Annotated in this window: 50 protein-coding genes, 2 pseudogenes and 1 riboswitch (1 of these 53 running past the window's edge); of the genes and pseudogenes, 42 read left to right on the top strand and 10 right to left on the bottom strand. The window is 29.4% G+C overall.

Features of this window, described 5'->3' with window-relative positions:
- On the bottom strand, positions 1 to 406 hold the 5' portion of the coding sequence (locus HMPREF9131_RS00835; RefSeq protein ID WP_009344838.1) for a hypothetical protein. 98 nt of this gene lie to the left of the window's left edge; the window shows 406 of its 504 coding nt (coding positions 1-406); it begins with the start codon at positions 404 to 406; its stop codon lies beyond the left edge, outside the window.
- Positions 407 to 601: 195 nt separating this feature from the next.
- Between HMPREF9131_RS00835 and HMPREF9131_RS00830 the strand changes: the two genes are divergently transcribed.
- Together HMPREF9131_RS00830 and HMPREF9131_RS00825 are read left to right on the top strand one after the other, a co-directional pair.
- Positions 602 to 991, top strand: coding sequence for a metallopeptidase family protein (locus HMPREF9131_RS00830; RefSeq protein ID WP_004824265.1), 390 nt, complete (start codon positions 602 to 604; stop codon positions 989 to 991).
- Positions 981 to 1,817 (top strand): DnaJ domain-containing protein, encoded by an 837-nt coding sequence (locus HMPREF9131_RS00825; protein WP_009344806.1) that lies wholly within the window; start codon positions 981 to 983, stop codon positions 1,815 to 1,817. The genes HMPREF9131_RS00830 and HMPREF9131_RS00825 overlap by 11 nt, the downstream gene beginning before the upstream one ends.
- Before the next feature lie 65 nt (positions 1,818 to 1,882).
- On the opposite strand, the gene HMPREF9131_RS00820 is transcribed toward HMPREF9131_RS00825, so the two are convergent.
- Positions 1,883 to 2,467 (bottom strand): redoxin domain-containing protein, encoded by a 585-nt coding sequence (locus HMPREF9131_RS00820; protein ID WP_009344816.1) that lies wholly within the window; start codon positions 2,465 to 2,467, stop codon positions 1,883 to 1,885.
- 152 nt (positions 2,468 to 2,619) lie between these two features.
- Between HMPREF9131_RS00820 and HMPREF9131_RS00815 the strand changes: the two genes are divergently transcribed.
- From HMPREF9131_RS00815 to HMPREF9131_RS00715, 23 genes and pseudogenes are all read left to right on the top strand, one after another.
- Complete coding sequence (locus tag HMPREF9131_RS00815) at positions 2,620 to 2,940, top strand: V-type ATPase subunit subunit G family protein (RefSeq protein ID WP_009344842.1); 321 nt, start codon at positions 2,620 to 2,622, stop codon at positions 2,938 to 2,940.
- Positions 2,931 to 4,871 carry a V-type ATP synthase subunit I gene (locus HMPREF9131_RS00810; RefSeq protein WP_009344802.1) on the top strand — a complete coding sequence of 647 codons (1,941 nt, stop codon included), beginning with the start codon at positions 2,931 to 2,933 and terminating at the stop codon, positions 4,869 to 4,871. The genes HMPREF9131_RS00815 and HMPREF9131_RS00810 overlap by 10 nt, the downstream gene beginning before the upstream one ends.
- Before the next feature lie 13 nt (positions 4,872 to 4,884).
- The gene (locus tag HMPREF9131_RS00805; protein WP_004824197.1) at positions 4,885 to 5,352 is read left to right on the top strand and encodes a V-type ATP synthase subunit K; all 468 of its coding nucleotides are present in this window, start codon (positions 4,885 to 4,887) and stop codon (positions 5,350 to 5,352) included.
- 9 nt (positions 5,353 to 5,361) lie between these two features.
- On the top strand, positions 5,362 to 5,916 hold the full coding sequence (locus HMPREF9131_RS00800) for a V-type ATP synthase subunit E (protein WP_009344798.1): 555 nt from the start codon (positions 5,362 to 5,364) through the stop codon (positions 5,914 to 5,916).
- 8 nt (positions 5,917 to 5,924) lie between these two features.
- Positions 5,925 to 6,920, top strand: a complete 996-nt coding sequence (locus HMPREF9131_RS00795; RefSeq protein ID WP_009344819.1) for a V-type ATP synthase subunit C — start codon at positions 5,925 to 5,927, stop codon at positions 6,918 to 6,920.
- A complete protein-coding gene (locus HMPREF9131_RS00790) occupies positions 6,913 to 7,221 on the top strand; it encodes a V-type ATP synthase subunit F (protein WP_004824224.1) in 309 nt (102 codons plus the stop codon). Before HMPREF9131_RS00795 ends, HMPREF9131_RS00790 begins: the two co-directional genes overlap by 8 nt.
- Before the next feature lie 9 nt (positions 7,222 to 7,230).
- Entirely contained in the window at positions 7,231 to 9,006 is a 1,776-nt protein-coding gene (locus HMPREF9131_RS00785) for a V-type ATP synthase subunit A (protein ID WP_009344846.1), read from the top strand.
- Positions 8,999 to 10,393, top strand: a complete 1,395-nt coding sequence (locus tag HMPREF9131_RS00780) for a V-type ATP synthase subunit B (protein WP_009344852.1) — start codon at positions 8,999 to 9,001, stop codon at positions 10,391 to 10,393. Before HMPREF9131_RS00785 ends, HMPREF9131_RS00780 begins: the two co-directional genes overlap by 8 nt.
- Positions 10,394 to 10,471: 78 nt before the next feature.
- Positions 10,472 to 11,164 (top strand): V-type ATP synthase subunit D, encoded by a 693-nt coding sequence (locus HMPREF9131_RS00775; protein WP_004824194.1) that lies wholly within the window; start codon positions 10,472 to 10,474, stop codon positions 11,162 to 11,164.
- Positions 11,165 to 11,286: 122 nt separating this feature from the next.
- Positions 11,287 to 12,801 (top strand): glutamine-hydrolyzing GMP synthase, encoded by a 1,515-nt coding sequence (gene guaA, locus HMPREF9131_RS00770; RefSeq protein WP_009344800.1) that lies wholly within the window; start codon positions 11,287 to 11,289, stop codon positions 12,799 to 12,801.
- A gap of 289 nt (positions 12,802 to 13,090) precedes the next feature.
- Positions 13,091 to 14,707: a DUF4435 domain-containing protein gene (locus HMPREF9131_RS00765; protein WP_009344810.1), complete on the top strand. Its 1,617-nt coding sequence runs from the start codon at positions 13,091 to 13,093 to the stop codon at positions 14,705 to 14,707.
- A 783-nt stretch (positions 14,708 to 15,490) separates the two neighbouring features.
- Positions 15,491 to 16,780, top strand: a complete 1,290-nt coding sequence (locus HMPREF9131_RS00755) for a DUF2254 domain-containing protein (protein WP_036744019.1) — start codon at positions 15,491 to 15,493, stop codon at positions 16,778 to 16,780.
- A gap of 686 nt (positions 16,781 to 17,466) precedes the next feature.
- A pseudogene (gene mobC, locus HMPREF9131_RS08175) lies at positions 17,467 to 17,646 on the top strand (plasmid mobilization relaxosome protein MobC); the annotation flags it as partial.
- Between the two features lie 177 nt (positions 17,647 to 17,823).
- Complete coding sequence (locus HMPREF9131_RS08170) at positions 17,824 to 17,967, top strand: helix-turn-helix transcriptional regulator (protein WP_009344829.1); 144 nt, start codon at positions 17,824 to 17,826, stop codon at positions 17,965 to 17,967.
- A gap of 6 nt (positions 17,968 to 17,973) precedes the next feature.
- The gene (locus tag HMPREF9131_RS00750) at positions 17,974 to 19,017 is read left to right on the top strand and encodes a DNA cytosine methyltransferase (RefSeq protein ID WP_009344831.1); all 1,044 of its coding nucleotides are present in this window, start codon (positions 17,974 to 17,976) and stop codon (positions 19,015 to 19,017) included.
- Between the two features lie 5 nt (positions 19,018 to 19,022).
- On the top strand, positions 19,023 to 20,108 hold the full coding sequence (locus HMPREF9131_RS00745) for an HpaII family restriction endonuclease (protein ID WP_009344824.1): 1,086 nt from the start codon (positions 19,023 to 19,025) through the stop codon (positions 20,106 to 20,108).
- Between the two features lie 35 nt (positions 20,109 to 20,143).
- Complete coding sequence (locus HMPREF9131_RS00740; protein WP_009344814.1) at positions 20,144 to 20,557, top strand: very short patch repair endonuclease; 414 nt, start codon at positions 20,144 to 20,146, stop codon at positions 20,555 to 20,557.
- Positions 20,557 to 21,825 carry a DNA adenine methylase gene (locus tag HMPREF9131_RS00735; protein ID WP_009344850.1) on the top strand — a complete coding sequence of 423 codons (1,269 nt, stop codon included), beginning with the start codon at positions 20,557 to 20,559 and terminating at the stop codon, positions 21,823 to 21,825. Before HMPREF9131_RS00740 ends, HMPREF9131_RS00735 begins: the two co-directional genes overlap by 1 nt.
- Before the next feature lie 9 nt (positions 21,826 to 21,834).
- Complete coding sequence (locus HMPREF9131_RS00730) at positions 21,835 to 23,802, top strand: ATP-binding protein (RefSeq protein WP_009344801.1); 1,968 nt, start codon at positions 21,835 to 21,837, stop codon at positions 23,800 to 23,802.
- The gene (locus HMPREF9131_RS00725; RefSeq protein ID WP_009344821.1) at positions 23,795 to 24,412 is read left to right on the top strand and encodes a hypothetical protein; all 618 of its coding nucleotides are present in this window, start codon (positions 23,795 to 23,797) and stop codon (positions 24,410 to 24,412) included. Before HMPREF9131_RS00730 ends, HMPREF9131_RS00725 begins: the two co-directional genes overlap by 8 nt.
- A complete protein-coding gene (locus HMPREF9131_RS08125) occupies positions 24,412 to 25,449 on the top strand; it encodes a hypothetical protein (RefSeq protein WP_009344828.1) in 1,038 nt (345 codons plus the stop codon). The genes HMPREF9131_RS00725 and HMPREF9131_RS08125 overlap by 1 nt, the downstream gene beginning before the upstream one ends.
- A gap of 26 nt (positions 25,450 to 25,475) precedes the next feature.
- Positions 25,476 to 25,598 carry a hypothetical protein gene (locus tag HMPREF9131_RS08830; RefSeq protein WP_009344856.1) on the top strand — a complete coding sequence of 41 codons (123 nt, stop codon included), beginning with the start codon at positions 25,476 to 25,478 and terminating at the stop codon, positions 25,596 to 25,598.
- Positions 25,599 to 26,107: 509 nt separating this feature from the next.
- Positions 26,108 to 26,959, top strand: a complete 852-nt coding sequence (locus HMPREF9131_RS00715) for a MerR family transcriptional regulator (protein ID WP_009344799.1) — start codon at positions 26,108 to 26,110, stop codon at positions 26,957 to 26,959.
- Between the two features lie 208 nt (positions 26,960 to 27,167).
- Here the strand turns inward: HMPREF9131_RS00715 and HMPREF9131_RS00710 are convergent, their stop codons facing one another.
- The 3 genes from HMPREF9131_RS00710 to HMPREF9131_RS00700 all read right to left on the bottom strand — a co-directional run bounded on the left by HMPREF9131_RS00710 (position 27,168) and on the right by HMPREF9131_RS00700 (position 30,491).
- On the bottom strand, positions 27,168 to 28,178 hold the full coding sequence (locus HMPREF9131_RS00710) for a polysaccharide deacetylase family protein (protein ID WP_009344860.1): 1,011 nt from the start codon (positions 28,176 to 28,178) through the stop codon (positions 27,168 to 27,170).
- 66 nt (positions 28,179 to 28,244) lie between these two features.
- Positions 28,245 to 30,185, bottom strand: coding sequence for a YcdB/YcdC domain-containing protein (locus HMPREF9131_RS00705; protein ID WP_009344808.1), 1,941 nt, complete (start codon positions 30,183 to 30,185; stop codon positions 28,245 to 28,247).
- A gap of 87 nt (positions 30,186 to 30,272) precedes the next feature.
- Complete coding sequence (locus HMPREF9131_RS00700; RefSeq protein WP_004823894.1) at positions 30,273 to 30,491, bottom strand: DUF1858 domain-containing protein; 219 nt, start codon at positions 30,489 to 30,491, stop codon at positions 30,273 to 30,275.
- A 317-nt stretch (positions 30,492 to 30,808) separates the two neighbouring features.
- Positions 30,809 to 30,900, top strand: a riboswitch (SAM riboswitch).
- Between the two features lie 47 nt (positions 30,901 to 30,947).
- Between HMPREF9131_RS00700 and metK the strand changes: the two genes are divergently transcribed.
- The 11 genes from metK to HMPREF9131_RS00645 all read left to right on the top strand — a co-directional run bounded on the left by metK (position 30,948) and on the right by HMPREF9131_RS00645 (position 43,800).
- On the top strand, positions 30,948 to 32,129 hold the full coding sequence (gene metK / locus HMPREF9131_RS00695) for a methionine adenosyltransferase (protein ID WP_009344844.1): 1,182 nt from the start codon (positions 30,948 to 30,950) through the stop codon (positions 32,127 to 32,129).
- On the top strand, positions 32,129 to 32,821 hold the full coding sequence (locus HMPREF9131_RS00690) for a CPBP family intramembrane glutamic endopeptidase (protein WP_009344832.1): 693 nt from the start codon (positions 32,129 to 32,131) through the stop codon (positions 32,819 to 32,821). Before metK ends, HMPREF9131_RS00690 begins: the two co-directional genes overlap by 1 nt.
- A gap of 525 nt (positions 32,822 to 33,346) precedes the next feature.
- Complete coding sequence (pepV, locus tag HMPREF9131_RS00685) at positions 33,347 to 34,726, top strand: dipeptidase PepV (RefSeq protein ID WP_036744029.1); 1,380 nt, start codon at positions 33,347 to 33,349, stop codon at positions 34,724 to 34,726.
- 14 nt (positions 34,727 to 34,740) lie between these two features.
- Entirely contained in the window at positions 34,741 to 35,832 is a 1,092-nt protein-coding gene (locus HMPREF9131_RS00680; RefSeq protein ID WP_009344847.1) for a dipeptide epimerase, read from the top strand.
- Positions 35,833 to 35,856: 24 nt separating this feature from the next.
- The gene (locus HMPREF9131_RS00675; protein ID WP_004823903.1) at positions 35,857 to 37,035 is read left to right on the top strand and encodes a DUF819 family protein; all 1,179 of its coding nucleotides are present in this window, start codon (positions 35,857 to 35,859) and stop codon (positions 37,033 to 37,035) included.
- Positions 37,036 to 37,085: 50 nt separating this feature from the next.
- Complete coding sequence (locus HMPREF9131_RS00670) at positions 37,086 to 37,874, top strand: serine hydrolase (protein ID WP_009344807.1); 789 nt, start codon at positions 37,086 to 37,088, stop codon at positions 37,872 to 37,874.
- A 2-nt stretch (positions 37,875 to 37,876) separates the two neighbouring features.
- Positions 37,877 to 38,215: a DUF3870 domain-containing protein gene (locus tag HMPREF9131_RS00665; RefSeq protein ID WP_009344864.1), complete on the top strand. Its 339-nt coding sequence runs from the start codon at positions 37,877 to 37,879 to the stop codon at positions 38,213 to 38,215.
- A complete protein-coding gene (locus HMPREF9131_RS00660; protein ID WP_198002566.1) occupies positions 38,196 to 38,684 on the top strand; it encodes a hypothetical protein in 489 nt (162 codons plus the stop codon). Before HMPREF9131_RS00665 ends, HMPREF9131_RS00660 begins: the two co-directional genes overlap by 20 nt.
- 137 nt (positions 38,685 to 38,821) lie before the next feature.
- Positions 38,822 to 39,754 (top strand): J domain-containing protein, encoded by a 933-nt coding sequence (locus tag HMPREF9131_RS00655; protein WP_009344841.1) that lies wholly within the window; start codon positions 38,822 to 38,824, stop codon positions 39,752 to 39,754.
- 10 nt (positions 39,755 to 39,764) lie between these two features.
- Positions 39,765 to 42,344 (top strand): ATP-dependent chaperone ClpB, encoded by a 2,580-nt coding sequence (gene clpB / locus HMPREF9131_RS00650; protein WP_009344820.1) that lies wholly within the window; start codon positions 39,765 to 39,767, stop codon positions 42,342 to 42,344.
- A gap of 145 nt (positions 42,345 to 42,489) precedes the next feature.
- Positions 42,490 to 43,800, top strand: coding sequence for an NCS2 family permease (locus HMPREF9131_RS00645; RefSeq protein WP_009344797.1), 1,311 nt, complete (start codon positions 42,490 to 42,492; stop codon positions 43,798 to 43,800).
- 150 nt (positions 43,801 to 43,950) lie between these two features.
- Here HMPREF9131_RS00645 and HMPREF9131_RS00640 read toward each other — a convergent pair whose 3' ends face one another.
- The 3 genes from HMPREF9131_RS00640 to HMPREF9131_RS00630 are packed head-to-tail and all read right to left on the bottom strand — an operon-like array spanning position 43,951 to position 49,032.
- Entirely contained in the window at positions 43,951 to 46,320 is a 2,370-nt protein-coding gene (locus tag HMPREF9131_RS00640) for a hypothetical protein (RefSeq protein WP_009344830.1), read from the bottom strand.
- A 39-nt stretch (positions 46,321 to 46,359) separates the two neighbouring features.
- Complete coding sequence (locus HMPREF9131_RS00635; RefSeq protein WP_009344837.1) at positions 46,360 to 48,435, bottom strand: RND family transporter; 2,076 nt, start codon at positions 48,433 to 48,435, stop codon at positions 46,360 to 46,362.
- 12 nt (positions 48,436 to 48,447) lie between these two features.
- On the bottom strand, positions 48,448 to 49,032 hold the full coding sequence (locus HMPREF9131_RS00630; RefSeq protein ID WP_009344803.1) for a TetR/AcrR family transcriptional regulator: 585 nt from the start codon (positions 49,030 to 49,032) through the stop codon (positions 48,448 to 48,450).
- Positions 49,033 to 49,220: 188 nt separating this feature from the next.
- Between HMPREF9131_RS00630 and HMPREF9131_RS00625 the strand changes: the two genes are divergently transcribed.
- The 4 genes from HMPREF9131_RS00625 (at position 49,221) to HMPREF9131_RS00610 (ending at position 53,971) form a co-directional block, all read left to right on the top strand.
- On the top strand, positions 49,221 to 50,129 hold the full coding sequence (locus HMPREF9131_RS00625) for a hypothetical protein (RefSeq protein ID WP_009344861.1): 909 nt from the start codon (positions 49,221 to 49,223) through the stop codon (positions 50,127 to 50,129).
- A 196-nt stretch (positions 50,130 to 50,325) separates the two neighbouring features.
- Positions 50,326 to 51,108: a DUF6612 family protein gene (locus tag HMPREF9131_RS00620; protein WP_009344849.1), complete on the top strand. Its 783-nt coding sequence runs from the start codon at positions 50,326 to 50,328 to the stop codon at positions 51,106 to 51,108.
- 96 nt (positions 51,109 to 51,204) lie between these two features.
- Entirely contained in the window at positions 51,205 to 53,388 is a 2,184-nt protein-coding gene (locus HMPREF9131_RS00615; protein WP_009344812.1) for an ATP-dependent RecD-like DNA helicase, read from the top strand.
- Positions 53,372 to 53,971 (top strand): ComF family protein, encoded by a 600-nt coding sequence (locus HMPREF9131_RS00610; RefSeq protein ID WP_009344825.1) that lies wholly within the window; start codon positions 53,372 to 53,374, stop codon positions 53,969 to 53,971. The genes HMPREF9131_RS00615 and HMPREF9131_RS00610 overlap by 17 nt, the downstream gene beginning before the upstream one ends.
- A gap of 6 nt (positions 53,972 to 53,977) precedes the next feature.
- Here the strand turns inward: HMPREF9131_RS00610 and HMPREF9131_RS00605 are convergent, their stop codons facing one another.
- Both HMPREF9131_RS00605 and HMPREF9131_RS00600 read right to left on the bottom strand, forming a co-directional pair.
- Positions 53,978 to 54,877, bottom strand: a complete 900-nt coding sequence (locus HMPREF9131_RS00605; RefSeq protein ID WP_009344851.1) for a YihY/virulence factor BrkB family protein — start codon at positions 54,875 to 54,877, stop codon at positions 53,978 to 53,980.
- A gap of 139 nt (positions 54,878 to 55,016) precedes the next feature.
- Positions 55,017 to 55,694: an endolytic transglycosylase MltG gene (locus HMPREF9131_RS00600; protein ID WP_009344835.1), complete on the bottom strand. Its 678-nt coding sequence runs from the start codon at positions 55,692 to 55,694 to the stop codon at positions 55,017 to 55,019.
- Positions 55,695 to 55,762: 68 nt separating this feature from the next.
- On the opposite strand from HMPREF9131_RS00600, the gene HMPREF9131_RS00595 reads away from it, so the two are divergent.
- Both HMPREF9131_RS00595 and HMPREF9131_RS00590 read left to right on the top strand, forming a co-directional pair.
- A complete protein-coding gene (locus HMPREF9131_RS00595; protein ID WP_009344848.1) occupies positions 55,763 to 56,713 on the top strand; it encodes an RluA family pseudouridine synthase in 951 nt (316 codons plus the stop codon).
- A pseudogene (locus HMPREF9131_RS00590) lies at positions 56,710 to 57,671 on the top strand (PD-(D/E)XK nuclease family protein); the annotation flags it as partial. The gene HMPREF9131_RS00595 and the pseudogene HMPREF9131_RS00590, both read left to right, overlap by 4 nt.

The raw sequence follows: 57,671 nt of genomic DNA, 5'->3' as shown, positions 1-57,671 counted from the left end.
GGATATAAATTTTTTCACCTGTTAATCTATCTACCCTATAAACATTATGCTCTACAGTTGTCACTTTAAGTTCTCCATCCATATTAAAATTATAAATTGAATTACCTATATGCATAATAGTTGTAAACACACCTGCTGACCAATAAGCTTTAGCAATTATAATATCTAAAAATATTTGGATGGTATTAGATAAACTAGGGTCGGAACTAGATAATTCTTTATAATAAGTTTTTGGATAACCTTTTTCTGTAACATAATAGTATCTGTTATTTCTTAAAACTGTTTCATCCTCGATTTTAGAATTATCAATAACTATGTCTTTCTCAAAAGCATAAATGGGTATTGTAGTTGTAGCTACAATAAGAAAACTTAAAACAACAAAAAAAATACTTTTTAATCTTTTCATATAATCACTCCTTATGAGAAGGATTATATGATACGTGAAATCTTTTGTCAAACTAGAAGTGAACATTATCAAATATAAATTTTAAAAATCATATACGACATTTACACAAATAGTTTCTAAGGAATAGGAAATTTTAGTGAAAAACTTTTTTATTTTAAAAATTTTCTGTATAATAAAAATAGAAATGAGGTATTTATGGTTTCTTTAGAGAGAATTGACGAAGTAAATGAACTTTTAGATGAAATATGCGAGGAGCTACCTTCTTATGCCTTTGAGCATTTGAACGGGGGTATAACTTTGTCTGAAGAGGTGAAATATCATCCCGAATCCCATAATGAAGACCTTCTTATTTTAGGACAATATGAAAGGTCTATTTTAGGTTTATCTATAACCATATTTTACGGTTCAGTTTATTTAATGTATGGATATTTAGACAGGGAAGATTTAAAAGATAAATTACGTCATGTTCTTTTTCATGAATTTACTCATCATTTGGAATTTTTGGCTAGAAATTATGATTTAGAGATAGAAGATGAGGAATTTATGGAAGATTATAGGAAAAGGTGGAAAGACTATGAAGATTAAAGGATATTTTTATAAGGGACTAGGCACTATAATTGACGTATTTTTGAAAATTGTTATAAGCCTAGTGAATTTTCTTGTAGATATATTTTCAACTATAAGACATGCCATCGGTCTTCTTATTTCAATGGGTGGTTGCCTATTTTTAGTTTTTATTTTTAATCCTTATTTTTTATATGGGGTAATACTTAATCCTTTTCTTTTTACTTTAATTGTACTTATAGTTATAGTACCATTTTTAGGTAAAATTTCCCTATCTTATTTAAAATATCTGCATTATGTGGCAACTGAATATTTTTATGCTAGGGCTGATTATTATTTACTTGGCAAAAATTATGGTCATAAGGATTTTTCATCTTACTCAAGAGAATACATTGATAACCTTGAAAAAGAAAGGTTAAAAAGAGAAGAAGAGAGAAGAAAACAAGAGGAAGAGGAATGGAACAGAAGGTTTGAAAATTTCACTGGAGGATTTACCTGGACAACTTTTGATGATTTTGAAGACTTTTTTAGAAATGCTCAGTCAGGCTCATATAATTATGGTAATTATGGAGAAAACCAAGGAAATTATAGAGATAATTCCTACGGACCGAGTATGGGTCTAAATTTTAAAAAGCAATATGAGGATGCCTGTGACACCTTAGGAGTAAATTACAGTGCAGATAAATATGAAGTTAAGCTTCAATATAGAAAGATGGCAAAAAAATACCATCCGGATATAAATAAGGAAGAAGGGGCTACTGAAAAATTCCAAAAAATTAATTCAGCCTATGAATTTTTAAATGATTCAAATATAGAAAGATATAAAAAATTATCAGGAAATAACTAAATATATAAATTTTATAATAAAAAAATCTGAGAAGATAAAATTTATCATCCTCTCAGATTTTTTGTTTATTTTTTTAAATGGTCATCAATAATCTTTTGCATAACTTCTTGAGATAAGTTTCCCTCATAAGCATTTAAAATTTTTCCTTGTGAATCCATTATTAGGAGTAAAGGAATTTTTTCTACAGTTTTTAAAGCATCTTCTGTTGTTGGATTTGGCAAAAGATTTTTAAAATTCAAATTATTTTCTTTAATTATATTTTGAGCTTCTTCTATATTTGTTGATGTATCAGCGGAAGTGTCAAGAATAAAAGCCGAAACTTTTAAATCTTTTTCATCATAATTTTTAGAAAGATTATTTATACTTACAAGAGTATCCTTACAGTCATTACCATAAGTAGCCCAAATAATTAAAGCATTTATTTTTGAATCCTTGTAAAAATCACTAGATTTTATTCTATTGCCATCAATATCTATAGTATCAAAATTAAATTCATTAAAAGTTAATTTTTTAGATTCAGGAACAGAAATTTGCGTTGATTCCTTTACATTGGTTTTATTTTTATCGTTTTGATTTTCTGTAGTATTTTGATTTTTGCCACAGGCAACCAGGGTTGAAATGATAATTAAAATAATAAAAAACTTTTTCATATGCTCCTCCTTATTAATATTATAACCACTTAAATTATAATTGTCTAATGTGATTAATAACTAAAAGAAAATTATTGAAAAACACTAAAACTTTATCTAGATTGATGATATAATAGATTTATAAAATCTATTATAGATTTGGGGGTGATTTTATGTCAGTTGATGCAATTTCTCAAGTTAAAAAAGCTGAAGAGGAGGCTTCTTTGATTGTTGAAAAAGCTAAAAAGAATGCTAAAAAAGTTGTTGAAAATGCAGAAATTGAGGCGGAAGAAATATATAAAACTACAATTGAAAAAGCAAAGGAAGAAGCTAGTTCAAAAAGACAAGAAGCTTTACAAAAAGGAAAAGAGGACTCAACCCCTATTGTTGAAAATGCTAAAAAAGAAGCAGAAAAAATAAAAAACGTTGATGAGGGCTCTTTGAAAAAAGTTGTGAAATCGATTGTAGAAAAGGTCGTGATAGAATGGCAATAGTTGATATGAGTAAATTTTATCTTCTAGCCTTTAAGGAGAAAAGGGAAAGCCTTTTAAAGGAATTACAAAAGTTTAAATATGTACATCTGGTTGATTCGGGAAATGACTTTTCAAAAGAAGATTTAAGTGCAGTTTCAAGATCAGAGGAGCTTATAGATATAGATGACTATTTAAATAAATCCAAATATGTAATCGAAAGGCTTGAAAAAATAGAAGATAAAAAACCTGCCCTAGAAGCTTTAAAAGAGGGAAAAAAACATTTTACCTATGAGGAAATTAAAAATAGGGCAAGAAAATTTAACTTTTCGCAAATATATAAGGAAATCTCATCAATAATAGATGAGATTGAAAAAAAAGAAGCCGAGAATCAGGAAATTTTAAATAAGGTTAGTGAACTTTTGCCCTATAAGGCAATAGACCTTCCCTTGGAAGATTTAAAATTAACAAAATTTTCAAAAATTTATTTGGGGACAATTCCTCAAAGATATAAGGAAAATTTTGAAGAGCTTTTAAAGGAAAATGATTCAGTTTATTTTGATGTTCTACATACAGATAAGAATTATGCATATTATTTAATTATTTGTCATAAATCTGATGATGAGGATGTTATTGATGCTTTTAGAAAAATGGGCTTTACCTTAGTTAATTTTAAGGAAAAAGGCACAATTAATGAAAACATTAATTCTTTGCGTGAAAGAAAATCACAAAATTTAGATTCTATAGATACTTTGAATAAAGAATTAAAAAACTATTTGAAATATCTTGATGATTTTAAAATATATTACGAATATCAGTCCAATGAAAAACTTAAAGTTATTTCATCAGAAAAGTTTTTGAGAACTAAAAACTTAGACTTGATAGAGGGCTATGTACCGAGTAAATTTTTAAAATCTTTTGAAGAAGCTATACAATTAATTTGCGGTGATGATTACTATTTATATAAAAAAGAAGCCGATAGAAATTCCCATGAAGTTCCAATTATGTTAAAAAATAATAAATTTGTTGGTCCTTTTGAGATGCTTACAGAAATGTATTCAATGCCAAAATACAATGAAATAGATCCAACACCTTTTTTTGCACCATTTTATTTTATATTTGCAGGAATAATGATTGGTGATTTAGGATATGGACTCTTAGTATTTATTGGAAGTTTACTAGCTCTAAGGTTTTTTAATCTCGATAAAGCTACAAAAAGATTTATGACTTTCTTTAATTATCTAAGTATTTCGGCTATGATATTTGGATTGGTATTTGGCTCATTTTTCGGAGGAATTATTCCTCTACCAACACTTATAAATCCAGCAGAAGATATTATGGAAATGCTTATGTTATCTTTGCTTTTAGGAGGAGTTCATATATTTTTTGCACTTGGCATAAAAGCATATATGGATATTCGTGACAATAAACCAAAAGATGCTTTTTATGATGTAGGCTTATGGTATATGGCACTTATTGGAGCAATTGGATATGGCCTATCAAAAGCAGTATCCATGAATCCAATTGTTGTAAAAATTTTGTTTTATGCGATGATTATTGCAATGGTAGGAATAGTTCTTACAGGAGGTAGGAGCGAAAAAACAACCCTAGCAAAGTTTGGATGGGGAGTTTATGCTCTTTATGGAATAAGCTCTTATATAGGAGATTTTGTTTCATATTTAAGACTTATGGCACTTGTTTTAAGTGGTTCATTTATAGGTCTTGCAGTAAATATGATTGCCGGTATGCTTTTTGGAAGTTCTATAATAGGAAAATTATTTGCAATAGTAATATTTTTAGTATTTCAAGCATTTAATTGTTTTTTATGCTACTTATCAGCTTATGTTCATACAGCAAGATTGACATATGTAGAAATGTTTAACAAATTTTATGAAGGTGGAGGAGTCCCCTTCAAAAAAATGGTAGAAGATTCAAAATATTTTAATATAGACTAATTAGGAGGAGAATATGAAAGAATTATTTACACAATACCCAGGTCTTTGCCTGGCATCTTTGGGAGTTTTTTTGGCAGTAGCATTAGCTGGAGTAGGTTCAGCTATTGGAGTTGGTCTTGCAGGTGAAGCAGCAGCAGGAATTGTAATTGAAGAACCGGAAAAATTCGGTAAATCTCTTGTGCTTCAGTTGTTACCTGGTACTCAAGGACTTTATGGTTTTGTAATTGGACTTTTTATTCTTTTTAAAATAAGCCCAGACCTTGCAGCACAAAGTGGTTTTATGTATATGGTTTCTGGTGGAGTAATTGGTCTTGGAGGACTATGCTCAGCTATAGCTCAAGGTAAAGTTTCAGTTGCAGGTCTTAATATTTTAGCAAAGAATGAAGAACAACAAACAAAAGGTATAATTTATGCAGTAATGGTAGAACTTTATGCAATTCTAGCCTTTGCAACTGCATTCTTCATACTATTTAGAGCCTAGGAGGTATTTATGCCCGGAATAGATAATATTATTAAAAAAATTACTGATGAAGCAAAAGAAAGGGCAAAAAACATAGAAAACCAAGCAGATAAAAAGAAAGAAGCTATTATAGGCGAAAAGACCGAAGAGGCTTTAGAAATTAAAAAAAGAATTCTTACAAAGTCAGATGAAGAAAGTAAATCAATTATTGAAAAGGCAAATTCTACAGCTAATTTAAAAGCTAGGGATATTATCCTTCTTGCTAAAGAAGAAATTATTGAGAGAGTTCTTAATTTGGTAAAAGATGAACTTAACGATTTGACTTCTGAAGATTTTATAAAATATTTAAAGGCTTCGACAAAAAATTTAAATTTAACCTCAAAAGATGAAGTTAAAATTCCAAAAAAATATTATGAAGATATTAAAGAAGCAGATTTGGATTTAAATATTTCATCAGAATTTATAGAAAGTGGTTTTCTTGTTAAGAAGGGCAATTTGATTTATAATGGTGATTTTTCCAGCATAGTGGATTCTATGAGAGAGGACCTTATGCCTTTGATATCAGATGAACTTTTTAAAAAGTAGGTGAGTAGATGGATAGAAGTAAGTTTATCCAAAGTTCTTCTTGGATTCGTGTTTTAGAAAAAAGATTACTTAGCCATCAATTTTTCTTGAGATTAGCAGATGCTCCTAGTCTAAAAGATGCTTTGAGGATGCTTAATGACACAATTTATCAAACTTCTATATCAAAGTTAGAAAAAGATACTGATTATGAAAAAGCTCTTTCTCAAGAACTTTTAAGGTTTTATAAAGAAATGTATGAGATTAGCCCTTCAAACATACCTATAGATTTTACTGTCGTAAAATATTATTACCATAATTTAAAGGTGATGGCAAAAGAATATGTAAAAAAAGAGGATTTATCTCATCTTTATGTACCTTTGGGTAATCTTGACATTTTTGGATTGAGAAAACTTTTACAAGAAAACACCTCATCTAAAAATGAATACTTAAGAGAAGTTAAAGAAACTATAAGACTATATGAAAAAACAAAAAGACCATCAGATATTGATATATACCTCGATAGATGCTATTTTAAATCTCTTTTGAAACTTGCAGATGAGGCAGATGAAGACATATTTTATTCTTATGTAAAAGATACAATAGATTTCAAAAATATAAGGTCTTTAATGAGAGCTAATGCTGAAGGTGCTGACTTGGAGTTTTTGACAGACATTTTAATTGATGGTGGAAATATTTATAAGGATAATTTTTATAACTACTTAAATACTAAAATTGAGCCTGATAGTAAACTTTTCAAATATTCAAATATCTATAAATATGTAAAACAGGGAACTGAATTTTTTGGAAAGGGAAGGTCTTTATCTCGTTTTGAACTTTTAGTAGATAATGAAATGGTCGATTTGATAAAAAATGCAAAAAAAATCACCTATGGACCCGAAGTTATTTTTGCTCATGTTATAGCTAAAGAAATTGAACTTAGAAATTTAAGAATAATTTTTGTAGCTAAACAAAATGGCTTGTCAAGTGAATTTATTAGAGAAAGGTTACGTGATACTTATGTATAAAATTGCAGTTATAGGAGATAAGGATTCTGTTCTTGCATTTATGGCTTTAGGTATTGATGTTTTTATTGCCTATGAAAAAGAAGAAACAAGAGATATTGTGGATAAACTTTCTCGAAAAGATTATGGAGTAATTTTCATTACAGAACAGCTTGCAGCTAAAATACCAGCTACAATTAAAAGATATGATGAAAAAATTATCCCTGCCATCATTTTAATTCCTTCTAATCAAGGTACTTTAGGTATAGGGATTAATAATCTTAATAAAAATGTTGAAAAGGCCGTTGGTGCTAATATATTGTAAGGAGGGGCAATGAGAAGTAAAGGTAAAATATTAAAAGTATCTGGTCCACTTGTCGTAGCAGATGGTATGAAAGATGCCAATGTTTATGACGTAGTGGAAGTTTCTAAAGATAAATTAATTGGTGAAATTATTGAAATGAGAGGAGATAGAGCCTCTATTCAAGTTTATGAAGAAACTACAGGAATTGGGCCGGGAGATGAAGTTGTATCAATAGGTTCTCCTTTATCAGTAGAATTAGGCCCCGGACTTTTAGAGCAGATGTTTGATGGTATTCAAAGACCTCTTGAAGCTTTGAAAAATTCAAATGGTGATTTCTTAGTAAGAGGGGGAACTTTTGAACATCTAGATAGAGAAAAAAAGTGGGAATTTAAACCTCAAGCTAAAGTTGGAGATATATTAGGTGCTGGTGATATCTTGGGTACAGTTGAGGAAACTTCAGTAATAACCCACAAAATCATGGTTCCTTATGGAGTAAAAGGTAAGGTAAAAGAAATTAAATCAGGCATTTTCACAGTTGCTGATACTATAGCAATTTTAGAAACTGAAAATGGAGATAAAGAATTAAATATGATTCAACGCTGGCCAGTAAGAAGAGGCAGACCTTACAAAGAAAAAATTGATCCTAGGGCTCCTTTAATTACAGGACAAAGAGTAATAGATACATTTTTCCCGATTACAAAGGGAGGAACTGCAGCTATACCAGGTCCCTTTGGAAGTGGTAAAACTGTAGTACAACATCAACTTGCAAAATGGGCAGATGCTCAAGTTGTAGTTTATGTAGGATGTGGCGAACGTGGTAATGAAATGACAGATGTACTTATGGAATTTCCTGAATTGATTGACCAAAAAACAGGGGAATCTATAATGAAAAGAACAGTTTTAATCGCCAACACATCAAATATGCCTGTTGCAGCCCGTGAAGCAAGTATTTATACGGGAATAACAATTTCTGAATATTTTAGAGATATGGGATATTCAGTAGCAATGATGGCAGATTCTACATCACGTTGGGCAGAAGCTCTTCGTGAAATGAGTGGACGTTTGGAAGAAATGCCTGGTGATGAAGGTTATCCAGCCTATTTATCATCAAGAATTGCACAATTTTATGAAAGGGCAGGACGTGTAAGGTGTTTAGGAACTGATGAAAGGGAAGGAGCCTTATCAGTTATAGGTGCAGTATCACCTCCTGGAGGAGATATTTCAGAACCAGTAACTCAAAACACTTTGCGTATTGTAAAAATATTCTGGAAACTTGATTATGACCTTTCATATCAACGTCACTTCCCAGCGATAAATTGGATTGATTCTTACTCCTTATATCAAGATAAGGTAGATAAATATTTAGATGAAAACATAGATAAGAATTTTTCAAAGCATAGGAGAAGAGCAATAGGACTTTTGCAAGAAGAATCATCACTTCTTGAAATAGTAAGATTAGTTGGTAGAGATACTTTATCAGATGGGGACCAACTAAAGCTCGACATCACAAAATCTTTGCGTGAGGACTTTTTGCAACAAAATGCCTTCAATGATATTGATACCTACTGCTCATTAAATAAACAATATAAAATGCTTGATACTATATTAAAATTCTATGATGCAGGATTAAAAGCTTTAGAAAAAGGAGCTTATCTAAAAGAGATTGAACAATCTCCTGTCATTGATAAGATAGCAAGAATGAAATATATAGCTGAAGAAAATATTTCAAATATAGATTCTTTGCAAGAGGAAATAGCAAAAGAAATGAAATCATTAGAAAGAGGAGGTACCGAAGAAGATGCTTAAGGAATATAACTCAATAGCTGAAGTTGTGGGACCTCTAATGGTTGTTGAAGGCGTTGGGGGAGTTAACTACGAAGAATTAGTAGATATAGAATTACAAACTGGAGAAAAAAGACGTGGCCGTGTAATTGAAATTGATGAGGACAAGGCAATGGTACAAATTTTTGAAGGCTCCAGCGGAATAAATCTTACAAGAACCAAAGTTAGATTTTTAGGAAAACCACTTGAGCTTGGCGTAAGTCCTGATATGATAGGACGTGTTTTTGACGGTCTAGGAAATCCTATAGATAACGGTCCAAAAATTATAGCTAAGAAAAAAATAGATATAAATGGAACTCCAATAAATCCTGTAAGCCGTGATTATCCGGAAGAATTTATTCAAACAGGAATTTCATCTATTGATGGGTTAAATACCCTAGTGCGTGGACAAAAACTTCCTATATTTTCACTAGCAGGTCTTCCCCACAACCAACTTGCAGCTCAGATTGCAAGACAAGCAAAAGTATTAAGTGGTGGTAATTTTGCTGTAGTATTTACAGCTATGGGAATAACTTTTGAAGAAGCTCAATATTTTATTGATGACTTGACAAAAACAGGAGCAATAGATAGGTCTGTATTATTTATGAACCTAGCTGATGACCCCGCAATTGAAAGATTAGCCACTCCAAAAATGGCTCTAACCTGTGCTGAATATTTGGCATTTGAATTAGATATGCACGTTTTAGTTCTTATGACTGATATGACTAATTATGCAGAAGCTTTAAGAGAAGTTTCTGCAGCAAGAAAAGAAGTACCAGGTCGACGTGGATATCCAGGATATTTATATACCGATTTGGCAGGACTTTATGAAAGAGCTGGAAGAATTAAGGGGCGCAAAGGCTCAATAACACAAATTCCAATCTTAACAATGCCTGAGGGAGATATAACTCACCCAATACCAGACTTAACAGGATATATAACAGAAGGTCAAATTATTTTATCTCAAGAATTATATAAACAAGGTTTAGAACCTCCTATAAATGTAATTCCATCCCTATCAAGACTTAAGGACAAGGGAATAGGTCAAGGAAAAACAAGAGAAGACCATGCAGATACGATGAATCAAATTTATGCAGCATACACTTCAGGTAAATCTGCTAAGGAACTTTCTGCAATTTTAGGAGAAACTGCCCTTACAAAATCAGACAAGGCTTTTGCAAAATTTGCAGATGAATTTGAAAAAAATTATGTATCTCAAGGCTTTGAAACAAACAGAAATATAGAAGAAACCCTAGACCTAGGTTGGAAATTATTAGATATAATTCCGAGAGGAGAACTAAAGAGAATTGACGATAAGTTAATTGAAAAATATTTAGGTGAAAAAGAAGAGGACTTAAAAGAAGAAGAATAAGAATAAAGAAAAAACAAGAGTCCATGTGATTTGCAATAATCAAATGACAAGGAAAAAAGAAAAAAGTAGGCGGATAATATGACTATATTAAAAGTTAATCCCACAAGAATGACTCAAACAACTCTTAAAAAAAGACTCTTAACAGCAACAAGAGGCCATAAACTTTTAAAAGATAAACAAGATGAGCTTATGAGACAGTTTATTGATTTAATAAAAGAAAATAAAAAATTAAGAGTTGAGGTGGAAAAAGAACTACACGATTGTTTTTCAGATTTTCTTATGGCTTCAGCCCTTATGAGTCCAGAAATGCTTGAGGAATCCATAGTATTACCCTCAATAAAAACTATGGTAAAAATCTCAAAAGAAAATGTTATGAGTGTAGAGATTCCTAAGATGGAATTCATTGTGGAGAAAACCTCACAACATGCTAGAAAATATCCATATGGTTATATAATGACAACATCAGACCTTGATAGTGCCATAGATAAATTAAAAACAGTAATGGATAGGCTCCTTTTACTCGCCCAAAAAGAAAAAGCCTCACAACTTATGGCTGATGAAATTGAAAAAACAAGGCGTAGAGTAAATGCACTAGAATATAAAACTATACCTGATCTAAAAGACACTATAAAATATATAAGAGCTAAACTTGATGAAAGTGAAAGAGCTAATATAACAAGATTGATGAAGGTAAAAGACATTATTTCTAAGGAAGAAGAAAAGGAACCAGTAAAGTATGATAAGGTTGATTTTAATTTTGATACTTTATGATAAATAAATAACTCAATTATTAGGGAAGTTTATAGCTTCCCTAAATTTTTTGCTAAATACAGTAGTGGTAATTTTAAGAGATTTATTATAAAATAAAATAAATAATTTGGGAGGGAATGCACATGATTTTAGTAGTTGACTTTGGAGGTCAATATAAAGAACTTATTGCAAGAAGAGTACGTGAATTAAATATATATTGCGAAGTAATTTCCTACAAAAATGCATTAGAAAAAGCAAAAGATGAAAAAGTAAAAGGAATAATATTCACAGGAGGGCCTTCATCAGTATATGAAGAAAATTCCCCTCAAATAGAAAAAGAAATTTTCGAATTAAATAAACCCATACTTGGACTTTGCTATGGAATGCAGCTAATGGCACATACCTTAGGCGGAAAGGTAATAGGAACAAGTCAAAGAGAATTTGGAAAGACAAAAATAATTACAAAAGAATCTGTAATTTTTGAAAACTTAAATGAAGAAGAATCAGTTTGGATGAGCCACAATGACAGAGTAGAAGAACTACCTGAAGGATTTGAAATAATAGCAGAATCAAAAAATTGTCCAGTAGCAGCAATGGAAAACACAAGTAAAAATCTATACGGATTTCAATTTCATCCAGAAGTAAATCATACAATACATGGAAAAGAAATGCTTAAAAATTTCCTATTAAACATATGCCACGAAGAACAAAATTGGACTATGAAAAATTATGCCAAAATAGCAATAGAAGACATAAGAAAAAAAGTAGGAAAAGGTAAAGTTCTTCTAGCTCTATCAGGAGGAGTAGACTCATCAGTAACAGCAGCTTTAGTATCAAAAGCAATAGGGGAAAATCTGACATGTATCTTTGTAGATCATGGACTTATGAGAAAAAATGAAGGGGACGAAGTAGAAGAAGCCTTTAAAAACTCAGGCATGAAATTTATAAGAATAGATGCAGAAGAAAGATTTTTAAATAGATTAAAGACAGTAACAGACCCAGAAAGAAAAAGAAAAATAATTGGGGAAGAATTTATAAGAGTCTTTGAAGAAGAAGGAAGAAAAATAAAATCTGTAGACTTCTTGGCACAAGGAACAATTTATCCTGACGTAATAGAATCAGGACTTGGAGGAGCAGTAATAAAATCTCATCATAATGTGGGAGGACTACCTGATGTAGTAGACTTTAAAGAACTAATAGAACCACTTAGAATGCTTTTCAAAGACGAAGTAAGAAAACTAGGAAGAGAACTAGGACTTGCAGATTATTTAGTAGATAGACAACCATTCCCAGGACCAGGACTAGCCATAAGAATAATGGGAGAAATAACAAAAGAAAAATTAGATATCCTAAGAGATGCAGATAAAATCTTTAGAGAAGAATTAGAAAAATCCATGGATAGAGAAGAAATAAGCCAATACTTTGCAGTTCTAACAGATAATAAATCGGTAGGAGTAATGGGAGATTACAGAACCTATGACTATACACTAGCCCTAAGAGCAGTGAAAACATCAGACTTTATGACAGCAGACTGGGTAAGAATCCCCTATGAAGTACTAGATAAAATTTCAGTAAGAATAGTAAACGAAGTAGACCATATAAATAGAATAGTTTATGATATAACAACAAAACCCCCAGCTACAATCGAATGGGAGTAGTCGCAAAAAAATTAAAAACTTTGTAAAATCAACGGTTACAGAAGATGAAAAACTGTAACTGGGACTAAAATGGGAACATTTGTAAAAAAAGAATAAATTGAATAATAGTTCCAAGTGGTTTACATTTGGACAAAAAATTAGACCGTAGTTTCAATGGTTCTATAATAAATGTTGGGATCCATCTAGACTCTAACATTTATTATAGAACCATTTTATTAAGTTAAATCTTCAAGTTAGATTTAACTAAAACGATTGTATTATTTGAAGCTAAGTTTAAGAGGTAAGCAATATGTTGAAGAATTTGAAAAGTTATAAGTATAAACTACCTACAATTAATGGTGAATCTAAAGAGCATGCAACAAATAGTAATTCAATAATTATTATAGGGGCAAATGGTAGTGGGAAAAGTAAATTAGGCGCCTGGATTGAAGGTCAGGATCCATTAGATGTTCATAGAATAGGAGCACAAAGAAATCTTAACTTTCAAGAAAATATACCACTGAGTAATTATAATTACGCTAAAAATAGAATTTTTTTTGGAACTGATAATGAATATGACATTCAAAATAAAGATAAGGGATCTAGATGGGATTTTGGGAAAGCTTACACCACTAAACTTTTAAATGATTTTGATGTAGTGTTAGCAGCATTAATTGCTCTATATAATAATGAAACGTCGAAATTTTTAGATGATTGTAAAAAGGCCGAAAAGAATAATTATTCAAAACCTAATACTCCATTTACAGTTTTGGATAAATTAATGGCAATATGGAATAGTATATTTCCACAAAGAAATCTTCTGTTTAAAGATTCTAAGTTCTTTGCTTATGAAAGAAACAAAATTACTAAGAAGTATTCTGCAAATCAAATGAGTGATGGAGAAAGAGCTGTTTTGTATTTAGCGTCACAAGTTCTGGTTGTACCAGATAATAAAACTTTAATAATAGATGAACCTGAATTACATCTTCACAACTCAATAATGAATATTTTATGGGAACAGTTAGAGAATTATCGTCAAGATTGTTTATTTATTTATATAACACATGATACAAATTTTGCTGCTTCACATAAGAATTCAGAAAAGATATGGATAAAGAATTATGATGGGGAAAATTGGAATTTAGAAAAAATAATTTCATCCGACCTTCCAGAAAAATTGCTATTCGACATTTTAGGTTCACGTAAAAATATTTTATTTGTAGAAGGAGAAGAGAATAGTTTTGATACTCAATTATACTCTATCTTATACCCTAATTATTTTATTATTCCTTGTGGAAGCTGTATGCAGGTTATCATGAGAACAAAATCCTTTAAATTAACTCAAAATATTCATAATTATAATGTTTATGGAATAATTGACCGCGACTTTAGGACAGAGGTTGAAATAAATAAATTAGAAAAAGATAATATTTATACATTAAAGGTCTCAGAAGTGGAAAATTTATTTGTTATAGAAGAACTGATCAGTTTTTTAGCAAATCATTTAGGTAAGAATTTTAGTGATGTTTTTAGTGATATTAATAATTATATAATTAAGAAAAGATTTGGTAATCAAATCCATAGTCAGGTTAGGAAAAATGTAGTATCTCAGATAAAATATGAATTATCAATGGCTGAAATCTCTGAGATTAATACAAAAGAAAGTTTAACTAATGCTGTTGGAAATATTAATACTGATAATATTTATGAAGATACATTAAATTCATATAAAGAAGCATTGTTAAGTAATGATTATAAAAAAGTGTTAGAAATGTTTAATGAAAAGGGATTATCTAAATCAATAGGTCATTATCTTGGTTTTCAAAACAATGATTACTTAAATACAGTTATTTCTATCTTGCGAAATAAGGAACAAACAGAAGTATTAGAGATATTCAAAAATTATATACCAAAACTACAAAATTAAAATACAATATGAATTTAGCTCAAAACAATAATATTATCTGGTACTGGGACGGGACTAAAAATTTGAAAATGTCTTATAATTATATGGATTTAGTGATACTCTAAAAAATATAATGTAGTATTTTGAATGGTTTGGGATATATCGGACGTTTGGAAAAGAAGAATGGTAATAGTCCTACCATCTAAGGGTGACCGATGCTTTTGCATCGGTCATTTTCGAGACGAAGCAAAGCTGAGTCCGAAAAACTAAGCGAGAAAACTCACGAGAGTTTTCGAGAGGACATCGCAAGCGATGTTTTTACGTCAGCCCCATATATCGAGCACGAAGTCGAAGATAGATGGATGGAAACCCTTCTGCAGGGAAGAAAAGCCGACGCGACGAATAGGAGCGTTGGCTTTTCTGATTCGCTAAATGGGATTGAAAATTATGTAATAATTTTCAAGTATACTTAGGAAATAGTAAACCGAAGATGAAACGGTCAAATATACTCGTTTCGAATATACGTCATTGTGGCGTGACTCGCGTACGCCTCATATCGGATTTCTGTACTTGGTCTATTTCACCATATTTTCTCATAGATTATTTTTAAATATTATATAATTGGGCGTAATTGAGTAGTTTCTTTTAGAGATTAATCGAAGATAGATTAGGGAAAATAAGCAAGAAAATCATAAAGGATTTTTCAATTACAAAAAGATGAATATACCATTTCAGATTGGATAAAGATCAATTATATGATAATATAGTCCAATAATTAAAATATTTAAACAGGAGGATTGATGTATGTTATCAAAAATTAAATTGTGGTTTTTTAATCATAAGAATTTTTTAAGGATGTCAAGATTTTTAATTTTAACAGTGTCGCTTCTTTTAGTTACCTGGATTTTTGATCATCAATATATTGCAATTAAATCTTATATTCCTAAACAACTATTGTTGTCGGTTGAAGTTTCGGTAGATTTCCTTTCTAATATATCTGGAATATTTTTGACTATAAGTACTTTTTGTTTTACAATTATTGTCACTGTACTTAATAAATATAGCAGTAGCATATCACCTAGGATGCTTCAGAGTTTCATAGATAGGACCGGAGTTCTTGGTTTATATGGTATATTTGTCAGTGGTTTTTTCTATTCAGTAGTCAGTATCCTATTATTGCAAGATATTGCTCCAGACCAACATGTTGTCGCTGGAAGTTTCGGAATTGCTTATTCCATAATTGCGATGCTAAGTTTTATCGCTTTCTCAAGACAGGTTCTTGATAATCTAAAAGTATCAAATATTATAGAAAATATTTTTAATGATTGCGAGAAACTTATTGATAAAGAGGTAGAACTAAGAAAAAAAGCTAAGCATTATGAAGAAGGCGACGAATCTACAAAGTTATCAATTGTAGCTGAGAGCTCAGGTTATTTATTTGAAATAAAATCAGATGATATTTTTAAAGAGCTTAATGGCATAAAAGCAGAATTTGTTATAAACAAGAGAATTGGTGAATACACAACCAAAGGAGAAAGCGTAGGGGAATTAAATATATTCCAATGCAAGTTAGATGATAATGATAAAAAAGAATTAAAAGAAAAATTAAGTCCATTGTTTATAATAAATGCTTACAATAATAGAGAAGAAGATTATCACCGTGGAATTGTAAACTTAACCGAAATCGCTAATATGGCCCTAAGCCCTGGCACAAATGACCCAAATACTGCAATAATGTGTATAAATAAAATGTCATCATTGCTTGGGAAACTCTTATCTACAGGCAATCATTTTATAATCCTGAAAGAGGACGAAGATGTAAAAATAATTTATCAAAGTTATTCTGTAAAGGACGAACTATATCTTGGTTTCAGCCAGATAATTTCCTATTCAGCAGGTGATCCTTTGGTTACCAAAGCGATTTTACAAGGGATTTATATCATATACATAATGGCAGATATGGGTGCTAAAAAAAGCATAAAAAGATTTTTTGATGATAGCTATGAAATTTTAATGGAAAATTTTACTCACGAAATTCATTTGGATATTTTTAAAAGAATAAAAAACAATATGGAAGAGCACGTAAGCTTATAGGAAAATACATCTGAATCCATTTGAATTTAAATGCATTCAAAATCAAATTAAAAACGTGGTCAATTAGTTTAGTATTTGTGAACCACTTTTCGATAATAACTCCGGGTCCATTTTCGGTTGACATTTACATGATGAAATATTTACGTTTGAGCCTAATGCATTTAATATAAGCAAGAAATAAATATCTTTAAATAAAAAATACGAAAAATTACTATTGAAAAACAATGATTTTGAACCTGTTTCAATATTAAAGGAAAATGGGACAATTTTTTTTAAAAAAATAGAAAATGATTTCAAACCAAAAAAACTATATGATAGATTTAATAATTACAGATCTACAAATTATAATTCTCCGGTACTGGGACTGGGACGTGACTAAAAATTTGAAAATGTCCTATAATTAGATGGATTTGGTGATACTCTAAAAAATAGAATCTAGTATTTTGAATGTGTTGGGATAAATCGTATATTTGGAAAAGAAGAATGGGAGTAGTCGCAAAATTTTCTAAAATGGCTTGATTACAAGCTATAAAGAGAATAAAAAATGACTATTGGGGCTCAAATGGTACTGGAAGTTAATAAGAATAATTAAAATAATAGTTTCAAGTGGTTTACTTGAGGACAAAAAATTAGACCGTAGTTTAAGGTTGCGGTCTTTTTGCTTACATATTATGAGGATTAATTTATTTAGACATCTTCAATGATTACTTTCAAATGCAACAAACAATATTAATCAGATTGCAAAAGCAACTAATACAACTGGTGTTATTTATAAGAAAGATATAGATTATATGAGATAAAAAATAGAAAAATTATCAAGAGAAATTTGGAATATACATTCCTTGTTATTAAGAAAAACTAAATAGAATTTATCCGAATTAAATCTTAGACCTGTAAGAAGTTTTTTAAAATATGATATAATATATTCAAATGAAATGCCGATTTTTAAAATGACGAGGGAGAGAAATTTATGCAAAACTTTGGGAAAATTATTTTTAAAATAGACTAGGTTTTAGAAGAAAAAAAATATTAGCAAAAATAAATTGGAAAAAGAAGCAAATCTTCAAAGGACGCAACTTAATTCTTATTGCAATAACAAGGTTAAAAGGATAGATTTAGAAACTATAGCAAAGATTTGTTATGTTCTTGAGTGTAAAGTTGAAGATATAGTGGAGTATTGTAGGTGATTAACAATGTTTAAATCAATAGACCTATTTGCAGGAATAGGCGGAATTAGGCTTGGGTTTGATCAAGCATTTGGTAATGATATAGAAACAGTTTTTGTATCCGAATGGGATAAGAAAGCTCAAGAAACATATATAGCTAATTTTGGAGAAAAACCTAAAATTTTTGGGGATATAACAAAAATAGATGAAATTGATATACCTATCCATGATATTTTATTAGCTGGATTTCCTTGCCAAGCATTTTCGTTAGCTGGTCAAAAAAAAGGTTTTGAAGATACAAGAGGTACTTTATTTTTCGATGTAGCAAGAATAGTGGAGTTTCATAAACCTAAAGTTGTTTTTTGTGAAAATGTAAAAAACTTGGTAAATCATGACAGAGGTAAAACATTTAAAATTATTAAAAAAACATTAAATGATTTGGGTTATAGAGTTTTTTACAAAGTTATCAATAGTAAAGATTTTGGAGTTCCACAAAATAGAGAAAGAATATATATAGTTGCATTTAGAGAAGATATATCCCCTAATAAATTTATATTTCCGGAAGAAACTGACGATACTAAAGTCATAGCTGATATTATGGAAGAAAAAGAGACTTCTCCTAAATATTATCTGTCTGATGTTTATCTTGAATCTTTAAGGAAACATAAGCAAAGACACAAAGCAAAGGGAAATGGTTTTGGATATGAAATCAGAGATGTAAATTCTATTGCTGGAGCTATTGTATGTGGAGGAATGGGAAGAGAAAGAAATTTAATAATAGATAAGAGATTAACTGATTTTACTCCTGTAACTCATATAAAAGGAAAAATAAATAGAGAATATATTAGGAAAATGACACCTAGAGAGTGGGCACGACTACAAGGTTTCCCAGATGATTTTAAACTCGTTGTTGCTGATATTCATCTTTATAAACAATTTGGAAATTCAGTAACTGTTCCTGTAATAAAAGCAATTGCGAAAAATATTAAAAAGCAATTAGAAGGTGTTGTAATTGAAGATGCTGTTCAAGATAAAGAATACTATGAACAATTAGAGTTTGCGTGGAGGTAGTGTTAATGCTTACAGGGAATAAAGGAGAATGGTCGGAAATATATGTTTTGTTAAGACTTTTGGCTGACGGAAAGATATATGCAGCCGACAGTGAATTGAATAAATTGGAGGATGTATATTTTCCTATTATTAGAATAATTAGAGAAGAAAACAAAGGTGAAATTAAAGAATATACCGCCGGAGAAATAATATCAATATATATTAACGGATCAAAAGTAAAAGAGTTGCCGGCAACAGAATTTGAAACAGAATCTGAATATCTATTGAACGAAATTAACAGTAAAGCTTCAAAAGGAGCATTTTCAGTAGAAAAAACGCAGAATTTTATGGATAAAATTTTGTGTTATAAGCTGTCGGCACCTGCGACGGACAAAAGTGATATTACAATTAAAATAATCGATATAAACACTGGATACAGCCCTACGGTAGGGTTTTCAATAAAATCAGAATTGGGTTCTTCCCCTACTCTGTTAAATGCAGGGAAAACCACAAACTTTATTTATAAAATCATTCACTGTTATCCCGACTTGGTTCGTGAAGCAAATGAAATATATATCGTATCAGAAGGTAAAAATCACACGGATGTCAGAGGGCGTATCAATAAAATAATTGACAAAAACGGACAATTGAAATATTGGAAAATGAATAATCAGACTTTTAGCGATAATTTAGTATTGATTGACAGCAATATGGATAGAATTATAGCCGAAACTCTTTTATACTTTTATAAAGACGGAATCAGCAATTGTGATGATATGGTTGCAAAACTTGAACGTGAAAATCCTATGAACTACGGTAATGTAAATGCTTATAAGTATAAGTTCAAGAAATTTCTGACAGCTGTAGCATTGGGCATGAAGCCTGCTACAGTTTGGGACGGTTTAGATGAGGCTACAGGAGGATACATTGTAGTTACAAAGGAAGGCAATGTTCTTGCATATCATATATACAACAGAAATTACTTTGAAGAATACTTATTGAAGAACACAAAATATGAAACGGCATCCACTTTAAGGCATGGTTTTGGAGAAATATATAGTGAGAACGGGGAAGATTTTATTAACTTAAATTTGCAGGTGAGATTCAGATAATGAAGAAAAAGAATCCCATGGCCAGAAGTTAAGACATGGCAAGAGTTAAAAGCAAAAACACAAAGCCTGAAATTTTTTTGAGAAAACTTTTATGGCATAAGGGGTTCACATATAGGGTGAATTATAAGAATTTACCAGGAAGCCCTGATATATATTTGCTTAAATATAAGACGGCTATTTTTGTAAATGGATGTTTCTGGCATATGCACGAAAACTGCAAATATTCATCTATCCCTAAGAGTAATTATGAATTTTGGAAAAATAAACTCAAGGGAAATGTTGAAATGGACAAGAAAAATTATGCTCAGCTTGAAAGTATGGGAATTAAAGTGATAGTGGTTTGGGGATGTGAAATTAAACGGATGATGAAAGATGACTCTGTTTTATCAAAAAAAGTGAATTCAATATACCAAAAAATTATATATAATCATAATAGGGAGGTGGAATAATGTTCAAATATGTGGATTACTATCAAGAATACGGTAGAATTATGCAATTTAACAAAAACAAAAAAGAGCCTATTCATAGATGGTATCCATTTGTAGAAGGCTATTCAAAAGAATTCATTAAATCTATTATAGATGAAGTTAATAAAAAAGATTTAGTGTGTTTAGAGCCTTTTTCAGGAAGTGGAACGACCTCTCTGGAGTTGCAACATAATAATATTCCTTGCTATTCATTTGAAATCAATCCGTTAATGTATATTATCGCAAAAGTTAAATTGGAAAATGATTATGATTTAAATAAAGTGGAACTATGGCATGATTTTGTACAAACTAAACGTGCTGTTATTAATGCAGATCTTAAAACCGTTTTTTCTACTCTATATGAAGGGTATAATAAGAGAAAGTGGAATTATGATAAAATTGTTGGGCTGGCTGTTCAAAAATTAAAAATGGCTATAGATTTAATAAAAGAGGAAAAATATAAAAATTTATTTTTTGTGGTTTTGTCGTCTATTCTTTTGGATGTAAGTAATTTATATAGAAATGGAAAATGTCTATCATATAAGAAAAATTGGGAGGAAATAACCCTTTCAGAAGCTGATGTTTTTAAAAAATTCGACGATAAAATAAATAAAGAGATAAAAAAAGACATTCAATCAATCAAGAAGACTGCACAAAATAATCAGAATATTTTATTTAATGAAGATTCTCGTGTAGGAATTGAGAAGGAAGTTGAAAATAACAGTATAGATCTAGTAATAACTTCTCCACCTTACTTAAATTCTCGTGATTATACAGATACTTACATGTTGGAATTAAAAACACTGGGATTAACAAATACTTATGAAGAAGTCAGAAATCTAAGAGAGAAAACTCTTAGATCTCATGTTCAGATAAAGTGGCAAGACAATGAAAGTATAAATAATAAAACTTTAGAGAGTACGCTTAAGTTGCTAAAAGACTGTTCAGGAGATCAAGAGATGTGGAATTCTTCGATATTAGATATGGTAAGATTGTATTTTGTTGATATGCAAAAAATATTCCATGTTATCTATAAAAAGGTGAAACTTGGAGGAAGAATATATTTTAATGTTTCAAATTCTGCATATTTTAATGTTATGATAAATACTCTGGAAATTTGTGCTGAAATAGCTGAAAGTGAGGGATTTAAAGTCATTGAAATTAGAAAAGCCAGAAAATTAAAACCAAGTCCTCAGCAAAAGGAACAAATAGAAAATTTGCTAGAAGGCGTTATTGTGATGGAAAAGTAGGTGATAAAGGTGAGGGATGAAAAAATATATTTACCAACACTAAAAAGAGTGAAAATATCCAATTATTCACTGTTTCGAAAAGATATCGATTATGAGTTTATACTTGGCTTAAATTTAATAATAGGTGGAAACGGTATTGGAAAAACAACTTTTATTAATATAGTTAAGTATGCATTAATCGGATTATATAAAAAAGATCTGGATGTAAGAGTTTATAAAGGCGAAAAAAGATTAATTAGAGGAAACTATGCTAATTGTAATACTTTTTTTAGAAATAGGACAGAAGAGAAAGATAGTGATAAAGATGGCTCTGTAGAATTATGGTTTGATATAAATGAGACTTCTTTTTATGTAAAAAGAAGTTTATTTGACGTAAAAATAGAAAAAGCGATTTATATTAAAGACGATAAGGAATACATAATAGGAGGAGTGGCTTCAAAACAGGATTTATATAAAGGATATGATTATTATAATGATAAAAATGATAATACTAGCCTTCAGTATAATTATGAGAGAATAGTTTCCGAAGCTTCTAATCTATCTGACTTTGAAGACTTAATATTTTTTGTTAATCAAATATTGTTTTTTGGTGAAAGTAGGGAAAATGTTCTTTGGTCAAGGTCTGTTCAAGAGCGTTTGCTTAGTAGTTTTCTTAATGATTCGAGTTTAGAAAGAAAAAGGAAAGAGTATACACTAGAAGCGAAATATCAAGATAGTATTTCAAGACATAAACAGGAAGAAATAAAGGCTATTACAAGAGTATTAAAACAAATTAATGAAAATAAAGATGTAAAATATGATCAATTAACTGTAATGAAAGAAATTGAACATTATGAAGCTTTAAAAGTGCAACTGGAAAATGATAGGGATAATTGTCAGAAAAAAGTTTATACACTATATAATAAGGATTCACAATTATCTAAGAAAATAAATGAAAAAGAAAAAGAAAAACAGAAATTAGATGCTGAATTAAAAAGAAATTTTTGGCCTAATTTAAATCCAAAATATGAAGTCTATTTGAGACAATATAAAGGAAATCATATATGTCCAATGTGTAATTCGGATTTGAGTGATAGAGTATATGAAGAAAAAAATGATGAGTGCTTCTTTTGTCATAGCAAAATCATTTGTAATCCATCACAATTGAATGATGTTGAGGCGGTTACATCAGAGCTGAATTTATTGGAAGAAAAACGGATGACAATAGAAAAGAATATTCTATTGTATGAAAACGAATTAAAGGATATAGATTCTAAATATAGAAAAAATAAAGTTGATTTATTTAACGAACAAAGTAAACTTCGTTTTTTTGAAAAAGCAAATGATCAAAATGACGATAAACAGGAGTCTTCATATCTTGCTATGATTAATAGAATAAATGAATTGACAATTGAAAAAGAAAAAGCTGTTGAGTTGAGTGAAAAAAATAGAAATTACGCTTTAATGATAATACGAAAAATACAAGAGAATTTATTTGAAATAACAAAAAGTATTTCGAATATTTTCTCTGTTTTTGCAGAAAATTTTATGAAATTGTCATGCTATTTGACTCTTGAAAATATTAATAATAGTGATGTAAAGTTATTTTTTCCTGTTATTGATAATAAAATTAGATATGAATCGGAAGAATTATCTGAATCACAGCGTTTTTTTGTGGACTATTCCTTTCGAATGAGTATTTTGTCATATTTCTATGAAATGCCCAGCTTTTATATATGCGAAACTCCTGACAGCAGTTTGGATATTTCATATGAAGAAAATGCAGCCGAGATTTTTATGAAATATTTGGAAAAGCCTAATTCTCTAATATTAACATCAAATCTTAATAACAGTACATTTATCACACAAATATTGAAAAGAGCAAAAAACAGAAAAATTTTAAACTTATTAAAATATGGTAAACTTTCATTGGTTCAAAAAAATCATGATATATTGAAGAAATTGTCAGATGAAATAGAGGAGAAATATAATGGATAGATATGTTGGCATTATAGTTAAAAGCAAGGATATATATTGCTTATTATCTGAGCTTAAAGAACTTGGATGGAAATCATTACGTGAGACTTCGATAAATAGGCTAATATACCTTTCATCAGTTTTATATTCTTTTATAAACAATGAAAGTGAGAATATTTTTGCAAAAAGTTATCAATTTACCATTACATTAAGTGGCCCTGAAGATGCAGAGATTGAAAATGCGCTTATAAATCTGGAAAGTAATGGTTCAGTACAACATACCGATAAAGGATATGCGCTAATTGAAGGTACAAATCCGTTAATTATCGATGAGGAGTATGAAGAAAAGAAAGCATGGTTTAAAGATATTGCATATATAATATCCATTTATGGAGAGGATAAAATATACGATTTTATTTTCAGAGATCCTGAATATAGAGAATCCTTGTTAGGAAATTCTATATATAATTTGAATATTGATAAAAATAATGCAACAGTTAAATTTTTAAATAGGTTTAAATATGAATTTGAAAAAGTGTTGAATGATAAAAGCTATGCCTTAGACAATAGAAAATATATGGAATTATATTTTGAATATGTATTTGGAATGATTCTGAGAGGAGAGGTGTAATGCCAAGATTTTCCTATGAAGAGGTAAGTGATATTGTTAAACAATCGAATTTACACATAGAATGTGATCAAAATTATAATTTACTATACAAAAGACACCTGCAAGAGCTATGGGATAATCAGATAAATCACCAAATTTTTTTTTCGATTGCAATTTCACCAGATTCTTTATTCAATTTGAATTTTAAAAATTTACAAAGCAACTTAAGTAAACTTACTGAAGTTTTTGCTATAACTAATTTTATTAAGATAGATAATTGTGGAAATGTTTTAGAAACAAAAAATTTAGAAGGAAGAACTAATGATATTAGAAATATAATTTGTGAATTATCAATGAGTGACTATGTTTTCTTTTTTGGAGAAGAAGGAATCACACGTTTTGTTAATGGTCATCCATATGAAGACTATAATATTTTTTATTCAAGAAGCGATAGAATGAGGTATAAAGAAAAGAAAGATATATCCAGAATAAATGAAGTCATTGAGAATTATTCTAGTCAATTTTTAACACAACAAGTTAATTATATGTGTTTGTTGGCTGATAATGCTACATTGAGACAAATAAATAGTGAATATATTAAAAGGAATATTTTGAAAAATAAACCTGAGCATTATATGCGAGATCAATTGTGTCAATATCTAACTGAAAATATGAGATATACATTTACTACAGAACCTGAATTAGGACAAACAAAAAAAGAATTGGATATATATTTTGATGTTAGCGGAGAATTGTATTTTATTGAAATTAAATGGCTGGGAGTTTCGATTAATGATGAAGGGACTGGATTGTCTACAGCATATACAGATTCAAGAGCTAGGGACGGGGTTATTCAAACTTTAGAGTATATTGGGGAACTTTTGAATACTTCTGAAAAAAGTTTAAGACATGGTTATTTGTTAATATATGATGCTAGAGATAAAAAGAAAGAGGTGGATTTTAAGGAATACTCTTTTGTTAAGGAGAATTTAAAATCTTATTTAGAATACTTTAGTGTATTAGGCATTCTGCCATTGGTTAAAAGACACCCAGCGTAGTACAATTTTGTGTCCGTGCTTGCAATATGCTTGCAAAAAATCAGATAAACAGAAATAAAACGGATAATAAGGCTAAATCTGATAACAAAAATCTTGATTTTACACCATTTACACAAAATGATATCAATGGACATATCGAATGGGAATAGCAGCAAAAAAATTAAAAGCTTTGTAAAATCAACAGTTACAGAAGATTAAAAACTGTAACTGGGATTAAAATGGGAACATTTGTTAAAAAGAATAAATTGAATAATTCTTCCAAGTGGTTTGCATTTGGACAAAAAATAAGACCGTAGTTTCTAGCTGCGGTCTTTTTGCCTACATATTTTATTTTAAAAATATTGATTTTATATAATTATGTAGGTTGTTATAAATTAGATCATTAATTAAGTTGAATAGAATATTAAAAATATAAAGGTCATAACGGGATATTTGTGGAAACATTTAAATTATATAGCAAACAAGTAAATTATGCGACAATAAATGTTGGCTTTAGTGTCGGTTTGAATAAAACTTAATATAAAATAAAATAAGCACTTCGTAAAAATGTTGAGGCACTGTTTTGGTTTATAGAGAAGTGGGAATTTTATATAATATATAGGGCTTGACATGTCCGTTGGGGACAGTGTTATCCTTCAATCAAAGGAGGTATATAACCATGTTAAGAAGTGAAATTCAAAAAGAAACGGGTCTAACTAGGAAGGCAATAGAGTATTATGAGGATAAAGGACTTATCAGTCCTCAGAAATCTGAGAATGGTTATAGAGACTATAGTATAAAGGATTTAGAAATTCTGAAAAAGGTGTCTATATTTAGAAAATTGGGAATGAGCATCTCAGATATTTATCAGTGTATATCATCAGGTGGTGATACTCTGTCTTCTGTTTTAAGGGAAAAACAACATCAATTGGAACTTGATGAAAAAAGGAAAGTAATACTGGAAATGATTGTTAAAGGCGAAAGCAATGAACTAATCAATGAGAAAGTTTCATCACTTGAGGTGGAAGAAACTATCTATGAAAAACTGGAAATTGCTTTTCCGGGATATTTTGGACAAATGTTATTTGCTGCCTATCAACCATTTTTGAATGAGCCATTAGAAAATGATGTTAAGGTTTCTTTTTACAAATATATAGATTATCTCGATAGACTCCCTTCGTTTGAATTAACTGAAGAAGAGAAAAAATATATTGAGAATATTAGCTCATCCTTTGATATGAAAACCTTAAGAGATGTGAATCAGGCTAAACTCGACGCTATAGAGAGTTTTGAAAAGTGGATGAAAGATAATGAGGATGTAATTTCTCAATATGAAACCTATAAAAATAGTGAAGAGTATCAAAATAGCATGATGAAACAGATCCAAGATAAGCTTAAAAACTTTATGAAGGAAAATCAATATTATGAAATAGCAATTCCACTTATTAGAAAATTTAGCAAGAGCTATGATAATTACTATAAGAAGTTGCTAAAGGCAAATGAAGAGTATCTAAATAATAAATATCAATAATCAGGTTCTATAATAAATAGTGCTGGTGAGAATTCATCAGTACTATTTTTATATTGACATTTGAAAAATAAGTATATTTGTCAAATTCCTATTATAGTTTTTGTTTTAGAATTTTATGTTTGTACCATAAAAAAATATATGGTTTTAGCTATAAGACATAAACCATATATTTTTCATTTTTATTGACTTTAATTATTTGAAATGGAGCTTATTTTAAAACTCCAAATTTATAGTCGTTGCTCTTGAAATAGTCAATTACTTTAGGAAGAGCTTCGACTGTTAGCTCTTTTCCCTTTGAATCATGAGCGAGGACTACAGCAATTTTTGTGTTTTTATTTTTGTCTAAATTCTTTTTAACGTATTCAACTTGACCTTCAATTGTTGTTGGTCTTTGACTTCTCTTTTCTGCATCTCCAACTAGGGTATTCCAATCAATCCATTGAACATCTAATGAAGATAAGGCTAAATCAGCCTGGTCTGTGTTTTCCCAAGACATATGTCCGCCAGGATACCTAAAGACTTTGGCTTTAAAATCTTTTCCTAAAATTTCTTGCAATCTTTGGTTAGTTAGTTCAACTTCTTTTTTTATAATTTGTGGGTCACAAACTCTGCCTGGATATAATGTTTTATAGTCGTGGCTAAAAGAGTGATTTGCAATTGCATTTCCATCATTTAATATCTGATGAATAACACCTGCATGAGATTCGTTAATTGATTTACCTACTAAAAAGAAGGTTCCATGTACATTATTTTTCTTAAGTATATCCAAAATTTTTGGCGTAACTTGTGTATTTGGGCCATCATCAAAAGTCAAAAATACAATTTTGTCATTACCTTTATAAGAATTATTTTCTATATAGGAATTAATTTTCTTTGCATCGTAAGCGTAGGAGCTTGCGATTTTTAAGTGATTAGAATTTTTAACTAAATAATGGTCTTTCAATGAATCAATTTTTAAAAGTGGAATTATTGAATCTTGTTTTTTGTCAAACATTTTCTTTTTAGTTCTTATACCTTGACTTTTTCCTATATACCAGGTCATGTCTTGAGATAACTCAACTTTAGAAAGTTTTGCATTATGAATCTTTCTGTTTGTACAAGATACTATAAGAAAAATAAGAAGAATCAGAGTTCCACCGGAAACCATTTGTCTTTTTCTTTTTCTTTTTTTTGCTCTTTTTCTTCTTCTTAAATATTTTTCGTCTTTTACTTCATCCATTATAAGCCTCCGTTAGTAACTATAACCCACAAAGGCAAAAGTTGCAAGAACAAATAGGTTACAGTTTTATTTGTTGTAAAAGCCATAAATCATATAAAGGGCATCTTCTAAATTAACAGGAGATTGTGGTGAAGGTTCTTGGTTAAAAATTCCATATCCCTTGGCATAAATGTAATATATTTCATAATCCTTTAAAGATTTTTGATTTTCAAACAAATCTTCTTTGAAAATTCCTTTTAATTTTAAAAATTCTTCATTAGAATTAATAGATATCAAAAGTTTTATAAGGTCTTTTTCTTTTATTTTTTTATCTAAATCCTCTTCATTTATATCATACTTTTTAAGTAAATAATTATCAACTTCAAAAGGATTATTTTGAAAAGATACAAGATTTATAAAATCTCTGGTACTTATAGGGTCTTTAAGTTTTTTATTGATAAGACCAATACCCATATCTTTTAGGTTATTTATAATATCCTTATTTTTTGCCTTATCTAAATCTGGATAGGAAATTTGGTCTTTAAAATCTATAATTTCACCATAAGATGATATTATAAATCCATCTTCTGAAATTGTTGGATTATCTGAAGTTTTTGTATGGTAAATTAAATCAATACCCTTGGAATCTAATACATATTTTTTTGTAAAATAATTGGAAGAATATAGTATATCTTGAGCTTCATCTACACTTAATTTATATTTATCCTTGGGGAAATTCGCCCTACTTTTATTACTCATGAAATATTGAACTTTTTTAGTCTTGCCGTTTATTTCAATATTAATTCCTTCACCTATTACATATCTATTATTTACATATCTTGGGAAAAATACAGTATTTGCATTAACTTGAGCCTTATCAAGAGAAATTTCTGAATCTTTATAATATTTTTCAGTAAAAGCTTTGGCGATTTTAATAACTTCTTTTGGATCCTCAATTTTCCCACTTTTATCATCTGAGGAAGTGTAAAAAGACAAAAGATTTAGGTTTTTGGCGTCAATAGAAACTTCTCCACCTTTATTTTTGCTATAGTTTTCAATGAAATAAGTATAGTTATCATTTTGAGAAGTTAGTTTTACTTGAGATATTTTTATATCTTTACCAAGAATTTCTTTAGCTATTTTTAAAGCATCTTCCTTTGATTTTAGATTTTTTATGTTATCAAGGGTTTTTTCTTCTACATCAGTTAAGGAAGCTTTATCTACTGCTTCTTCAGCGCCCTTATAAGTTGTTACATAATTTACATCGTCTTTTTTTAGCAACTGACCATTTTTAGCTGATATAGCTCTAAAATCTAAAGCACTATAAACTTTATTTACATTTTTGGAGTTTACCATATAAGCTTCTTGTAAAGGTTGGTATTTTTTTGATATTTCTATGGCTTTTTTAAGGCTTATCTTATCTTCTATCTTAAAATCTTCATCTTTTAGTAAAGATAATCCGTAGTTGTATCCGTCATATTTACTGAAATTAATAATCTTATTTTCACTTGGTGAATAAGTTATCTGAGCTTTATCTTCAAAAAAAGCAATATCATTTATATATCTGATGTAGGTAAATGTAATATTCTTTCTCTCATTTTCAATACTTATGTCTTGAAATTTATATTTATTAAAAAAGTTAGGATCAATTTTTTTAAGTAAATCTTCTGCAACTTCTTTTGCCTTTTTTCTATCTATACTGATATTTTCTGTATTATTATTTTCTCTATTAGAATAAGCTCTATAGTTAAAAATTTGACCATCTTGGGAAGTGGTAATACTTATATTGCCAAGATTTTCATCAGACCAATAGTAACTTAAAAGATTATTATTTTTCACCCTATCTTTAAGAAATTTTGGTAAATCACCTTTTTCATAAGCTACTTCAGAAAAATTGAAGTCGCTATATTCTTTATCAATATTAAAGATGCTTTTTAGCCTTAAAACATCTTGCTTTTCCTTGTTTTGTCCATAGACAAAAGAAAAACTAAGTACAAAAATTAAAAATGGAATCAATAGTTTTTTCATAATATACCTCTCTTTTGTTTTTTTGTGTTAATTTGGGAAAGTAAATAAGTATAAAAAAAGGGCAGACCTATCCGCCCAAAAAAATATTTAAATTTCACTTTCTTCTTTATTTTTATCATCTTCAGCATTCAAAGCATTTAAAATCATATCAGGATCAATGCCATGAACCATAGCGGCTTCTTCAAGAGTTTCCATTTGAGAAGCAGGGCACATAATGCATCCCATACCAAAACTCATCAATGTTCCAATAGATTGTGGCTTAACGGAAAGTATTTCTCCAATTAGCATATCTTTTCTTAATTTCATCCTAACACCTCCATTTATATTATTATACCCAATAGGATATAAATTATCTGTAATTTAATTGTGATAATTTTCTGAAATTATTTTCTTTTAATAAAAAATATTATATCCATTAATTTTAGTAGAAATATAAAAATAGTTACTTCACTTTTTTATCCTGCAAGAAATTGTCTTAATTTTTATGATTTTAAAATAATAGAGTCATTTTTATTATAAAATTTGCACAAACTTAGACTTTTTTAAGCTCTCTTATGTAAAAGAAATAAAAATTTATAAGCTAGAAATTTGACTTGTGAACTCATAAGTGATAATATATTTTCACCTTATTAAGAGTGGTGGAGTGAATGGGCACTTTGAAACCCGGCAACCTAATTGGTGCTAAATCCCACAGAGTTATTCTGAAAGATGAGGTTTTTTGTAACCTCTCTTTTAGAGAGGATTTTTTTATAGGAGGAATAAATGAAAAAATGGATTTTTACTTCAGAATCAGTAACTGAAGGCCATCCTGATAAAGTTTGTGATCAAATTTCAGATGCAATTGTTGATGAGATTTTAAAAGATGATAAAGATGCCAGAGTTGCTTGTGAAACAATGGCAACAACTGGACTAATATTAATAACAGGAGAAATAACAACAAAAACTTATGTAGATTTCACAAAAATTGCAAGAGAAGTTTTAGAGGGTATAGGCTACAACAGAGCAAAGTTTGGTTTTGATGCAACAACTTGTGCAGTTTTATCTGCAATCAAAGGCCAATCAGCTGATATTGCTATAGGAGTTGATAGGTTTAAAGATAAAAACTTTGATGAAGATGAATTTGATGCAATAGGAGCTGGAGACCAAGGCATGATGTTTGGTTATGCTTGCAAAGAAACTGATGAATATATGCCCTTGCCAATATCCCTAGCTCATAAATTGTCAAGGAAATTATCAGAAATAAGAAAAAATAATACTTTGGAATATTTAAGACCTGATGGCAAAAGCCAAGTGAGTGTTGAATATGAAAATGGAATTCCAAAGAGAATAGAAAATGTAGTAATTTCAGCTCAACATTCGCCTGATGTATCAATTAAAGATTTGAGAAATGATATTAAAAAAGAAGTTATAGATACAATACTTCCAAAAAATTTAGTAGATGAAAATACATCATTTTATATTAATCCCACAGGACGATTTGTAGTCGGTGGACCTATGGGAGATGCTGGTTTAACGGGTAGAAAAATCATTGTAGACACATATGGAGGCTATGCAAGACATGGCGGTGGAGCATTTTCTGGTAAAGACCCAACAAAAGTTGATAGATCAGCAGCCTATTATGCAAGATATATTGCAAAAAATTTAGTAGCATCTGGAGTTTGCGATAAAGTTGAAATAGGACTAGCCTATGCCATAGGTTTAGCAAGACCAACATCCATATATGTAGAAACTTTCGGCACAGGAAAAATTCCTGATAACGAAATTGAAAAACTTGTCAATAGACATTTTGACCCACGCCCTGCGGCTATAATTAAAAATTTAAATTTATTAAGACCAATTTATAGGCAAGTAGCATCTTATGGACATTTTGGCCGTAATGATTTAGACCTTTCTTGGGAAAAATTAGATAAGGTTGACGAGATTAAGAAAGATTTAAATTTATAATGCTTGAAGGAAAAAGAAAATATCCTGAAATCAACGCTTCATTGTTTAGATGGATACTCGGAATACTTGTATGTTACGGGTCTTTACTTGTAAGTTCATTAATAATATTTTTATTTAACATAGAAAACTTAATTATTCCAGCTCTTATTATGAGTTTTTTATCAATAATGGGAGCTTTAATAATTGATAAAAATATTTTAAGAAAATTATTTTTATTTCTAAATTTCAAAGATGTTATATTTGTATTTGTTGGGTTAATAATTTCTTTTATTTTTATAATATTTGCCTCTTTTGCAGCAACTTATTTTAAAATAGGAGGAGAAGTAAACCCTATATTCGGCTTATTGGATAAATTTTCTAAAAGCGAGTTTCTAATATCTTCTGCAATTCAATTTATTGGAGAAGAATTGATGTTTGTCCTACCATTTTTATTCGTGATAAATAAATTTAAAAAAACACCCAAAATAATTAGAGTTTTTTTGGCAGTGATAATATCATCCTTATTATTTGGAGCGTTGCATATACCAACTTATAATTTTAATATTGTTCAAGCCTTAGTATTAATAGGTATAGTTAGAACAGGGATAACAATAACTTATATTTTCAGGAAAAATTTAACAGTTTCTTATATTGTTCACTTCTTGTATGATTGGATAATAATTTTAATGGCAATTAAATATAGTCCTATGTGATAATAGACCTTACAAAATATGCAAAATATTTTGTAAGGTTTTTTATATTTTATTTACCATATGAATATTTCTTAACAAAAATAAAAAAACCGAGATTAACTCTCGGTAATAAAAGGAGATTAATTAAAAGTGTTTTAAATAATCTAATAGTATATTAGCACAGTAAATAGTTTAATGCAAGTTTTTTATTATTTTTTTATTAGACTAAATATAGAAAATAAAATTTTTGAAACTCCAACTATAAGTTTCTTATAGTTAATGTTAATGCAAAAATCTATTAAAATATTGACAAAAACGTCTATTTTAGTTATGATTAGTATATCAATATAAGGATTAGCTGCATCAATTTGTGTGAGTTATTAACACTAACTCAAGAAACATTTTGAGTCCCGGTAAAATCTACAAATGAGTTTGTGATTTTTTCTGGGATTTTTTTTTATTATCTTAGACTTTATTAAGATAATGCTTAAAATTCCTAGAATAAATCTTATGTGGTTAAATTTTTATGAAAGGGATGGTAGTAGGTTGGACTTAAAAAATTATGTTGATGGACAAAAGGATAATATGCTCAAAACTTTGTCTGAAGTTGTAAGCATTAATAGCGTTAGAGGGGAAGAAAAAGCCGATGCTCCTTTTGGAGAAGGTCCTAAAAAATGTTTAAATTTTGTTTTAGAAAAAGCTAAAGAATTAGGTTTTAAGACAAAAAATATGGACAACTATATGGGCTGGGCTGAACTAGGCGAAGGCTCTGAAATGATTGCTGTAATGGGTCATTTAGATGTTGTACCAGAAGGCAGTGGTTGGGACAAAGACCCCTTTTCTGGACAAGTTGAAAATGGAAATATTTATGGCCGTGGAACAATGGATGATAAAGGTCCTACAGTAGCTTGCCTTTACGCTTTAAAAGCCATTAAAGAATCAGGACTTCCCTTAAAAAGAAGAATTAGAATTTTATTTGGTACTAATGAAGAAACCGGTTCTGATGATATGAAATATTATCGTGAAAACGGGGGAGAAATTCCATTTTGTGGTTTTACACCTGATGGAGAATATCCAGTTATTAATGGAGAAAAAGGTATAATTAATGCTACTTTTAAAAAAGATTTAGACCAAAAATCTGATTTAATACTTAAAAAAATCAGCGGAGGAACAGCTTTTAATGTAGTTCCTGCTCATGCAAAAGCAGAATTTACTTGCCAAAAATCTCTAAAAAAAGAAATTTTAGCAGATAAAAAGTTTTCTGAAAAAATTAAAATAGAAGAAACTAAAGAGGGCTTTATAGTTGAAGCAAAGGGTCTTGAAGCTCATGCCTCAACTCCAGAAAAAGGTAACAATGCAATAGGAAATTTACTTATAGCTATAAAAGATTTTCCTATGGATAAAGAACTTAAAAAAGCTGTAGTTTTTTTGGCTGAAAAAATTGGTCTTGAAACTTTTGGACAATCTTTAGGAATTGATATTTATGATGACAATTCCGGAAAACTTTCATTAAATATGGGTGTAATTGAAGGAGATGAAAATTTCCTTGAAGTTAAACTTAATTATAGGTATCCAGTAACAAGGTCTTATGATGAATGTGCACCAATATTGGATAAGCAATTTGACCAAGTAGGCTTTAAGAAGATTTTTGAAAAGCATAAAAATTCACTTTTCGTAGATGAAAATACTGAATTTATAAAAATTTTGTTAGATGTTTATAAAGAACATACAAATTTTAAGCCTCATACAAAGTCAATAGGTGGAGGAACTTATGCCAAGGCCTTACCAAATATTGTTGCTTTTGGACCGATTTTCCCAGGAGATGAAATTAGAGAACATCTTCCAAATGAATATTGGGAAGTTGAAAAAATTTTCTTAAATATGGAAATTTATGCAGATGCTATGTATAGGCTAGCTAATATGTAAGGGGGAGGTATTATATGAAAATTACTGATATTAAACTAGGAAAAATTTCTGTACCTTTGAGGGTTCCTTTTAAAACAGCTTTAAGAAGCGTTGATAGTGTAGAAGATGTTATTGTTGAAATCCACACAGATACAGGAGAGATTGGTTATGGTGAAGCGCCACCAACTGGAGCTGTAACAGGAGAAACTACATCTTCAATTATAGGTGCTTTCAAGGACCATATTACAAAAACAATGATAGGAAGAGATATTGATGATTTTGAAGATAATATGAAAGCTTTAAATTCTTCAATAGTTAAAAACACTTCTGCAAAAGCGGCTTGTGATATGGCACTTTGGGATTTATACGGACAGCTTTATAAAATTCCTGTATATAAATTGTTGGGAGGTTCTAGAAAGAAAATTGTAACTGACATTACAATTTCTGTAAATCCTCCTGAAGAAATGGCAAGAGATGCAATAAATGCAATAAAAAGAGGTTATGACACTTTAAAGGTTAAAGTTGGAATTGACCCATCTCTTGATGTAAAAAGATTGCAAGCAATTAGAGATGTTGTGGGAAAAGATGTAAAAATTCGTATAGATGCCAACCAAGCATGGAAGCCTAAAGAAGCAGTTAGACTTTTAAATCAAATGCAAGAAAAAAATTTAGACATTGAACTTGTTGAACAACCTGTAGCAGCTCACGATTATGAAGGTTTAAAATATGTTACAGATCATTCATATGTTCCTGTATTAGCAGATGAAGCAGTCTTTTCAGCAGAAGATGCAATGACAATTTTACAAATGAAAGCAGCAGATTTAATAAATATAAAACTTATGAAATGTGGTGGAATATATAATGCCTTAAAAATCACTTCAATGGCTGAACTTTGCGGAGTTGAATGTATGATAGGATGTATGCTTGAAGCAAAAATCAGCGTTAATGCTGCAGTTCATTTAGCATGTGGTAAAGGTGTAATTACCCGTGTAGACTTAGATGGCCCAGTTTTATGTTCAGAAGACCCCATTAATGGAGGAGCTGTATTTAATGAAAAAGAAATTACAGTTTCCGATGCTTATGGTTTAGGTATATCTGGCATTGATGGTATAAAATACTTAGATTAAATTAAAAAAGAAAGGATGAGATTTATGGTAATTAATAATGGATTTACTTACATTGCCTTCTTAATGTTTTTGGCAGGAGCTTTGCTTGCATTAGAAAAGTACACAAAGTGGAAAATTTTTAATGTTGTTCCACCATTAGTATTTATTTATGTATTTAATATGATATTTTGCACAATGGGATTATATTCTTCTGAAGCATGCTCAAATGCATATTCAGGCCTTAAGAATAATCTACTTTATGCAATGATATTTGTAATGCTTTTACGTTGCGATTTTCGTAAGCTTGCAAAATTAGGTGGCAGAATGGTTGCTATCTTTTTAGGATGCTCATTTACTTTATTTGTTGGATTTTTAGTTGGATACCCATTATTTAAATCAACACTTGGTACAGATACATGGGGAGCAGTAGCAGCTTTATACGCATCTTGGGTTGGAGGCTCAGCAAACATGGCAGCAATGCAAGCAGCACTTCCAGTAGATGCAGGTGCATACTCATGTGCCCTAGCTCTTGACACAGTATGTTACTCATTATGGATAGCACTTTTACTACTAGCAGTTAGATTTGCACCAAAATGGAATAAGGCTACAAAAGCTGACACATCAAAACTTCAAGAAGTTGCAGATGCAGCAGAAGCAGAAGTTGCTAAGGGCAAGAAAACTGCATCATCAGCCGATTGGATTTTCTTAATTGGTTTATCATTAATTGTATCAGCAATTTCTCAAGCAGTAGGAGCAAAACTTTCAGATGTCTTTACAAATATGGGATTAGCAATGTTTGATAAAGGTACAGTTGTAACTCTATTTGTAACAATACTTGGTTTAATTTGTGCTCTATCACCACTAGGAAAACTTCCAGCAGTAGAAGAATTATCTAATGTATATTTGTATGCAGTTGTATCATTACTTGCATCTACAGCATCAGTTGTAGATTTACTATCAGCACCAATGTGGGTAGTATATGGAATATTTATATTAGTAATCCATGTAGTTTTAATGTTTGTTTTATCAAAAATTTTCCACTGGGATTTATGCATGGTTTCAACAGCTTCCCTTGCCAATATAGGCGGTTCAGCTTCAGCACCAATTGTTGCATCAGCTTATGATGCTTCTTATGCAGGTATAGGTGTTCTAATGGGAGTATTAGGAGCAGCAGTCGGAAACTTCTTTGGTATAGGAATGGGACAAATATTAAGGATGTTCTAGATTTTAATGAGGATAAATATTTCTAGAATGATTATGAAAGGTGATATAATATGAGTGATTATTTAAAAATTAAGAAACATATTGAGAAAATAATATCAGAAAGTTCTGGGAATATTTGTCTAAGCTTTTATGATTTAGATGATGAAGAGGGATTTTCCATAAATGAAGATAAAAAAGTTCGTTCAGCCAGTATGATAAAATTATTAATAATGGCAGAAATAATGAATCAATCTAAAAATGGAAAAATCTCTCTAGATACTAAAATAAAAGTTGGTAAAAAAGATAAAGTTGGTGGTTCAGGAATACTTAAAGAGTTTGACTGTGAACATGAATTTTCAATTAAAGAACTTATGACTCTTATGATTATAGTATCAGATAATCAAGCTACAAATATATTAATAGACTTGGTGGGAATGGATAATATAAATCTAATGGGTAAAAGATTAAATTTGAAATCTGCAAGTTTGCAAAGAAAAATGATGGACATAAAAGCACTTGAAAAGGGAAGAGATAATTATATAAGTGCCATAGATGTAAAAGTAATTTTAGAAAAAATTTACAGAAAAACTCTAGTAGATGAAAAATCTTCTGAACTTATGCTAGATATACTTTTAAGACAACACGAAAGACAAAGACTGGGTAGATTTTTAGATGAGGAAGTTAAAATAGCCAGTAAAACTGGAGATTTAGATAAGCTTGAAAATGACGGGGGAATATTTTTCTTGGAAAATAAAAACTATATTCTAGTCGTGCTTATTGATGACGCTGTGACAAATGCCATGGCACAAGAAACAATTGGTAAAATTTCAAAATATATTTATGATGAAATGGGGCGATGAATATGAAAACTAAAAGTATTTATTTCACAGGAGAAGCAAGAACAACAATGGACAATGCTATAACAAAAATCTATGGCACATTTTACATGGCTTTTGAGGTAGATGCTTCTAATGGTAAAATTATTAGAACTGATTGCAACGGAACAATGAAACTCACTAAAGATTTTATAAATAGAATTTTTGAAGGCAAAATCTTTGATGATGACGAAGAAAAAATAATAGAAGAAATATCAGAAAGATATTACGCATCATCAACAAGGGCAATAGTAGTAGCTTATAGAGATGCCTTACAAAAATATAAAAAAGTTAAAAAAGATATTCTTGAAAAAAATAGCAAGTAGAAAGACAGTGGAGAATAGATTTTTAAAATTTAAAATTTTTTGCACAATAGTTTTAACTATCTTATTACTTTCAGCGAATTTATATGCTGCAAGTGATAATTCTAATGGCGAAGGTAAAGAGGCAGTTGATTTGGGTGTGGAAAATTATGTTAATTTAAAAAAAGATAAGGATGAAAAATCAATAAAAAATTTTGAACACAAATTTTTTATTGATGGTCAAATTAAGAACTTCAAAATAAAAAATGATGAAAAAGTTTCTGTTCAGGTCGACACTGGAAAAATTCTTTTGTCAAATGGACAAGAATATAAGTTGCAAAATAAAGTATTAATAAAAAATGATAGGATTCTATTGTCTTTGACTAATATTTCTAAACTATTTAAGATGACAAATGGAAATATCAATGATGGAATTAGTCAAGATATAGAATGGGATGGAAGTTTAAGAACAGTAAGTGTAAAAATTAAATAAAAAATTTTTAATTTAGTCGGATTTTGTCCGACTATTTTTTTTAAAATTATATGTTAAAGGTATTGTATTAGTTGAAATTATATTGTATAATATAAATGTCAAAGATAGTCAAACTATTTGACAGGAGGTGCTTAATTTTGGAGTACAAAGATTATTATAAAATACTTGGAGTAGATAAGAATTCAAGTCCTAAAGAGATAAAGAGTGCTTTTAGGAAACTTGCAAAAAAATATCACCCAGACCTTAATCCTAATGATCCAAAGGCTCAAGAAAAATTCAAGGAAATTAACGAGGCCTATGAAGTTTTATCTGACAAGGATAAAAAGGCTAAGTATGATGCTTTTGGTTCAAATTATGATTTTTCAGGTGGTTATAATTTTGACCCAAGTGCTTATGGCTACACTTATACTACCGGCGGTTCTTCTGAAGATTTTTCAGATTTCTTTGATATGATTTTTGGTTCAAATGCAAGGAGAGCTTCTTCAGCAAAGGGTTCAAAATTTTCTTTTAATCTTGATGATTTATTTTCTGGAAGAAACTCAAATAGAACTAATCACAATTATGCTAAAGCTGATAGCCCTAAATATGAATCTGAACTTTCTATTTCCATTGAAGATGCCTATAAGGGTGTAGATAAAAAAGTTGGACTTTCCATTAATGGAAAACAAAAGGAAATTAATGTAAAGATTCCACGTGGTATTACTCGTGGTAAGAAAATAAAAGTTAAAGGCTCAAAGTTTGATTTACCAGGCGATGTGCTTTTTAAAATAAATATTAATGATTCTGACAATCTAAGACTAAAAGGTATTGATATTTATAAAAATGTTGAGGTTAGACCTTGGACTGCTCTTTTAGGAGGAGAAAAAACTATTGATACTTTTGAAGGAAAAATTAAGATAAAAATCCCTAAAAATTTGAGTCCTGGTAAAAAATTGAGAATACCAGATAAGGGTTTTAAGGATATGAAAAATAATAAAGGTGATTTGTATATTGAATTTACTATTGCAAATCCGACAAATTTAACTAAGGAACAATTAGAATTATATAAAAAGTTAGAAGAAATTAGCTAGGAGGTATGTTATGAATTTTGAAAAATATACGCAAAAATCTCTTCAAGCGATAAAAGATGCAACAGATATTGCAAGAGAATATGGCAATCCTCAAGTTAAGGAAATTCATTTAAATTATGCTCTTTTAAATGATAATGATGGGCTTATACCGAGGGTTCTAGATTACATGGATGTAAATAAAGAAGCCGTGAAATCTGAGCTTTTAAGAGTTATACAAAGACTTCCTCGTCAAAGTGGAGGCTCTTTGAGTGCTGATGAATCATACACTAGGGTTCTAGATCAAGCTGAAAAAAATATGACAAAATTTGGAGACGATTATTTATCTGTTGAACATATTTATATGGCTCTTTTAAATTTAAAGGGAACAGACTCATCTTCTGTTTTTAAAAAATATGGTATAAATAGTGATAATTTTCTCTCTGCTTTACAAAAAATTAGAGGAAACCAAAATGTAAGAACTGATAATCCTGAAGATACCTATGATGCTTTAAAAAAATATGGTAGAGATTTAACTAAAGAAGCCAAAGAAGCTAAAATGGATCCAGTTATAGGTAGGGATGAAGAAGTTAGAAATGTTATTAGAATTTTGTCTAGAAGGACAAAAAATAATCCTTGTCTTATTGGTCCTCCAGGAGTAGGTAAAACTGCAATTGTTGAAGGACTAGCCCAAAGAATCATAAATGAAGATGTGCCCGAAGGCTTAAAAGGAAAAATAGTTTTCTCTCTTGATATGGGTGCCTTAGTTGCTGGTGCAAAATATAGAGGTGAGTTTGAAGAAAGACTTAAAGCGGTTCTTTCTGAAGTAGAAAAATCAGAGGGCAATATTATTTTATTTATAGATGAAATTCATAATATTGTGGGTGCAGGAAAGACTGAAGGTGCAATGGATGCCTCAAATCTTTTAAAACCAATGCTTGCAAGAGGAGAACTCCACGCAATTGGTGCAACCACTCTTGATGAATACAGAAAATATATTGAAAAGGATCCTGCTCTTGAAAGAAGATTTCAAAAAGTTATTGTAAATGAACCAAGTGTTGAAGATACTATCTCAATCTTAAGAGGTTTGAAATCAAAATATGAAATTTTCCATGGTATAAGAATTTCTGATTCAGCAGTTATAGCTGCTGCAACCCTATCAAATAGATATATTACTGATAGATTTTTGCCAGACAAGGCAATTGATTTAATGGATGAATCTTGTGCAATGCTAAGAACAGAAATTGATTCAATGCCTACAGAAATTGATGATGTGAGAAGAAAAATCTTACAACTTGAAATTGAAAGAGAAGCATTAAAAAAGGAAAAAGATGATGCATCAAAGAAAAGACTTGAAAATTTGGAAAAAGAACTTTCTGAAGAAAAATCTGATTTTGACAGATTAAAATCAAGATGGGAAAGTGAAAAGAAAGAAATAGACAAAGAAAAAGTTGTTAAAGAAAAAATTGAAAATGTAAATCATAAAATTGAAGAAGCGCAAAGGTCTTATAATTTAGAAAAACTTTCTGAACTTAGATATGGAACCCTTCCTAAATTAGAAGAAGAGCTAAAAGAACTTCAAACCAACAAAAAAGATGATACCATGGTTAAAGAAGAAGTAACCGAAGATGAAATTGCCTATGTAGTTTCAAGATGGACTGGTATTCCTGTAGAAAAATTGAATCAAAGTCAAAGAGATAAGCTTTTAGATTTAGGAAATATTCTCCACAAAAGAGTTATAGGTCAAGACGAAGCTGTTCAAGTTGTTACAGATGCAGTTATTCGTGCAAGAGCAGGCTTAAAAGCTGAAAATAGACCCATAGGTTCCTTTATATTTTTAGGACCAACAGGAGTTGGAAAAACAGAAACAGCAAAAGCTTTGACAGAAGCCTTATTTGACGATGAAAAAAATATGATTAGAATAGATATGAGTGAATATATGGAAAAATTCTCCGTATCAAGACTTGTAGGTTCACCTCCAGGATATGTAGGTTATGAAGAAGGTGGTCAACTAACAGAAGCTGTTAGAAGAAAACCATATAGCGTAATATTATTTGATGAAATTGAAAAGGCTCATCCTGATGTATTTAATATTTTACTTCAAGTCCTAGATGATGGAAGACTTACAGATAATCAAGGTAGAACTGTAGATTTCAAGAACACAGTTATTATTATGACATCTAATATAGGAAGTCAATACTTGATAGATGGAATAGAAGAAAATGGTCAAATTTCTCAAAGTGCAAGAAATGAAGTTGATAAAGAACTAAGGAGTAGCTTCAGACCTGAATTTTTAAATAGGGTTGATGAAATAGTATTATTTAAGCCCTTAGTTAAGGACCAAATCTATAAAATTATTAAACAAACTATAAAAGATATAGAAGAAAAACTTTCTGATAGGCAAATAAAAATTGAAGTTACACAAGAAGCTTTAGAATTTATTTTAAAGGCATCTTTTGATATCAACTATGGAGCAAGACCAGTAAAAAGATACATCAATCAAAGTGTAGAAACAAAACTTTCACTACTTTTAATAAAGGGAGAAGTTACAGAAAATAGCACTGTAATTGTTGATGTTAAAAATAATGAATTAGACTTAACTGTAAAAAAATAAATATTAAATAATAATTAATAGCTGTAGCAGCATAAAAAATGCTGGGACAGCTATTTTTTATATTAAAAACATATTTTATTTAATTCATTATTTTATAAAATTATGATAAAATATATTCATTGTTTTATAAGGAGGTAGTATTAATTTGAATTCTAGTTTTTTGGAAAGAAAATTTTCATTAGCAAAACGAGGAACAAATGCTAGAACAGAATTTCTTGCAGGATTAACAACATTTATGACAATGTCATATATTTTAATTGTTAATCCAACAATGCTAGGTAAGGCTGGAATGGACCAAGGTGGGGTATTCACCGCGACAATAATTTCATCTGTAATTGCAATGTTATTTATGGGTCTTTATGCAAATTTCCCCTTTGCACTTTCTGCAGGGATGGGTCTTAATGCATTCTTTACTTTTTCCATTGTTATCGGTATGGGTCATGATTGGTCTTATGCACTAACGGCTGTATTTTTAGAAGGTATTATTTTTATTTTCTTATCTATTTTTAAGGTTCGTGAAGCTTTATTTAAAGCGATTCCTTTGCAACTTAAAAATGCAGTATCAGTAGGTATAGGACTTTTTATTGCAATGATTGGTGCCACAAATTCTGGAATAGTTGTAGCCAACGAATCAACATTTCTTGCTTTGGGAAATTTAGTAAGTAAGGAAGTATTAGTTACATTTTTCTCACTATTAATTATGGGTATTTTATCAGCAAAAAAAGTTAAAGGTGCACTTTTATATGGAATTATTGGTGGTACAATTTTAGGACTTATTTTGGGAGTTACTCAATTACCGTCACAAGGGATTTTATCTTTGCCACCAAGTTTAAAACCAGTAGCTTTTAAACTTCATTGGGATAATATTTTTACCTTAGATATGTTTTCAGTAATGTTTACATTCTTATTTGTTGATATTTTCGATACCTTAGGAACCATTACAGGTGTAGCAACAAAGGCTAATATGCTCGATGAAAAGGGTAATCTTCCAGGTATAGGAAAAGCATTATTATCAGATGCAATCGGAACAGTTGTAGGTGCACTTTTAGGTACAAGTACAATTACAACTTTTGTTGAAAGTGCAAGTGGGGTAACTGATGGAGGTAGAACTGGACTTACTTCTTTATCTGTAGCATTTTTCTTCTTCTTATCCCTATTCTTATTCCCATTATTTTCAATAGTACCTTCTCAAGCAACAGCAGCAGCTCTTATTATTGTTGGTCTATTTATGATGAGTCCTATCAAAAATATTGACCTTGATGATTATACTGAATCATTGCCAGCATTTTTGACAATAATAATGATGCCTTTTGCATATTCAATAGCTGAAGGTATTTCTATAGGAATGATTTCTTATGTATTTTTAAAAGTAACAACTGGTAAATACAAAGATGTTTCACCTGTTATGTATATTTTAGCTATAGTATTTATTGTTAGGTATATAAGAATGTTCTAAAAAGAACTCATATTTAAATATATTGTTTTTTAGAATATTAAATTAGTTTATCAAAAAAAGGTCGGATTTTTGCCGACCTTTTTAAATTTACAAAGTATCTTATATTTTATATTGGAAAAATATAGGAGTCCATATAAATTCATTTATAAATTATTTTATTTTTTCAATTATTCTCGATTTTGTATCAAAGCCAACACTTGTTCCTGTAAAAGAATTTTCCTCCCTGGCAAGGTCTGACATTGTATCAACAATTTCTTTAAATTCAGGAAGTTCTTGGGTTTTTCTATCAAGTTCATCTATGCCTTTTTGTTTGAATTCTAAAAGTTTTTCTGTAAAAAATCTCATATTATTATCAATAAGATTACTGCCATTTTTTAGTTCGGTAGTTCCTGAATTCAACTCAACAATTCCATCATTTAATTTTTTTATTCCATCTCTCATTGGAACAATACCTTCAGTTTTTAATCTTGGAAAATCATTAAACATTTTTGATTTATCCTTAAATTCTAAAAGACCATTTGATAGTTCATTTGCTCCTGAATTAAGTTTTGAAGAATTTGAGTCGAGTTCAGCTATGGCATCGGTAAATTTACTTACACCATCTTCACTTTGTTCCGTACCTTGTCTAAGTTTAGTTGATCCTTCTTTTAATTTAGTAGTTGCATCATCTAGTTTTATAAGAGAATCTGACAATTTTGTGATTTGTGAAGTATCTAATTTTGAAGAGGCCTCATCCATTGCTTTTTCAAGTTCAGAGTTAATTTTATCTGCACCAATATATAGTTCTTCTGTTCCAGTTTGCAATGCTTGAAGACCTTCAGGCAGTTGTGACAAACCTGCATTTATTTTACTTGAATTTTCTGCTAATTGTCCTATTCCTCTTGGTAAGTCTTTTAGACCTTGCAAATGTGCTGACATTCCACTTAATTGTTTAAGCCCTTGAAGGTTGTTTCCAATTGTTTGGGTTTTTGTTCCTATATTTTGTGCATTTTGTCCAATATTTTGTGCAGCTCCTACTAACTTTGCAACAGCTTGTTGAGCCGCAGGATCTTGGCTTCTACTTAAAATGGCTATAGCATTTTGTATTTCTTGAACTGATCCTCCAATTTGTCCTGCACTATTGCCTATACTTTGAAGATCACTTTCAACGTTAATAGTTCCAAGTCCTGATAAGTCAGGAATAGTCATTTCTTGAACTTTAGAATTTAGCATTTGTAAACCGGCATCAAACTGTTTTTCTCCTTCTGCAAGTTGAGCTACACTTGCAGATGCTTTTGATGCACCTTCATTTAGTTTATTGGCTCCTGCAGAAATTTTTCCTATTCCATCTTTTAGCTCAAGAAGTTTAGTCATTGCTTGATTTTTAAGTTCATCAACTTTACTTAATTTACTTGACCCTTCTCTAAGTTTAGTTGTAGCATCTTTTAATTTTCCAATGCCATCATCTAATTCAACTGATCCATCCTTTAATTTTTTTGCACCGTCTTTCATTTCTCCTGTTTTCTCATTCATCTTTCCAACAGCAGATGTGTAGTCATTTATACCATTAGTAAGTTTATTTCCACCTTCATACATTTCTTCGGCATATTTGGGAACAGGTTTTACTTTTTCAATTACTTCATCAAATTTATCTTCAAATTCTCCGGATTTTTCATAGAGTTCATCAGATCCGTCATGAAGTTTTTTTACTCCTCCTCCCATTTCTGAAAGACCGTCATTTAATTTATGTTGTGCATCTGATAATTTTTCAGATGCATCAACTAATTTTTGGGAATTATCTTCAAGCTCTCTTACGCCGTTACGCAATTTATCAATAGATTTAATATTAACTTCATTTTGGAATAACTCATTTGATATAAGAGCGTATATTTCAGCAGGTTCGTAATCTTTTATATCCATTTCAATTTCGAGTTCATTCCTAAATTCTTCCATTTGTCTGTCATCAAGTATTGTTTCAAAATTTTCTTTTAGACCTGGTGTTAAAACGGAAGTTATAACCTGATTTTTTCCATCTTTTATAATTTTTGCATCATCAGATTCTATATTTGAAGCAATTTCTTGTCCTAAAGTCATGGCTACTACAACTGTATATGGAGCATAAATTTTTGTTTTTTTTCCATTGATTTTTTTGATGACGTACTTATAATTTTCTGCGGATAAAACTATTTTTAAATGTCCTGATTTTCCTTTTAATTGACTATTTTTTATCTTTTCGCCATCAAGATAATATTTAACATTAACATCAACTGGGATTTCTTTTTCACTCTTTCCTTGGTAGTAGATATCTTTGACATTTTCATCCCAGTTAATATAACCGTTATTATCTTTTATTTGTTCATCCGTTTTTAAATTTTTAACTTTTTTTAAGTTGGTTTTGTCTTTTCCTTTTATATTTTCTTCAGAATTTAACCATACTGATACAGTTTTATCTTTTATATTTTCATCTTCTTTTAAAACATAAACCGTTTCACTTTTATTTATTACACTTGACTGTGCAAAAACAGTATTTGTTAAAATCATTGAAGATAAAGCGATTGAGATTATTTTTTTATTAGATTTTTATTCATTTTTCTTCTCCTTTACTTTTAAACTTTTAGTAGTATTTTTTATAAGTGGAAAACTTATAGATATTATGGCCGGCAATAAGACTAAAATTACCAGCATGCTTATTATTGCGCCTCTGGCTAAAAATATGCATATTGTTGATACAATCTCCATTTTTGAATACATTCCAACTCCAATAGTTGCAGCCATAAATGAAAGAGCTGAGGCAACAATTGATTTTGAAGTTTCTTTTACAGAAATCTTAAGAGATTTGTCTACATCTTTTAATTGTTTGTATTCAACTAAAAATCTGTCGGTCATTAATATTGAGTAATCTATAGTTGAGCCTAGCTGTATTACACCTATAATTATTGATGTAATAAATGGAATGGTGTGATTTAAGTAAAAGGGTATACCCATATTAATTTGAATTGCCAGTTCAATAGCACCAATTAATACAATAGGTATGCCTATAGACTTAAAAACAATAGCAATGATTAGAAAAACGACTCCTATAGAAATAGCATTTACAATTTTAAAATCTCTTTCAGAAATTACTGTTAAGTCATCTGTTAACACAGCTTCTCCTGTCAGAAGTCCTTTTTTGTCATATTTATTTATTACATTTCTCATATTTTTTATTTGATTTTTAACTTCAGGTGATGCAGTTTGATATTTTGAGTTTGCCATTATCATTTGGTAGCCACCTTTTGAAAAATTTTCTTGTAGTTTGTTTGGCAAAAAATCTATAGGAAGACTCACACCTGTGACTGAACTTACACTCAAAACTGAATTTATACCGTCAATTTCTTTCAAGTCGCTTATTAAATTATCAAGTGAAGATTTTGAAAGGTCATCTTTTACCAAAATAAAATGCGTGCTTGCCATATCATAGTCTTTTTTCATTTTATTAAGGGCAACAATTGAATCAAGATCTTGGGGAAGTGATCTATCAAGGTTGTAATATAATTTAGTATGGCTTGAACCGTAAATTGCAGGAATAAATAAGACAATAAAAATAGCAAATAGTGCTTTTTTATGATTTATTGTAAATTCAGATAATTTATTAAATTCGGGAAGCAATACTTTGTGATTATATTTATTAATAAATTTTTCAACTACAAGAAGCATAGCTGGAAGCACAATAATAGTCGAAAGAAGTCCTATTAATACTCCCTTGCTCATCACAAGACCTATATCTTTACCAAGACCCAGTCGCATAGATATCAAAACTATAAAACCTGCAAAGGTTGTAAGAGAAGATGCAAATAGAGATGAAATTGTTTTTTGAATTGCTATATCCATAGCATCATTTTTATTTTTACAGTATTTTTTCTCTTCAACATATCTGTGATATAAGAAAATTGAGTAATCCATTGTAACCGCTAGTTGCAAAACAGCAGCTATTGCCTTTGTTAAATAGGATATTTCTCCTAAAAATATATTTGTCCCAAAATTATAAATAACAGCATAAGCTATTGTTAGTATGAAAACAAAAGGAACTATTGTTGATTCGTTAGTTAAAGATAAAATAATTAGACCAAGGGCAACAGCAAGACCAACATATAGTGGAGTTTCCTTGTCGATTAAATCCTTAGTATCTTTAACAAGAGCAGAAATTCCACTTAAATATTTTTGCTTTGATTCTATTTTTTTTATCTTATCAATGGCATTCATCGTCTTAATAGAAGATGAAGAATCACTGAACTTAACTATCATTAAAGTTGAATCTTTTGAATAAAAAATATCTTTAATATCATCAGGCAAAAATTCTTGTGGTATCATATCTCCAAGAGTAGATGATTTTGATATTACATCTTCAACACCATCAACTTCTAAAATTTTTTCTCTTAAAACTTCAGCATCATGATCAGTTCCCTCTAAGATAAGCATTCCCGTTGCTGCATTTTTAAAATCTTTATCAAGAATTTCTTGCCCCTTGGTTGAGTTCAGGTCTTTAGGTAAATATGATAAGATATCATAATTTACTCCCGTAAGTTTGTAGGCAATTAGGGAAGGGATAATTAAAGCTGTCATTATGAGCAAGACAAATTTTGGCCTATGTGATATGAATTTTGTAAATTTTTTCATATTATCACTACATTAAAAGACTTTGTCTACGATTTTAAAAAGGACAGGTTTCATTTCATCAATACTTAGAACAGAACCTTCCATAAGAGATGATTCACAAGTTGAAAGTACAATTTGAATTGTAAGTGATAAAATAAAGAGTCTTTCTGATTCCGATAATTTCACAGAAAATAAGTTAGAGTATTTATTTAATACAAAATTTAATGTCGTTTCCGTTTCTTCAAATCTCTCATCATTTTCAACTTTGGCATAAAGAGCCCAGTCCAAATTTTTAGAAATAAGATTTAGTTCTAAAGGATTTTGTACCAAATAATCAATTATATAATTAATAAATGAAATATATTTTTCTTTAGTATTATTACCTAGGCATTGATCTTCAGCTTTGTAAAATAAATCAGTCATTATATCCAGCACTATTTTTTGTTCAAGATCTTTTTTATCTTTAAAATATAAATAAAAAGTTCCAAGACCAAAAGTACTTTTTTTCATAATATCCCTAATAGAAGTTTCTTCTATTCCTTTTTCTTTAAATGAAAAAAGAGCAGCTTCAGTTATTTTTTTCTCCTTTTCTTTTTTTCTTTCTTCTGACTTTAACATAAAACCTCCATTTTCTTTTATTGAACGTTGTTCATTTAATATAAGAAAAATTATACACTTTTTTTGAACAAAGTTCAACTATATAAATAAAAAATTTTTTTATTTAATTTTATTTTAGTTGGGTATAATAACAAGAGTAAAATTACTTTAAATTTTTTAATTTTAATAAATGAAAAAAGGTGTTGATTATGAAAAAAAGTTTTAATTATTTTAAGGCGAATCCAGCAGGCAATATTACAGGTTTTGTTGTATGGCCTGTTTATCCAGGATATAGAAAGGCTTATGCTGATTGTATAAGAAGTCAAATTGATAGTGATGTTGAACAAGTGGGATTTATTTCTCCAGCCTATGAAGGAGCTCCACTTCGTTTAGATATGATGGGTGGAGAATTTTGTGCCAATGCAAGTCGTGCCTACGGACTTTACAGTGCAAGTTTTTATGATGTAGAAGGACCTGTAGATATTGAAGTTTATGTTTCCGGTAAAAAGGGAACAACAGATGTAATTGCTGATGTTACAAATTCTACGGCCTATGTTGCTATGGATAATCCGATAAATATTTCAGATATAGAAATTGATGGAAAAACATACAAGATTTTTGAATTTTCTGGAATAAGCCATTTAGTTATTGAAGAAAAAGAAGATAAGGAATTTGTAGAAAAAGCTCTCAAAGCTTTAAAAGAAAAAATTCAAACTGATGCTTACGGAGTTATTTTTTTCAATAAAGAAGAAAAATCCTATGTTCCTTATGTTAATGTAATTAAATCACAAACTCTTGTGCGTGAATCTTCATGTGGTTCAGGAGTGATTGCACTTGCTAATTATTTGAATGAAGAAATTCCTGGTGAAGATTATCAGTTAACTTTGAAGGGACCAGCCGGTGATTTGACTGTTACTGTAGATACTTTTGATGGAGAAAAGAAATATCTAGTTGGTGGTCATGTGGAAATGGAAAAACCAAGAAAAATCACCATTGATATACCAGCAGATGTAGTCAAAGCTGTAACTGAAGAGCACAACAAACAAGTGGAAGAAGAAAAATTAAGAGAAGCTAAAGAAAAAGTGGCTCAAGAAGAAAAAGATAGGGAAGAAGAATAAGTTTAAAGTATTTAAAATAAAAGATTAACTGATTACACAAAAAAGCCTAGGGTTATCTAGGTTTTTTTATTTTCAAAGTAAAGTTTTCTTTTTTAAATATATTTAATTAACTACTATGGTTAAAATATATTGAATGCTTTTATTTTAGGGTACAAAATATATATAATTAATATTATATTTGAGGAGTTGAGAATTTATGAAAGAAAGCAAAAAATTTTTAATTACTTTAGTATTAACAATGATTTTTTTATTGGCATGCTCAAAAAACTCGGACAAGACAGAAAACACTTGTAAAATACCGGAAGATAAAAATAAAGTTATTTCTTCATTTGTATATGATGAAGATTTAAAATCTTACACTTTAAAGACGGAGAGCCTATGGCAGGTGGATTCTCCTGATAAAAAAGAAAAAACTAAGTCAATGGGACTTTTTGAAACTATAAAGGACGAAAAAATTTCCCATATCAAATGGGAAAATGATGAAGGAGATAATAAAAGTCAAAATGAAGAGTTTATTATAGGAAATGTAATATTTAATAGGGATAATAAGGGCAAATGGACTAAACTTTCTACTGACAAAAAATTATCTGATGGCAAAGAAAATAAAACTTATTTTACAGGAAAGACTTTAATAAGCTCAAAAATTATATTAAATAAACTGGGCAAATACATTAAGCTAACAGAAGACAAGAGTTTTTATATAGCTGAACTTGATTCTAATTCTTCAAATATTAAAGAAATAAGAAAAATTATTTTTCCTAATGATGAAGATAAGTCTTTTTTTGGTGAACTAACATCCTTAAAAGGTAAATTTGTATTTAGAAAAGATAATTTTTATCCTAATTCATTTGAATTGCAAGGGGAATTTTTAAATAAGGATAATAATGAACATACAATAATTAGACAAAGGGGAGCTTATGATAAGGTAAATAAGCTTGAAAAGATAGAAATCCCTATAGAAATTACAAATTTATTTTAAAATTCAAATAAGCAATTCATAAAAGGAGCTTGAGAAAAAACTTGAGCTTCTTTTTTTATTAGTAAAAAATTGATACAATTAAAACGAGGGGATTTAATGATTAACATTGATGGAATTGTAGAAAAAATAATTTTTAGAAATGATGAGAATGGTTATACTGTTGCTAAATTTTTGTCTGAGGATGAATCTATAGTTGTGGTAGGATCATGTTTTGAAATTTTTGAGGACAGATCTTATAAATTAAAGGGTGATTTTACATATCATAAAAAATTTGGTCAGCAGTTTGCTTTTACTTCTATTGAGGAAATCTTGCCAAACTCTAAAGAGGCACTTATTAAATATCTTTCTAACGGAATGATTCCTTTTGTAGGGGAAAAGGTGGCAAGAAAAATTGTTGAGGAGTTTGGTGAAAATACCCTAGAAATTTTAGAAAAAAATCCCCAAAGACTTTTGAGTATTGAAGGAATCGGAAGAAAAAAATATAAAAAAATATATGAAGCTCTGGAAAAAAACCTAAATGCAAGAAAGATTTTGCTTTATTTTTCTTCCTACAATATTTCTCCTAACTTAGCTCTTAAAATCTATAAGGAGTATGGTGATAAATCCATTGATGTCATAAAAGAAAATCCCTATGTTTTAATTGAGGATATAGGTGGCATAGGTTTTAAAAAGGCTGATCAAATAGCCTTATCTTTTGGCATAAAAAAAGATTCAGAAGAAAGAATTATCCAAGGTTTAAAATATGTTCTATCAAGGGCAAATTTAAATGGTCATACTTATCTTCCTCTTGATATTTTAGTAAAAAATGCCAATAAACTTTTGGAAATTTCTATTGATGACTTAGAAAATTCTCTAAGGGGACTTTCTTTTTCAAAAGATTTTTATGTTGATAAGGTTGGGGGTGACTACCTATGTTATTATGCTCCATATTTAAGGGCTGAAAATTATATTGCAGGAAAATTAAACGAAATTAATATTACTTTTCACGAAGATTTAGATGTAAATAAAAAAATTGAAGAAATTGAGGAAACAAGAAATATTAAACTTGCCAATGGGCAAAGACAGGCGATAAAAAAATCTCTTGATCATGGAGTTTTTCTTATAACTGGCGGACCTGGTACGGGAAAAACTACTGCCTTAAAAGCTCTTATAGATGTTTATGAATTTATGGGCAAAAAAATAAAACTTGCTGCGCCAACGGGAAGGGCTGCAAAAAGGATGAAGGAATCTACTGGGCATGATGCCTTAACCCTTCATAAACTTTTGGAGATTAATTTTACTGATTCTAAAGATATTTATTATGATCCTATAGATTTAGAATGTGATGTTTTAATAGTTGATGAGATGAGTATGGTTGATATTATGCTTATGGAAACTCTTTTAAGAAGTTTGGAAAAGGGAGTCAGACTTATTTTAGTGGGGGACCCTGACCAGCTTCCATCTGTTGGGGCAGGAAATGTGTTAAGGGATATTATTGATTCAAAATTATTTAGTCAGGTAAATTTAGTTGAAATTTTTCGTCAAAAGGAAGAGTCAATGATAATAAAAAACGCCCATCTTATTAATAAGGGAGAGCGTCCAATTTTAAATAATAATGATTTTTTTCTTATAAGTGAGCAAGGAGAAAATAAGGGTCTTGAAATTATTAAAGATTTGCTTTCAAAAAGATTAGGAGAATATTACGGGATTGATTCTTCTGATATTCAGGTTTTAAGCCCTATGAAAAAGGGACTTCTTGGAACTTTTAATTTGAACAAGGTTTTACAGGAACTTTTAAATAAGTCCCAAGAAAAAATAGAGGTTTTTGGAAAAACTTTCAAGCTATATGACAGGGTTATTCAAATGAAAAATAATTATGATTTGGAAGCTATTATAGAAAATGATTTTTACAAGGAAACTACTAAAGGAGTTTTTAACGGAGATTTGGGCTATATTTCATCAATAGATGTTGAGGAAAAAATTCTTGAAGTTACTTTTGATGATGCAAAAAAAGTTAAATATTTGCCAGAAGATTTAGACCAGCTTGAGCTGTCTTATGCTATGACAATTCATAAATCCCAAGGAAGCGAATTTCCTGTAGTGGTTATTCCTCTTTTTTGGGCTCCTCCCATGCTTTTGACAAGAAATTTAATCTATACTGCTATTACTAGAGCCTCAAAACTTGTGGTTTTAGTAGGAAAATATGAATATCTTATGAAAATGATTGAAAATAACAAAACTAGAATAAGATATTCAAACTTAAAAAATAAATTAATTGAAGCTAATGAAAAAGTTATTTAAAAGATGTCCAATTTGTGGAGAAAAATTAGAAAAATTTAATCTGTGCAAAAATTGTCTAGATAATTTAGAATTTGACCCCTACCATTCCTATAAGATTGATGGTTTAAGAGATGTACTTGTGAGCTTTCAATATAGCGGGATAGGTAAGGAGTTAATAAAAAAATTTAAGTTTAATGGTGAGCTTTTTTTAGACCAAATTATTGGAGATTTGATGATTGAAAAACTTTTAAAGACTTCTTATTTGTCAGAATTTTCAAATATTACTTATGTTCCTATGACAAAAAAGAAAAAAAGCATAAGAGGTTTTAACCAATCAAAAATTCTAGCCCAATATATTGCAAAAAATTTAGATTTAAATTTGATAGAGTCCTTTGAAAAAATCAGGTCTACAAAAGAACAAGTTGGGCTTGATAAAAATGACAGACAAAAAAATATTAAAGATGCTTTTGTAATAAAAAATTATTCATCAGATATAATTATTGTAGATGATGTAATTACAACAGGTTCAACTATAAGAGAACTTGTAAAATTAACATCAAAAGAAGGCATAAAAACCCTAGCTTTAATTGCAGCTACTCAATGAAATTAATTACTTATAAATAATTGTATCTTTTCTATTTTCTTCGTGATTTCCTTTTTTTATAGAATATAAAACTATATTTATTTCAGCACCTATTAAAATTAGGGTGCTTAACAAAAATAGCCAAATTAAAAATACAATGATACCACCTAGAGAGCCGTAAGTTATTGAATATTTACCAAAGTTATTCACATAAAAGGCAAAGATAACTGTTGCAATTATAACTGCAAATGTTGAAAATAATGAACCTGGGATAACTGTTTTATATTTTATCTTATCATTTTTTGGTGGGCAGGGAGCAAATCTATATACGGCTGAAAATGTAAGAAATAAATAAATTAAAGGTATAAGACTATTTGCTATTATCCATAAAAAATATATTATTTTAGAATCAATATGAAAGATTGATATAAATTTATAGAAGATTATTTTTCCAAAAACTTGTGATACTATCAACAAAAGAATCATAAAAATAAAGAGAAGGGTAAAAATTATTGCTAAGACTCTATTAAAAAAAAAGTTTCTGTTGTCTTCAAAACCATAAGAATTATTTATAAATTTAATCAGCTTATTTATGGCTGAAGATGCAGAAAATAAACCTGCCAATACTGAAATAGAAAGTAGTTCAGTAGATGAAGTTATATTGAGTTCAATAAAAAAATTTTTAACAATTTCTTTGACACTATTTGGGAAATATTGCATCAAGTTTAAAATATTATCTATATTTATAATATCAAGAAAATTTACTATATTAATTAAAGCTATAAGAAAGGGAAATATAGATAGTATTAAGAAAAATGCAAGACCTGCACCGTAAGAGGTAATATCATTTTCTTTTAGTCTGTATAATAGCTTATCAAAAAAATTAAGAGTTTTGTTATTTTTGTATTTTTTAAGAAATTTATCCATTCAATCACCCACTTATACTAAGGCTATAATTTATAGCATGAATATTATTAAAAATGCTCAGTTATTTTTTTTACAAATTTTAAGACAATTAGGTCTTATCTACATATAAAAAGTTTTAAAATTAGAAAAAAATCCGATGTTAAATTTCATCGGATTTAATTTCATCAATAATATACTTAACTTTTAAAGGTGCCTCTATTTTATAATCACCAGCTTTAAAGGAATTTACACCTAAATTCTTACACTCTGTTTTAAAAGCATCAACTGATTGTATCAAGCCTATATTTTTTAAAGCACGTCCGACCTCATCTGCATTAATACCTTGTGCCAAAGAAAATTCAAATTCTTTTATCTGTCTACCACAGATTAGAGCTAAAATTTCTTTAACTTTCATACCGTTTTTAATATCGTAAGTTCCTGGGACTATAGCTTTATCAAGACCCATTCTTTCCATAAGCAGTTTATAGGCATTAATATCTTTAATTAAATTATTTTCCAAAAGAATTTTGCCAAGACTTTCCACATCAGAACCTTCAGGTACTGTAATTTGTAGAGAGTTTTTTTCTTCTTGGACTTCTTCTACAACAGGAACTTGGTAACTTTCTTCATTTTTTCCCAAAAGTTTTTCAATTTCCATAGTAGTCTTTTTTATTTCTGCACTAATAGTGAAATGAGCTTTGCCTTTAGTGTTAGCATTTAAATATATATGGTCAATTCTCCATTTTATGATAAAAGCAAGAGCTAATATAATAAATATTATGAAAACAACTTGTAGTATTTTCATAAAAGTCATAGAAATTTTATTGAAATTTTTCACATTTAACCTCTTTTCTATTTATGCATTTGTTATAATGTATTATAACAGATTTAAAGGGTTTGGTGAAGATGAGAAAAGTTATTATAGGTCCTAATGATAGCGACCAAAGGTTAGATAGATTTTTAAAAAAATATTTTGAAAAGGCACCTCTTTCTTTTATTTATAAAAATTTGAGAAAAAAGAATATAAAAGTTGATGGTAAAAAAGCCAGTCCTGAGGACTTAATAAAGGAAGGTCAAGAAATTTCTTTATTTATTTCTGATGAAACTATTGAAAAATATAAAAAAGATAAGTTAGCCAGAAATTCTCAAAAATTTCCACAAATTTTATATGAAGACGATAATATTTGTCTGATGAAAAAACCCTTAAATATGCTTACCCATAATGATAAAAATTTTTATCAGGACAACATGGTTGATAGATTCATTGACTATTTAATTTTTAAAGAAGAGTACTCACCTAGGGAAGAGAATACTTTCAGACCCAGCATATGTAACAGACTCGATAGGAATACATCAGGAATTTTACTTGGTGCAAAAAATGCTGAAACTTTGAGAGAAATTAACAAGGCCATTAAAGAAAGATTAGTAGATAAATTTTATCTGACAATTGTTAAAGGTAAAGTTCAAAAGCCTTTTGAAATTAATATCAAATTGGAAAAAACTGATAAAAATATTATGAGAAAATCATGCGTTGGCAAGGATTCTCTGACAAAATTTTTCCCTTTAATTTCAAATGGAGAATACTCCCTTATAAAAGTAAAATTAATAACCGGAAGAACTCACCAAATAAGAGCATCACTAAAAGAAAAGGGACTGTATATTTTAGGTGATAGAAAATATGGCAAAGGTAAGGATAAAGAATTTAATTCTCAAGCCCTTCATAATTATCTTATAAAATTTAACTTGGATGGAGAGCTTTCATATCTAAATAATAGGGAATTTAAAATGATGCCTCCCAAAAAACTTAGCCAATTGATTGAAGAAATATTTAATGTAAGAGTGGATGAGATTTTATGACTGTAAAAAAAGTGCTTTTAAAATCCTTGGATAGCAAAATCAATTTAGATGATTTTTATGATGAAGGATTGTTTTATATTTTACCAACTGAAGACAGCTTAATAGAGAAGAGAGTAAATTATATTCATGATAAGGGATTTTTAAAAAACATTAAATTTATGACCTTTGATGCTTTATTTTTTCAAACTGCTCCTCCAACAAATCCTAATCCTTTATATAGTTTTTATGTCTTAAAGAAAATTTTAAGGAAATATTTTCCTAAAGAAGAATATTTTCATGATTTTTCTAAGAATATTTATGATTTTTTTAATGATATATTTGTTGAGGGAATAGATTTTTCAAGCCTTTTAACTTTTAAAGATACTTTTATAAAATCGCTTTATGAGGTAATAGAAGAATATGAATCATTTTTTGCTAAGAAAAATATGACCCTATATAAGGCTTACAGAAAATCTATTTGCCAATTAAAAATAAAAACTTTAATAGTTGATGGTTTTGTAGACTTTAGATATTGGCATCTAAAATTAATTGAAGATATAAGCGAAAATTCTGATGTTTACATTCATCTGCCCTTTAACCTTAAAGAATTTAATTTAATAGAAAAAAATCTTGAAATTTTTAAAAAGATGGGCTTTGAAATTGAATGTGATGATGCAAAAGAGCTTGATTCTTATTTAAAGGGGAAAAATATAGAGATTATCAAAGGGCAAAACTTTTATAATAATATGGTTTTTTCTTATATAAAAAAATCTATAAATGAAAGCTCCATAAAAAATCTTTCAATAATTTTAAATGATAAATCTATGGGAGAACTTTTATATGCTTGCCAAGATTTAGAAGAACTTTCTTTTGATTTGGATAGGAAAATTTTTGATTTTATTGGCGACCAAATTAAAATATATTTCAACTTTTTGGACAAAAAAAATAGGGATAATATAATACTAAGGACACAACTTCA

This window comes from Peptoniphilus sp. oral taxon 836 str. F0141 (assembly GCF_000179335.1).
Classification (GTDB): Bacteria; Bacillota; Clostridia; order Tissierellales; family Peptoniphilaceae; genus Peptoniphilus_A; species Peptoniphilus_A lacrimalis.
The sequence above is the reverse complement of the archived record's forward strand: the minus strand, read 5'-3'. Positions and strand labels throughout refer to the sequence as shown.

Excerpts from the sequence above, each read along its gene's own strand:
- HMPREF9131_RS00680 (WP_009344847.1), top strand. The coding sequence starts at position 34,741 with ATGAAAATTACTGATATTAAACTAGGAAAAATTTCTGTACCTTTGAGG.
- HMPREF9131_RS00605 (WP_009344851.1), bottom strand. The coding sequence starts at position 54,877 with ATGGATAAATTTCTTAAAAAATACAAAAATAACAAAACTCTTAATTTT.
- HMPREF9131_RS00785 (WP_009344846.1), top strand. The coding sequence starts at position 7,231 with ATGAGAAGTAAAGGTAAAATATTAAAAGTATCTGGTCCACTTGTCGTA.
- HMPREF9131_RS00690 (WP_009344832.1), top strand. The coding sequence starts at position 32,129 with ATGCTTGAAGGAAAAAGAAAATATCCTGAAATCAACGCTTCATTGTTT.
- HMPREF9131_RS00710 (WP_009344860.1), bottom strand. The coding sequence starts at position 28,178 with ATGGATGAAGTAAAAGACGAAAAATATTTAAGAAGAAGAAAAAGAGCA.
- HMPREF9131_RS00800 (WP_009344798.1), top strand. The coding sequence starts at position 5,362 with ATGCCCGGAATAGATAATATTATTAAAAAAATTACTGATGAAGCAAAA.
- HMPREF9131_RS00640 (WP_009344830.1), bottom strand. The coding sequence starts at position 46,320 with ATGATTTTAACAAATACTGTTTTTGCACAGTCAAGTGTAATAAATAAA.
- HMPREF9131_RS00595 (WP_009344848.1), top strand. The coding sequence starts at position 55,763 with ATGAGAAAAGTTATTATAGGTCCTAATGATAGCGACCAAAGGTTAGAT.
- HMPREF9131_RS08830 (WP_009344856.1), top strand. The coding sequence starts at position 25,476 with ATGCTTGCAAAAAATCAGATAAACAGAAATAAAACGGATAATAAGGCT.
- HMPREF9131_RS00795 (WP_009344819.1), top strand. The coding sequence starts at position 5,925 with ATGGATAGAAGTAAGTTTATCCAAAGTTCTTCTTGGATTCGTGTTTTA.
- HMPREF9131_RS00715 (WP_009344799.1), top strand. The coding sequence starts at position 26,108 with ATGTTAAGAAGTGAAATTCAAAAAGAAACGGGTCTAACTAGGAAGGCA.
- HMPREF9131_RS00825 (WP_009344806.1), top strand. The coding sequence starts at position 981 with ATGAAGATTAAAGGATATTTTTATAAGGGACTAGGCACTATAATTGAC.
- HMPREF9131_RS08125 (WP_009344828.1), top strand. The coding sequence starts at position 24,412 with ATGCCAAGATTTTCCTATGAAGAGGTAAGTGATATTGTTAAACAATCG.
- HMPREF9131_RS00830 (WP_004824265.1), top strand. The coding sequence starts at position 602 with ATGGTTTCTTTAGAGAGAATTGACGAAGTAAATGAACTTTTAGATGAA.
- HMPREF9131_RS00610 (WP_009344825.1), top strand. The coding sequence starts at position 53,372 with ATGAAAAAGTTATTTAAAAGATGTCCAATTTGTGGAGAAAAATTAGAA.
- HMPREF9131_RS00630 (WP_009344803.1), bottom strand. The coding sequence starts at position 49,032 with ATGTTAAAGTCAGAAGAAAGAAAAAAAGAAAAGGAGAAAAAAATAACT.
- HMPREF9131_RS00780 (WP_009344852.1), top strand. The coding sequence starts at position 8,999 with ATGCTTAAGGAATATAACTCAATAGCTGAAGTTGTGGGACCTCTAATG.
- clpB (WP_009344820.1), top strand. The coding sequence starts at position 39,765 with ATGAATTTTGAAAAATATACGCAAAAATCTCTTCAAGCGATAAAAGAT.
- HMPREF9131_RS00820 (WP_009344816.1), bottom strand. The coding sequence starts at position 2,467 with ATGAAAAAGTTTTTTATTATTTTAATTATCATTTCAACCCTGGTTGCC.
- HMPREF9131_RS00625 (WP_009344861.1), top strand. The coding sequence starts at position 49,221 with ATGAAAAAAAGTTTTAATTATTTTAAGGCGAATCCAGCAGGCAATATT.
- HMPREF9131_RS00765 (WP_009344810.1), top strand. The coding sequence starts at position 13,091 with ATGTTGAAGAATTTGAAAAGTTATAAGTATAAACTACCTACAATTAAT.
- HMPREF9131_RS00805 (WP_004824197.1), top strand. The coding sequence starts at position 4,885 with ATGAAAGAATTATTTACACAATACCCAGGTCTTTGCCTGGCATCTTTG.
- HMPREF9131_RS00725 (WP_009344821.1), top strand. The coding sequence starts at position 23,795 with ATGGATAGATATGTTGGCATTATAGTTAAAAGCAAGGATATATATTGC.
- HMPREF9131_RS00705 (WP_009344808.1), bottom strand. The coding sequence starts at position 30,185 with ATGAAAAAACTATTGATTCCATTTTTAATTTTTGTACTTAGTTTTTCT.
- HMPREF9131_RS00635 (WP_009344837.1), bottom strand. The coding sequence starts at position 48,435 with ATGAAAAAATTTACAAAATTCATATCACATAGGCCAAAATTTGTCTTG.
- HMPREF9131_RS00615 (WP_009344812.1), top strand. The coding sequence starts at position 51,205 with ATGATTAACATTGATGGAATTGTAGAAAAAATAATTTTTAGAAATGAT.
- HMPREF9131_RS00750 (WP_009344831.1), top strand. The coding sequence starts at position 17,974 with ATGTTTAAATCAATAGACCTATTTGCAGGAATAGGCGGAATTAGGCTT.
- HMPREF9131_RS00665 (WP_009344864.1), top strand. The coding sequence starts at position 37,877 with ATGAAAACTAAAAGTATTTATTTCACAGGAGAAGCAAGAACAACAATG.
- HMPREF9131_RS00745 (WP_009344824.1), top strand. The coding sequence starts at position 19,023 with ATGCTTACAGGGAATAAAGGAGAATGGTCGGAAATATATGTTTTGTTA.
- guaA (WP_009344800.1), top strand. The coding sequence starts at position 11,287 with ATGATTTTAGTAGTTGACTTTGGAGGTCAATATAAAGAACTTATTGCA.
- metK (WP_009344844.1), top strand. The coding sequence starts at position 30,948 with ATGAAAAAATGGATTTTTACTTCAGAATCAGTAACTGAAGGCCATCCT.
- HMPREF9131_RS00675 (WP_004823903.1), top strand. The coding sequence starts at position 35,857 with ATGGTAATTAATAATGGATTTACTTACATTGCCTTCTTAATGTTTTTG.
- HMPREF9131_RS00735 (WP_009344850.1), top strand. The coding sequence starts at position 20,557 with ATGTTCAAATATGTGGATTACTATCAAGAATACGGTAGAATTATGCAA.
- HMPREF9131_RS00740 (WP_009344814.1), top strand. The coding sequence starts at position 20,144 with ATGGCAAGAGTTAAAAGCAAAAACACAAAGCCTGAAATTTTTTTGAGA.
- HMPREF9131_RS00700 (WP_004823894.1), bottom strand. The coding sequence starts at position 30,491 with ATGAAATTAAGAAAAGATATGCTAATTGGAGAAATACTTTCCGTTAAG.
- HMPREF9131_RS00755 (WP_036744019.1), top strand. The coding sequence starts at position 15,491 with ATGTTATCAAAAATTAAATTGTGGTTTTTTAATCATAAGAATTTTTTA.
- HMPREF9131_RS00815 (WP_009344842.1), top strand. The coding sequence starts at position 2,620 with ATGTCAGTTGATGCAATTTCTCAAGTTAAAAAAGCTGAAGAGGAGGCT.
- HMPREF9131_RS00775 (WP_004824194.1), top strand. The coding sequence starts at position 10,472 with ATGACTATATTAAAAGTTAATCCCACAAGAATGACTCAAACAACTCTT.
- HMPREF9131_RS00790 (WP_004824224.1), top strand. The coding sequence starts at position 6,913 with ATGTATAAAATTGCAGTTATAGGAGATAAGGATTCTGTTCTTGCATTT.
- HMPREF9131_RS00620 (WP_009344849.1), top strand. The coding sequence starts at position 50,326 with ATGAAAGAAAGCAAAAAATTTTTAATTACTTTAGTATTAACAATGATT.
- HMPREF9131_RS00810 (WP_009344802.1), top strand. The coding sequence starts at position 2,931 with ATGGCAATAGTTGATATGAGTAAATTTTATCTTCTAGCCTTTAAGGAG.
- HMPREF9131_RS00670 (WP_009344807.1), top strand. The coding sequence starts at position 37,086 with ATGAGTGATTATTTAAAAATTAAGAAACATATTGAGAAAATAATATCA.